Genomic DNA, 57,671 nt, shown 5'->3' with positions numbered 1-57,671 from the left:
ATCATTGCTGTTTTCGCTACCGGTGCAGACGTTTGCCTTCGATGAGCAGGAACGCGAGCCCTTCAGCCGGTATCTGGATGTACCGGCCACGCCTACCCTGTCGCTCGACCCCCTCAATGCCAACGGCCTGACCCAGGGTATGCTCACGGCCTTCAGCGAGCGGATGGGCGAGCGCCATGGCCAGAGCGCCCCAGACCTGATCGCCAGCCAATGGGCGCAGTTTTTCCCCAGTGCGCCACAACCCGGTGGCCAGGCGCCGGCGCATCTGGAGGCGCCCAGCCAGCAGATGATGGTAGGGCCTGACCTGTTCGTGCGTGAAACCGCTGGCGGCAATGTGCACCGGGCCGGGATCTTCGTCGGCCAAAACAACCTGCAGAGCAGCTTCAATGGCATGCGCCCGTTGCTCGGTGACAAGCAGCGCAATGCGGTCAACCTCAGCGGCGAGAGCCTTGGGGTGTACTGGAGCATGACCCATGCCCAGGGCTGGCACGTGGATGCCGTGGCCATGGGGTCGCGGATCGATGTCAATGGCCGTTCCGAGGGCGGCCAGCGGGTCGATGACAGCGGGCATGCCATGACCTTTTCGGTGGAAGGCGGTTTTCCCATTGGTCTGGGCGACCACTGGGTGATCGAGCCCCAGGCCCAGTTGATCAACCAGCAGTTCTTCCCCGGCAGCCAGGTACAGGAGGAGACACTGAAGGCCTTTGACAGCCAGCCGAGCTGGAGCGGCCGGGTGGGGGCGAAACTGTCGGCGCGTTATGAGGTACGCGGCATGCCGATTGAACCCTATGTGCGCACCAACGTGTGGTACGACTTCAGCAACTACGACACGGTCAAGCTCGATGAAGTGGACAAGATCTCAAGCTCGCGCAGCGCGGCGACCGTGGAATTGGGCTTGGGGCTGGTGGCGCGGGTCACGCCGAATGTGGCGCTGTTTGTCAGCGCCGATTACAGCAGTGATGTCGATGACAACGACCTGAACGGGCTGATTGGCAGCCTGGGGGTGAGGATGCGGTGGTAGGAACGATCGGCTTCTTGCCGCACTTGTAGGAGCGGCCTTATGTCGCGAAAGGGCTGCGTAGCAGCCCCCGGGATTTTGTGTGAGACAGAGATCCTGGGGCTGCTACGCAGCCCTTTCGCGACATAAGGCCGCTCCTACAGTGAACGTGTGAAGGCCGGGGCGTCAGGCCGGCTTCATCACCAGAACCCCCAGCGGCGGCAGGTTCAACGACAGCGACAGCGGCTGGCCGTGGCTGGCAATCGCATCACTGGCTACCGCCCCAAGGTTGCCAACGTTGGAGCCGGCATACAGCTCGGCATCACTGTTGAGCAACTCCTGCCACTGTTCGCCAAACGGTACACCAATGCGATACCCCTCGCGCGGCACCGGGGTGAAGTTGGCGACCACCAGCAACGGCTCACCCTGGCTGCTCCAACGCAACCAGGCATACACGCTGTTCTGCGCATCATCGCCAATCAGCCACTGGAAGCCCTGGGGCTGGCAATCCTGCTCGTGCAGCGCCGGCAGCTCGCGATACAAACGGTTGAGGTCGCCGACCAGCTTCTGCACCCCTTGGTGCTCGGGGTACTGCAGCAGGTACCAGTCCAACTGCTGATCATGGTTCCACTCACGCCACTGGCCGAACTCGCAGCCCATGAACAGTAGCTTCTTGCCGGGGTGGGTCCACATGAACGCAAGGTAGGCACGCAGGTTGGCGAATTTCTGCCAACGGTCACCGGGCATCTTGTCGATCAGCGAGTGCTTGCCGTGCACCACCTCATCGTGGGAGATGGGCAGGATGAAGTGCTCGGAATACGCGTAGATCAGCCCGAAGCTCAGCTCGTTGTGATGATGGTTGCGATGCACCGGGTCGTTCTGGATGTAATGCAGCGTGTCGTGCATCCAGCCCATGTTCCATTTGTAGGCAAAACCCAACCCGCCTTGCTGCACCGGCTGGCTGACGCCCGGCCATGCGGTGGATTCCTCGGCGATGATCAGCGCGCCTGGGGCCTCGTGGGCGGCCACTTGATTGAGGTGGCGGATAAAATCGATGGCCTCGAGGTTCTCGCGCCCGCCATGGCGGTTAGGCACCCACTCACCGGCCTTGCGCGAGTAGTCGCGGTACAGCATCGAGGCGACTGCGTCCACGCGCAGGCCGTCGATATGGAAGTGCCGGAGCCAATGCAGTGCCGAGGCCAGCATAAAACCGCGCACCTCGTTGCGCCCAAGGTTGTAGATGAGCGTGTTCCAGTCCTGGTGGAAGCCTTCGAGCGGGTTGTCGTACTCGTACAGCGCAGTGCCGTCGAAGCGTGCCAGGCCATGTTCGTCGGTGGGGAAATGCGCAGGCACCCAGTCCAGCAACACACCAATGCCGCCCTGGTGGCAGGCGTCGACGAAGAAGGCAAAGTCTTCGGCGCTGCCGTAGCGCGAGGTGGGCGCGAACATCGACAGCGGCTGATAGCCCCACGAGCCGCCGAACGGGTGCTCCATGATCGGCATCAGTTCGATGTGGGTGAAGCCCAGCTCTTGCACATAAGGCACCAGACGCTCGGCCAGTTCGCGCCAGTTGTAGAACCGCGCCACCTCGCCGGCATCGTCCAGTTCGCAGCGCCAGGAGCCGACGTGCAGCTCGTAGATCGACAGCGGCGCGTTGTAGGCGTGGCGATGGGCGCGCTGCTCAAGCCATTGCTGGTCCTGCCAGGCATGCGCCAGCGGGCCGGCTACCTTGGAGGCGGTGCTGGGCGGCAGCTCAGTGGCACGGGCCAGTGGGTCGGCCTTGAGCGGCAAAACACCTTCGGCGCCGAGCACTTCGTATTTGTAAGTTTCGCCTGCGGCCAGGCGCGGGATGAACAACTCCCACACCCCGGCGCCATGGCGCAGGCGCATGGGGTGGCGGCGGCCGTCCCAGTTGTTGAAGTCGCCCACTACCGACACGCGCCGGGCGTTGGGCGCCCACACCGAAAAGCACACCCCGTCGACACTGTCGACCTGCACCGGCTGGGCGCCAAAACGCCCGGCCAGGTCGCGGTGGTTGCCTTCGGCGAACAGGTGCATGTCCATGTCACCCAGTTGCGGGCCAAAGCTGTACGGGTCTTCGGTGACCTGCTCGCCGCCGGCCCAGGCAATCTGCAGCAGATAGGGATGAGCCTGCTGCACGTGGGCGGTGAAAAGCCCGGGCAACTTGCCCTGCTGCATCTGGGCCAGAGGCCGGCCATCGTCGCGGGCCAGCACTTGCACACTCAGGGCGTTGGGCAGGTAGGCCCGGATGTTCAGCCCGCCTGCACCATCGGGGTGCGGGCCGAGCACGGCGAACGGGTCGGCGTGCTCGGCGCTGGCCAGGGCATCGAGGTCCCGCTGCCGGAGGCCGCCGTTGTCACGCGTGGTTGCATTCATCTCACAGCCCCTTTCCATGTGTAGTTCAAAGCGATTGTCTGACGCTGCGGCGCAACGCCAGGTTCATTCAGGTTCATGCCTCGCCCCACGTACTGATCAACCAATGCAAGCCATGCAAAGGTACGGCCAGCCAGCCTGGCCGGTTTTCGGCCTCGTAGGTGATCTCGTAGGCGGCTTTTTCCAGGCAGAACAGCTCCAGCGCCGCGCGCTCGCCCTCGGCGTGCTGCCACGCGTGGGGCATGGCGGCCGTGGCCAAGCCATAGGCTTCGACAAAGGCATGCCTGGATTGGTGCAGGTATTGCCGGGCGACGCGCTGGCGAGCCTGGCCGGCGGCGTCCGACAGGTCGACCGCCGAGGCGCTGCGCAAAATCATCGCAGCAGCATAGTCGAACGAGCGCAGCACGCCGCTGACGTCCTTGTACGGGCTGTGTCTGGCCCGCCGCTCTTCAAGAGGCCGCGCCGGCTCACCCTCGAAGTCGATCAGATAGGCATCGCCCTGCACCACCAGCACCTGACCCAAGTGCAGGTCGCCATGAACCCGCATCAAAAGACCGCCTTCAGCCTGCCGCGCCAGGTTGGCAATGTGCTGGGCGAGCCCTGCGCGCTGTTGCTGCAGGTCGTCGACCAGCGCCTGGCTATCGGGTGCGAGGTTGTCGCGGTGCTGGGCCAACAGGTCGAGGGCATGCTCCAGCTCGGCGTTGATCTGCGTGCTCCAGCGTTCGCTGTCCTCGGCAGTGCTGGGCCGTGGTGCAAAGGCCGTATCGTCTGTTGGAGCGCCCAGCAACAGGTGCATCTCGCCAAGGCGCTGGCCGAGCAGGCCGGCGAAGGCGCCAAGTTCGGCCAGTGCATCGGTATGGGCCTCCTGCTGGTGGCTGGACGGCTCCATCTCATCGCGAATAGCGCGTTCGAGGGTGTTCTGTGTCCAGGCCCAGGCATCACCTTGGTTGCTCAGGTAACCCTGGGCAATCATCAGCAGGTGCGGCTGCTCCGCTGCATCGACGCGGCTGACCCAGGCCAGCAACGGCGAGATATTGGCAAAGCCTGCTTCGGTCAGGTACGCGCTCATTTCAAGTTCGGGGTGAATACCAGGGTTGACCCGGCGGATCAGCTTGAGCACCACGCAACCGCCGACCACCACCGAACTGTTGGACTGCTCGGCGCTCAGGTAGCGCACTTCGCTTTCATCGTTCAGACCCAGCACTGCCAATTGCTCGGTGCATTCGAAATGCAACTCCCCCAGGCCCTCGCCGCACGGCAGCCGCAGGCCGTCCTGGCAGCCACGCAACACCGCGCGGATGAAAGGCTCAAGGACAAAAGCATCGGTAATCAGCCCCACCTGCCGGCCACGACGTACCCGCGCCAGCGCCAGTTGCTGCGGCAAGGCAGCGTTGATCTGGTCTTCGGGCAGCAAGCCGAATGGCAACTGGTAGTGGGTAACCACGCCATCGCTGTGCACCTCGAACTCGCTGAGCAGCACCGGCAACGCCGAAGTGGCCAGGCGCACGCCGTAACTCAGGCGCACCTGGTCGATAGGCCCTTCCTTGCCGGCGAACCAGCGCCGTTTAGGCAAGTATTGCGGCAGGATCGTTCGTTGCAGGGTGTCGCGTGGCTGGGCTTCGAGCAGTTCTTCCATACGTTTGCGCAGCACCAGGGTTTCGAGCTCCGGCAGGCTCTCGGCGGGCTGGATGTGCCAGCTGGGCATGCGGTCATGGGCAGCCAGCACGAACCAGTAGAAGCCATACGGGGCCAGGGTGAGCAGAAACGGCAACTGGCCGATCGGTGGGAACGCGCTGCCGCCGAGCATCTCCACCGGCACCCGGTCGGCGTACTGCGACAGTTCAAGCTCTGCTGCCTGGGCGGCGCGTGACACGTTGGCCACGCACAGGACGATCTCGGTATGGCCCTCGGCGTCGGTGTATTCGCGAATGTACGCAAGGATGCGCCGGTTGCTGGGGCTGAGCATTTTCAGGCTGCCACGCCCAAAGGCTTTTTGCTGGTTACGCACTGCCAACAGCCGGCGGTTCCAGTTCAGCAGCGAATGCGGGTCGTGGGCCTGCGCTTCGACGTTGATGGTCTGGTAGCCATACAAAGGGTCCATGACCGGCGGCAGCACCAGGCGCTGCGGGTCGGCCCGCGAGAAGCCGCCGTTGCGGTCCGGCGACCACTGCATGGGTGTGCGCACGCCGTCGCGGTCGCCCAGGTAGATATTGTCGCCCATGCCTAGCTCGTCGCCGTAGTACAGCGTGGGCGTGCCGGGCATCGACAGCAGCAGGCTGGTCAGCAGCTCGATGCGCCGCCGATCGCGCTGCAGCAGCGGCGCCAGGCGGCGGCGAATGCCCAGGTTGATACGCGCGCGGCGGTCCTCGGCGTAGTGGTTCCACAGGTAGTCGCGCTCACGGTCGGTGACCATTTCCAGGGTCAGCTCATCGTGGTTGCGCAGGAAGATCGCCCATTGGCAATTGGCGGGTATTTCCGGGGTCTGGCGCAGGATGTCGGTAATCGGGAAGCGGTCTTCCATGGCCAGCGCCATGTACATGCGCGGCATCAACGGGAAATGGAACGCCATGTGGCATTCATCGCCGTCGCCTTCACCGAAATACGGGCGCGTATCCTCGGGCCACTGGTTGGCTTCGGCCAACAGCATGCGGTCGGGGTAGTTGGCGTCGATTTCGGCGCGGATCGCCTTGAGTACGGCGTGGGTTTCCGGGAGGTTCTCGTTGTTGGTGCCGTCGCGTTCGATCAGGTACGGAATGGCATCCAGGCGCAGGCCATCGACCCCTAGGTCGAGCCAGAAACGCATCACCTCGATCACCGCCTTGAGCACCTGCGGGTTGTCGAAGTTCAGGTCCGGCTGATGGGAGTAAAACCGGTGCCAGAAGTACTGACCGGCCACCGGGTCCCAGGTCCAGTTGGACTTCTCGGTATCGAGAAAGATGATCCGCGTGCCGTCGTATTTGTGTTCATCATCCGACCACACGTAAAAATCCCGCGCCTTGCTGCCGCGCTTGGCGTGGCGCGCACGCTGGAACCACGGGTGCTGGTCGGAGGTGTGGTTGATGACAAGCTCCGTGATCACCCGCAGGTTGCGCTTGTGCGCCTCGGCAATGAAGCGCCGGGCATCGGCCATGCTGCCGTAGTCGGGGTGTACGGCCTTGTACTCGGCGATGTCATAGCCGTCGTCGCGCCGTGGCGAGGGGTAGAACGGCAGCAGCCACAGGGTGTTCACCCCCAGTTCGGCAATATAGTCGAGCTTGCTGATCAACCCGGCAAAATCGCCGATACCGTCGTTGTTGGCATCGAAAAACGACTTGATGTGCAATTGGTAGATCACCGCATCCTTGTACCAGAGCGGGTCATCGATGAACGCTGCCGGGCGGGAACGCTTGGCCATGTGCAACTCCTTTAAGTGCGCGGTGCGTCTAGCGCATTTTCTCGATGCGCCAGATGCCGAACGGCTGGTGCCAGGGCTCGATACGCATCCACTGGGTCTTGCCATGCCAGGCCCAGCGGTGGCCGGTCATCAGGTCTTCGCCTTGGGTGCTGGCGGTGTCGTCCAGCCCCAGCTCCCACAGCGGCAGCTCGAAATTGGCTTCCTGGGCGTTGTGCGGGTCAAGGCTGATGGCCACCAGCACGATGTTGTCGCGCGCAGGTGTCATTTTGGCGAAGTACAGGATCTGGTCGTTCCAGCAATTGAGGAACACCACCCCAAGGTGCGTCTGCAGGGCGCGGTTTTGCCGGCGTATGCGGTTGAGCTGGGCGATCTCGGCGACGATGTTGCCGGGGGCGGTGTAATCGCGCGGGCGAATTTCGTACTTTTCCGAGTCCAGGTATTCCTCCTTGCCCGGTAGCGCTGCCGCTTCGCACAGCTCAAAGCCTGAATACATGCCCCACAGCCCGGAGCCCATGGTTGCCAAAGCTGCGCGGATGAGAAAACCGGCGCGGCCAGAGTTGTGCAGGAAAAACGGGTTGATATCCGGGGTATTGACGAAGAAGTTCGGCCGGTAGCAGTGGCTCCAGGGCGGCTGGTTGAGTTCTTCGAAATACTCGCGCAGCTCTTGCTTGGTGTTGCGCCAGGTGAAATAGGTGTAGCTCTGGGCGTAGCCGACCTTGCCCAGCCGGGCCATCATCGCGGGCTTGGTAAAGGCCTCGGCGAGGAACAGCACCTCGGGGTACTGGCTGCGCACATTGGCGATCAGCCACTGCCAGAACGGCAAGGGCTTGGTGTGCGGGTTGTCGACGCGGAAGGTCTTGACCCCCTGCTCTACCCAGCCAATCACTACATCGCGCAGGGCCAGCCACAACCCCGGCACCGCGTCGGGCGCATAGAAGTCGACGTTGACGATGTCCTGGTACTTCTTCGGCGGGTTCTCGGCATAGCGGATGCTGCCGTCCGGGCGCCAGCTGAACCAGCCGGGGTGTTCCTTGAGCCACGGGTGGTCCTGGGAACACTGGATGGCAAAATCCAAGGCGATTTCCAAGCCATGTTCGGCGGCGGCGAGCACCAGCCGGCGGAAGTCCTCGCGGCTACCCAGTTGTGGGTGGATGGCATCGTGGCCACCCTCGGCACTGCCGATGGCGTAAGGGCTGCCAGGGTCATCGGGGCCGGCCTGCAAGGCGTTGTTACGGCCTTTGCGGTGCTGCTTGCCGATGGGGTGAATGGGCGGGAAGTACAGCACGTCGAAGCCCATGTCGCGGATCGCCGCCAGCCGCTTGTGCACATCGTTGAAAGTGCCGTGGCGCTCCGGGCTGTCGGTGACCGAGCGCGGGAACAGCTCGTACCAACTGGCAAATTGCGCCGCAGGGCGATCGACGTCCAGCGGGAACTCGCGGCTGCGGGTCAGGTAGCTGCGGTGTTCGGCTTCATTCATCAGGCGTGCGGTGTCGGCGTCAAGCAACTGCGCCACCTGCTCGTGCGGCGCAAGGCTTGGCAGGCGCTGCTGGATCTCCAGCAGTTGCTCATGCAGCAAGCCGTCGCTGCGCTCGATGCCTTTACCGAGCATCTGCCGGCCCTCTTCGAGTTCAAGGGTGACATCTACGCCAGCTGCGTACTTTTTCTCGAGGTCGTAACAATAGGTGGCGAACGGGTCGATCCACGCTTCGATGCTGAACAGGTGCAGGCCAAGCTCGGTGGGCGTGAATTCAGCCAGCCACAGGTCGTTGCCCGGCGACTGCATGGGCACGGCGTGCCAGCGCCGGCTGTGGGCCTGGCGCCAGTAAAGCATCACCGCCAGGCGGTCGTGGCCGTCGCTGTAGACCTTGGCGCTGGCCTGCACCGGCTGGCCGCTGATGGCCTTGGCGGCAAATGCGCCAGCGTCGAGCACGGGGCCGGCATCCTCGATCACGATGCGCGGCGCGAGCAACGCCTGGGACAGGCTGATGGCCTGGTCCGGATGATCCAAGGCCATTGGCACGCTTTCGAAGGGCTCGTTACCTGACATCGCACTCACTCCAGGGGGATTGTGGCGGTAAGGGTTCTGAGCCGTGAACGCGCGCGGGGGTTCAAAAAAACTGAGCGAAAGGCGCAAAGCACTTGTCGTAGCCTGCAGTACCTCTTCATTCATCCCGCGAGGTCAGGCCCCATGAACATTCCAGTGCCACCAGAGACTCCCGACCCGAACATCGACGAGCCACCCCTGCCGCCGCCGGTGCATGAGCCGGATGAATTGCCGATCAAGCCAACCGTGCCGCCTACCGTGGGTGACCCACCGAGCGAGGAGCCGCCGGTGAAGGTGTGAGGATAGACGGGTTGCCGCGCCTGGTTGGGCGGCACCTGATATTTTTGCCAGTAGCGAAGTCTTTGGGCGGGGTGCTCAATGACACTTCATGAACATGACGGAGATACTGGTAATGAGCGACGACCTGGAAACACGTGTTAAGGACTGCATTGCATCTGATATGAATCTGGACGCATCTGAGGTGAAGCCTACAGCCACTCTTCAGAAGGACCTCGAAGCCGATGAAGTTGCTCTCATGTCACTCAGGCTTGCCATCGAAGAAGAATTTGAAATAGAGCTAGATGACAAGACGTACGCGCGCCTTCTCGAAGCCAGCGCCACGGTCGCAGACGTAACGAAAATCGTGAAAAGCAAGCTTGCTTAGCGCTCAACACTAGGCGCCGTGTTTAGCTGTTGCGCCGTTTTTTCGCACAACGCATACCCCTAACTTGCGCGCAACTGACATTTCTATCAGTAGCCCCGCCCTGCCAATGCGCGTAACAAGACGCTCATCCCTATCGCCGATGAACGCCATGCCCGCCCACGACTCCATCACTACCACGCTTCTGCGCATCTTCGCGGCTCATTTGGAGCTGGAAGAAAAAGACCTTTTGAGCGACTTGAGCTTCCACGAATTGGGCGCTGACAGCATGGACATGGTCGAGATGCAGGCCCTGGTTGAGGAAGCACTTGGCATCCGGCTTCCGACACAAATCCCCACCCTCGTAGTTTTCAAAACCCTCGACCGACTGGTGCGCAAGGCGCTGGCCGCAAAAGCCTGACCCGTCCCAAACAGCCGGCTGGACAATTCACCCACTCAGGTTTACGTTAACGTAAAGGTGATCAAAAAAACGCCCTGTGGGGGCGGGCTTGCCCCGCAATTGCTAACGTAAACCACTGCCGCTTTGGCCCGGCAAGCCCGCCCCCACGAGCCATATCAAGAACAACAAGGTGCCGCTCATGCATTACCCAACCCTGAACTTCGCCCTGGGCGAGACCATCGACATGCTCCGCGACCAGGTCCGCCAATTTGTCGCAGCAGAACTGGCCCCGCGCGCCGCGCAAATCGATGAAGACAACCTGTTCCCCGCCGATATGTGGCGCAAGTTCGGCGACATGGGCCTGCTGGGCATCACCGTGTCTGAAGAGTACGGCGGCGCCGGCCTGGGCTACCTGGCGCATGTGGTATGCATGGAGGAAATCAGCCGCGGCTCGGCCTCGGTGGCGTTGTCCTATGGCGCGCACTCCAACCTGTGCGTGAACCAGATCAACCGCAACGGCAACGCGGCGCAAAAGGCCAAGTACCTGCCGGGCCTGATCAGCGGCGAGCACATCGGCGCGCTGGCCATGAGCGAGCCCAATGCCGGCTCCGACGTAGTGTCGATGAAGCTGCGCGCCGACAAGCGCGGCGACCATTACCTGCTCAACGGCAGCAAGACCTGGATCACCAACGGCCCCGACGCCAATACTTACGTGATCTACGCCAAGACTGACCTTGAACGCGGCGCCCATGGCATCACTGCGTTCATTGTCGAGCGCGACTGGAAAGGCTTCACCCGCAGCAACAAGTTCGACAAGCTCGGCATGCGCGGCTCCAACACCTGCGAGCTGTTCTTCGATGATGTCGAAGTGCCAGAAGAAAACATGCTTGGCCAGCTCAACAGCGGCGTAAAAGTGCTGATGAGCGGCCTGGATTACGAGCGCGTGGTGCTGGCCGGCGGCCCTACCGGCATCATGCAAAGCTGCATGGACCTGGTGGTGCCGTACATTCACGACCGCAAGCAGTTTGGCCAGAGCATCGGCGAGTTCCAGCTTATCCAGGGCAAGATCGCCGACATGTACACCCAGCTCAACGCCAGCCGCGCGTACCTGTATGCCGTGGCCCAGGCTTGCGACCGTGGCGAGACCACACGCAAGGATGCCGCCGGGGTGATCCTGTACAGCGCCGAGCGCGCCACGCAAATGGCCCTGGAGGCGATCCAGATTCTCGGTGGCAACGGCTACATCAACGAATTCCCAGCCGGGCGCCTGCTGCGCGATGCCAAGTTGTACGAGATCGGCGCGGGTACCAGCGAAATCCGCCGCATGCTGATCGGCCGCGAACTGTTCAACGAAACCCGCTGAACGCGGGTAGCCCACGCGTACCAAGCTTGCAGCTTGCCGGTTACAGCCTGGCCGCTGCCCAAGGACCTGCGATGATTCTGAAGTCTCAGTTGAACACCCGTGCGGCGGATTTCGCCGCCAACAGCGCCGCCATGCTGGAACAGGTCAATGCCCTGCGCAGCCTGCTTGCCCAAGTTGCCCAGGGCGGCGGGCAAAAGGCCCAGCAACGCCACACCTCGCGCGGCAAGTTACTGCCACGCGAACGTATCGACCGGCTGCTCGACCCGGGTTCGGCGTTTCTTGAAATCGGCCAGCTGGCAGCCCACCAGGTGTATGGCGAAGACGTGCCCGCTGCCGGCGTGATTGCCGGGATCGGCCGCATCGAGGGCGTGGAATGCATGATCGTGGCCAACGACGCCACGGTCAAAGGCGGCTCGTATTACCCGCTTACGGTCAAAAAGCACCTGCGCGCGCAGGCCATCGCCCTGCAGAATCGCCTGCCCTGCCTGTACCTGGTGGACTCAGGCGGCGCCAACCTGCCGCGCCAGGACGAGGTATTCCCTGACCGCGAGCACTTTGGCCGAATCTTCTTCAACCAGGCCAACATGAGCGCCTTGGGCATCCCGCAGATCGCCGTGGTAATGGGCTCGTGCACCGCTGGCGGCGCCTATGTGCCAGCCATGGCCGACGAGGCGATCATGGTGCGCCAGCAAGCGACCATCTTCCTCGCCGGCCCCCCGCTGGTGAAGGCCGCCACCGGTGAAGTGGTCAGCGCCGAGGACCTCGGCGGCGCCGATGTGCACTGCCGCACCAGCGGCGTCGCCGACCACTACGCCGAAGATGACGAACACGCCCTGGCCCTGGCCCGGCGCTGCGTGGCCAACCTCAACTGGCACAAGCTCGGCAGGCTGCAATGCCAGGCGCCGGTTGCCCCGCTGTACGACGCCAATGAGCTGTATGGCGTGGTGCCCGCCGAGGCCAAGCAGCCGTTTGATGTGCGCGAGGTGATCGCGCGGCTGGTCGACGGTTCGCAGTTCGATGAGTTCAAGGCCCTGTTCGGCACCACGCTGGTGTGTGGCTTTGCCCACCTGCACGGCTACCCGATCGCGATATTGGCCAACAACGGCATTTTGTTCGCAGAAGCTGCGCAAAAAGGTGCGCACTTCATCGAACTGGCCTGCCAGCGTGGCATCCCGCTAGTGTTCTTGCAGAACATCACAGGGTTCATGGTCGGCAAGAAATACGAAGAAGGCGGCATCGCCAAGCACGGCGCCAAGCTGGTGACCGCCGTGGCCTGCGCCCAGGTGCCTAAGTTCACGGTGATCATCGGCGGCAGTTTCGGTGCCGGCAACTACGGCATGTGCGGGCGCGCCTACGACCCGCGTTTTTTGTGGATGTGGCCAAACGCGCGCATTGGCGTGATGGGCGCCGAGCAAGCCGCCGGCGTGCTGGCCCAGGTCAAGCGCGAACAAAGCGAGCGCAGCGGCGAAGTGTTCAGCCTTGAGGACGAGCAGCGCCTCAAACAACCGATTCTCGATCAGTACGAGCAACAGGGCCACCCGTACTACTCAAGCGCAAGGCTGTGGGATGACGGCGTCATTGACCCGGCGCAAACCCGCGACGTGCTTGGCCTGGCGCTTTCCGCTGCGCTGAACGCCCCGATTGAACAGAGCCGTTTCGGCATCTTCCGGATGTGACCCATGAGCGATTTCGCCACCCTCGAACTGCACAAGGACCCTCGCGGCTTCGCCACCCTGTGGCTGAGCCGCGAGGACAAGAACAACGCCTTCAACGCCCAGATGATCCGCGAGCTGGTCGTGACCATTGAACAGCTTGGCAACGACGCTAGCCTGCGCTTTGTGCTGCTGCGTGCCCGTGGCCGGCACTTCAGCGCCGGGGCGGACCTGGCCTGGATGCAGCAGTCGGCTGCGCTGGACTTCAACACCAACCTGGACGACGCGCGCCAGTTGGGCGAGTTGATGTACGCCCTGCACCGGCTCAAGGTGCCGACCCTGGCGGTTGTCCAAGGCGCAGCCTACGGCGGCGCGCTGGGGCTGATCAGTTGCTGCGACATGGCCATTGGCGCCGATGATGCACAGTTTTGCCTGTCGGAGGTGCGCATTGGCCTGGCCCCGGCGGTCATCAGCCCGTTCGTGGTCAAGGCGATCGGCGAGCGCGCCGCACGCCGCTATGCGCTGACCGCCGAGCGTTTCAGCGCCGAGCGCGCCCGCGAACTGGGGCTGCTGGCCGAGGTGTACCCGGCCGCAGAGCTGCACGCGCAGGCCGAGGCGTGGATCGAAACCCTGCTGCAAAACAGCCCCCAGGCGCTGCGCGCCACCAAAGACCTGCTGCGCGAAGTGGATGACGGCGAACTGAGCCCGGCACTGCGCCGCTACTGCGAAAACGCCATCGCCCGCATTCGGGTCAGCGACGAGGGTCAGGAAGGGCTGCGCGCGTTCCTCGAAAAACGCCCGCCCAGCTGGCAAGCCAAGCCGCACAAGGAGCAGCAGCCATGAGCCGCGCAACCCTCACTACCCTGCTGGTGGCCAACCGTGGCGAGATCGCCTGCCGGGTGATGCGCACCGCCAAGGCCATGGGCCTGACCACCGTTGCCGTCCACAGCGCCATCGACCGCCACGCGCGGCACAGCCGCGAAGCCGATATCCGCGTCGACCTGGGCGGCAGCAAAGCCGCCGAGAGCTACCTGGTGATCGACAAGATCCTCGCGGCCGCCAAAGCCAGCGGCGCCCAGGCGATCCACCCAGGCTATGGTTTCCTGTCGGAAAATGCCGCCTTTGCCCGCGCCATTGAAGCGGCCGGGTTGATGTTCCTCGGCCCACCCGCCAGCGCCATCGATGCAATGGGCAGCAAGTCGGCGGCCAAAACGCTGATGCAGGCCGCTGGCGTACCGCTGGTGCCCGGCTACCATGGCCAGGCACAGGACCTGGACACCTTCCGCGAGGCGGCCGCAAGCATTGGCTACCCGGTGCTGCTCAAGGCCAGCGCCGGTGGCGGTGGCAAGGGCATGAAAGTGGTTGATGAGCCCAGCCAACTGGCCGATGCCCTGGCTTCGGCACAGCGCGAAGCCCAGGCCTCGTTCGGCGATGCGCACATGCTGGTGGAAAAATACGTGCTCAAGCCCCGGCACGTGGAGATTCAGGTATTCGCCGACCAGCACGGTAATTGCCTTTATTTGAACGAGCGCGACTGCTCGATCCAGCGCCGCCACCAAAAGGTGGTCGAGGAAGCCCCCGCGCCAGGCCTTGCGCCTGAGCTGCGCAAGGCCATGGGTGAGGCGGCAGTGCGCGCCGCCCAGGCCATCGGCTATGTCGGGGCTGGCACGGTGGAATTTCTGCTCGATGCCCGTGGCGAGTTCTTCTTCATGGAGATGAACACGCGGCTGCAGGTGGAGCACCCGGTCACCGAGGCGATTACCGGCCTGGACCTGGTTGCCTGGCAGATCCGCGTGGCCTGCGGCGAGCCGCTGCCGATCACCCAGGAGCAGGTGCCGCTCAATGGCCATGCCATCGAGGTGCGACTGTACGCCGAAGACCCGGCCAACGACTTTCTGCCGGCCACCGGCACCCTTGCGTTGTACCGTGAATCGGCGCCCGGCGCCGGGCGCCGTGTGGACAGCGGGGTCAGTGAGGGCGATGAAGTCTCGCCGTTCTACGACCCCATGCTGGGCAAGCTGATCGCGTGGGGCGTGGACCGTGAACAGGCGCGCCTGCGCCTGCTGGCAATGCTCGACGAGTTTGCTATCGGCGGGGTGAAAACCAACATCGCCTTCCTGCGCCGCATTCTCGCCCACCCAGGCTTTGCGGCGGCAGAACTGGACACAGGCTTCATTCCACGTCATCAACAGGTGCTGCTACCGGCCCCAGAGCCGCTGCCAGCGTTGTTCTGGGAGGCTGCCGCACAGGTCTGGTTGCAAAGCACTCCGGCCCTGCAACGCGAGGATGACCCGGCCTCGCCCTGGGCCACCCGCAACGGCCTGCGCCTGGGCTTGCCTGCGCGCAGCAGCGTGTATCTGCACAGCGACGGGCAGGCCCAGGCGGTTGCCGTTGAAGGTAACGCACCGAGCGCCTGGCAATTGGCCGGGGAGCAGTTGTGCCACGACCACGACGGCCTGCGCCGGCGCTACCTGGCGGTGCGTCGTGATGATGTGCTGTATCTGCACTGGCAAGGCGAGCTGCGTACGCTGCGCCAGCATGACCCGATAGCCGCTGCTGAAGCGGGCCCGGGGCACCATGGCGGGCTGGCAGCGCCGATGAACGGCAGCATCGTCAGGATGCTGGTGGAGCCTGGCCAGGTGGTTGCCGCAGGCGCGACGCTGGTGGTGCTGGAGGCGATGAAGATGGAGCACAGCATCCGCGCGGTTGAGGATGGCACGGTCAAGGGGCTGTTTTGCCAGGAGGGGGAGATGGTGAGCGAAGGGAGGGTGTTGGTGGAGATGGAGTGAGGGGACAGGCGACCTGCGGGGGCATCGAGGTGATCGAGTCAGGGCTGCCAAGTGTTTGCCGGAAGCCTTTCAGCGCCTACAAGATCGAGCGCCACCCGCGCGGCGCATCGCAGGCTATCGCCAGCTCCCACAGAGACCGTGCTCAACCGCAACATTGCTGGTTGGACCCAATGCTGTGGGAAATGATAGAGAGTTGTGGCGAGAACAAGCTTGTACAAAACCATAGAATCTCCCACATCTGTTTCGGGCCAATCTGTCCTGCGCCATTGCCTGGTCCGCCTTGTTGGTACGACGCGATTTCAGCATGGTCATTGCTGCCGCGCCACATGACTCAAGGCATGCACCAAGGCGGACCAGGTAATGGCACAGGACAGATTGGCCCGAAACAGATGTGGGAGCGGGCTTGCCCCGCGATGCGCCGCGCGGGCGGCGCTCGATCTTGTAGGCGCTGGAAACCTGCCGGCGAGCACCTGCCAGCCCTCACGCGACCTTGAAGGAGGGGGTGGTGTAGCCCCCGCTACAAGGCCCCCTGCATCCGCACCACCACCCCAAGAAATTCGCACCCGTCCTCGCACAGCAACGTCGGGTAGCTTGTGTTTAGTGCCTTCAGATAACGCTGCCCACCCTCCTCGACCAGCTGCCTGAAGATCGCACTCTTGCCAGGCAACCGGGCAATCACCAACTTGCCAGGCTCGGCAGGCAGGCCGTCGTCGACCAGAATGCGCACCCCCTGGGGCACGCTGGTGCCGTGGGCGGCGTTCATGCTGTCGTTCTCCACCGTCAACCAGAACGCCTTGCCCTGGGCCAGATAGTCCGTCTGCTCGAACACCTGTGCCTCTGCCTCAGGCTCGCCCAACGCCACCCACTGGCGCAGCGGGTAGCGGAAGCACACAAAGTATTGAGCTTGGGCATCATCGACGCTTTCGTCTTCGTCCACCACGTACCGGGCGCGCTCCTCGCCCACCTGGCCCAGCACACGCAACTGCATGCAGACCTGGTAATGCGGCATGCCCAATTCGACGAACACCCGGTTCATCGATTCGACCCGCGGTTGCCGGCGTTTACGCAGCCAATGGCCAATGCTGCCCTGGGAAACCCCAACGCGTTCGGCCAGCTGCTCCTGGGAGATATCCAGCTCCTCGATCCGGTCTCGGATGAGTGCGATCCATTTGTCCATATTCATCGCAGGCACAATACGGGCTGCCACCTCACGCTCAATACACATAAGGTAGTATTTCAGTAATCTACTAAAAATACTCAAGGTATTAAACTCGCCGAACACCCTTTCCCGCTTGGACTCTCAGGTAATCAGGATGAACAGCCCGAAAAAAACGGATACAGAACTCGACAGCGAGGCCGCCCGCCGAGCCCTCGACTACTACCTCAACCCGCCCACCGCCACACCCGACCTTGAGCGTTCGCTGTGGACCCTGCGTGACGGGGTGAGCCGCGAGCAGGCCATGGAACATGCCCTGGAGCTGCTGCGCTGCGCTGCGGCCACCGCGCAGGAAACCGCAGCCCATCAGCAGGGCACGACGCGTGAGGTGGTTTTTGCGTTGATGCACATGACCAACATGGCCCGGGCTCTGCTGGAGCAGCGCCACGCCATGGAACAGGATTAAATGCAGGAAGGAAGCAGGACGTGATGGCCAGGGCTGGTGCTATCCCCCGCTGGCAGGGATGAGGCGTGCGTCGGTACGTTTTTTTTACCGACTACGGTAAAAATCATTTGACTGGCAAATGATAACGATTATTATTGCACTCAGCTGGTCGCGAGACCCGCTGGATAATCTGCAAGTCCTCAGGTCGGACTCTCAGATTATCTCCTCATCAGGCTAATCACGGTTTTTGACCCGGCTTTTTGCCGGGTCATTTTTTTTTGCTCTTCAGGCTAATGAAGATCGTTTAATGGCGGCGATCATAGCAAAAGTGTTTCAGTGCGTGAACGCTCATTACAAATCTTTGCCGAATCAGCACTTGAGAATCAATCTCGTTACGATTAAGCTGTTTCGGCGTCACGGAAGACGCGCCCCCTCCATATCCCTGAGCAAGGAGCTGTCCATGAGCCGTCTGCTGTTGCCTCTCCAGCAACACCCGCGCACCGCCGACCAGCCTGCTGACTCCCTGCTACATGCACTCAAGCGCCTGCCGCGGCGGGTGCAGCAAGTATTCCTGCTGAACCGCCTCGACCAATTACCCTTCGCCGACATCGCCGCGCGCCTGGGCTTGCCGTTGCTGGCCATCGAGCGCCATCTGAACCAGGCCTTGCAGACCACCCGCGAGCCGGGCGACGCGTTGGCCAGTGTGGCGATCCAATGGTACGTGCGCTTGCAAAGCCCGGAAGTGACGGCCAGTGAACGTATCGATTTTCGCCGCTGGCTGGACGCAGCTCCCGAACATCTGCACGCCTTCCACCAGACCGAACTGCGCTGGCGCAGCCTGCAGGCACCGGCCCGGCTGCTCGGGCAGGATGGCTGGTATCGCCAGGGCCGGGCGGCACTGTCTTTGGGCGGCTGCTCGGTGACCATTGCGCTGGGGCTGGCAGCCTTGGCAGCACTGGGCTTGTGGGCCTGATCAAAACGCCTGCCTGCCCTTGAGCCAATACGCCACGGGTAGAAGCTGGCCAGTTCACAGAACAGTCCGACTTATTTGAAGGAAATTTCACGCGCCCTGTCCCCAGCGTTGCGGTGTAGAGTAACCGCACAACAACGCCAAGACAGGAGCCTGGCAATGACCGTGACGCTGTCCCCACTGCACATCGACTGTGAGTTCGATGCCGGCAATATCCATGTGGTAGATGCCAGCAACCCCGCCCAGGTGCACCTGCACATCCGCCCGGACACCCACAGCGGCCATTTCCAGTGGTTCCACTTCAAGGTCAGCGGCCTGACCGTGGGGCAAACGCATCGCTTCAGCCTCGACAACGCCCATGCCTCCTCGTACAAAAACGCCTGGGCGGGTTACAACGCGGCGGCCTCCTACAACCAGAAAACCTGGTTTCGTGTGCCCAGCCAGTACGACGGCAAGGCGCTCAGCTTCGAGGTCGAGGCCGAACACGACACTATCTGGTTCGCCTATTTCGAGCCTTACTCCCGCGCACGCCACAACCAGTTGATCGAACGCGCCCGGCAAATCCCCGGTGTCGAAGTGCTAGCCAACGGCCGCAGCGTGCAAGGCCGGGACATCCCGCTGCTGCGGGCAGGCGATGGTGCTGCCGGCAAGCGCAAGCTGTGGATCATCGCCCAACAGCACCCCGGCGAGCACATGGCCGAATGGTTCATCGAAGGGGTTATCGACCGTTTGCAGGCCAACGACCCGGCCATTGCGCAACTGCTGGCCAAGGCCGACCTCTACCTGATTCCCAACATGAACCCTGACGGCGCGTTCCTCGGCCACCTGCGCACCAACTTCAAGGGCCAGGACCTCAATCGCGCCTGGCAGAACGCCAGCCTTGAGCAAAGCCCCGAGGTGTTCTTTGCCCAAAGCCAGATGAACCTGTACGGTGTGGACGCCTTTGTCGATGCCCATGGCGATGAAGAAATACCCCATGTATTCACCGCGGCCTGCGAAGGCAACCCTGGCTATACTCCGCGTATCGCCAGGTTGGAAGAGCAGTTCCGCACTACGCTGAGCAGCTTGACTGCGGATTTCCAGACCACCCACGGCTACACCCGCGACGCGCCCGGCCAGGCCAACATGACCCTGGCCTGCAACGCCGTGGGCCAGGCCTATGATTGCCTGTCGCTGACGCTGGAAATGCCGTTCAAGGACCATGACGATGCGCCGGAGCCGGTGGCACAGTGGTCGGGCGCACGTTCGAAGGCGCTGGCCGGGGCGGTGCTTGAAACGCTGCTCAAGATGGTAGACGCCCTGCGCTAGCAGCCACTTGTTCTAGAGGGTGGCATGGCCCTCGCCTGGCATCAATGCCGCGCCTGGACGCGGTTTCTGTAGGAGCGGCCTTGTGTCGCGAAAGGGGTGCGAAGCGCCCTCAAAATCTGTGCTTCAACTTGATATCGCCTGGGCCGCTTTGCGACCCTTTCGCGACACAAGGCCGCTCCTACACAGTCAAAGCGAATTACCTGAAACCATAGAATCTCCCAAGCTCCAATTCTTTGCGCGATAGCGCAACCCAAAGGGCTGGGCGATCGCTTAAAACGTCACATCCAGCACCACGTTGTCGAGGTAGCTGCCAGCCGGCGGAGTGGGCTGGTCGGTGTAAATTCGGGCGTTGTAATTGAACACCTGCGCACCGATGCCACTACCGTTGCCAGGGTTTACATCGGCATCGCTGCTTGCACGCCGGGCCGCCGAAACCGAGCCCCAGCGCGTAGTGCCGCCGCTCTTGAAGATGTCGTAGGCCAGGTAATTGCCAGCGGCGGATTTCATCCGCCGCCGCCCACCCAAAGCGTTCTGCCCATCGTTCAGGCCTACGGTGTAGGCGCTGCCCTTGGTGCACGACAAGCTCAAGCTCTGGTTCACCGTACTGAACCCGGCCACCACCGGCGCACTGCCAAAACTGATGTTCGGGGTGGTGATCTGGCATTCGTTACTCACGGTCAGGCTGACACTGACCGTCTGGTTGCCAGACCCGACATCGCGCCCAAGGCAAACGTTGCCAAGGCCAATGCCAGAGCAATAATTCCACGCCCAAGCCACGTTCAGCGTCTCGGTATAAACCCCCGCCGCGACATTGGCGCCGATAACCGTCTTCAGATACAACGGTGCGGTCTTTGGCGTGTTGCCGCTGAGCAAACCCAGCGCATCGGCCACGCCATTGCGGGCCAGATCAAACTGCGTGCCGCGGGTGATGGCGTAGCTGGCCGCACTGTCGGCATAGATCGTATAAGGGATGACATCCCCCGTCGGCGCCACCAGGCCGCTGCTGGTGGAGGTAATGGTGACGTAGATGTGGTCGGTACTGACCAGCAGCGACAGCAGCGAACCGGTGCAGCGCAGCCCGGCGTTGGGGGTTGAGGCGCTCTGCACAGTGGTGCGCACCAAGGTCGAGTTGACGGTGCCGAACCCCGCCGCAGCGGTGCTGACCACCGAGCACGCGGCCCACGCGGGCGCCGGCAACAGCACTGCCAGCAAGGCCAGCCCGAGGCGCCGCATCACTGGCACACCAGCGGGCCGATCAGCGGGATCGGCCCCTGCCCTTCAGGCAACTTGAAGGCCACCGTGCACTGCCCACCGTCCGCCTTGTCCACCCGCAGATGGTTGTCTGGCGCCAGGTTTTCCAGATACACCAGACCGTCCCAGCCCACCACCGCCTCGCTGCCACTCTCCTGATGCAGCACCCGGCTGCCCAGCTTGAGTTCCTGCTGCTTGCCATCCACCAGCACCAGGCTCGCCGCCAACACCCGCTTGAGCGGGAATTCCAGCAGGTAACCGCTGTTACGGCGCACGGCCACGCGCTGCTCAACCTGCGGCGCCAGCACATCGGCCGGCAGGTCCATGGGGTCGATCTCGTACTTGCCTCGGTAGTAGCCGCTGCTGTACGGCACCAGCAGGTGCCCGTTACGGTCGGTGCGGCCAACCAGCTGATTTTCGTAGCGCACCGGCACATCGGCGTAGCCTGCTGTGCTGACTACCACAAAGGCATCATCGATGCGGTTGGCGGCGAACACTCCGGCATCCATCAGGACCAACGAGCCGCTGGCATCGGCCCAGCGCGTCATCTGCTCGCTACTGCCGTACAGCCCGGCCTGCAACTGCACCGACTGCAGCCGCCAGGTCAGGTCGGCCTGACGATAGGCACCGCTGCTGCCGCCGCTGGCGAAGCCCAGGTTGTAGCCGACACCGCCCCCCACCGGCACCGCGCGGCTGTAGTTGACGCGCTGCAGGTCCTGGCCGTCCTTGCTGCGCTCGGCGCTGAACGAGAGCGTGCCGCGCAGATCGAACGGCACCACCACCTGGGCCTGCACCGCCCACTGGCTGTCGCCGATATCGCGGTTGGCCGACAGGTACAGGCTGCTGTTGCCCCACAGGGGCTTGCTCCAGCTCAGGTTCAGCAACCGGGTGCGCGAGCCGTCGCCAGCGCGAATATCGAACAAGCCCGCACCCAGGCTGCCGTAGCGGTCCAGGTTCACGCTCACGGTAGCCTGCTCGCTGCGCCGGCTCAGGCGCGTGTAGGGGCTGTCGACCAGCGACAGATCGGCGTATTCGCCACGCCGCTCGATGCGCTGGTAATTGAAGCCAAGGCGCCGGCTGTTGTACTGGTAGCCAAGCGCAACTTGTTGGCCGCTCTCCCCGGCGAAGCGGCTTTGCGCCACTGCAGCATTGAGCACGCCAAAGGTACCGACGCGCAGATTGCCACCCACGCCGCCGAGCGCCAGCGACTCGGACGTCTCGGCATGGGTTTCGACAGTGAAGTAGTCCGACAGGCCATGGCGCAAGCTGGCAGTCGCCACCCCTGGGCCATAGGCAAAGTCGCGCACGGCGTAATCACGGCGCAGGCTGCCTGCGGCCATCGAGAAGTCGGACAAACCCTTGGCCAGCAAGCTGCTGGTGACGTAGAACGGCAAGGTCGTTGAGACCTGCCGGCCCAGGGCGTCGGTGGTGACGACCACGGCCTCACCCGCGCCACTGATGAACGGCACGTTGGTTAGCGTGTAAGGGCCTGGCTGCAGCTCGGTGGTACTGCTTTTGTAGCCATTGATGAACAGGTCCAGCGAGGTTGGCACCGCCGCTTCGCCGGCAAAGGCCGGCAAGGGGTAGGTGACCAGATCTGGGCGGGCGCCGAAGTCGCGCGACAATTGCACGCCCCCCACACGCACCGAGGTGGTCCACGGCAAGGCGCCGGTCACCACGTCGCCCAACTCGTAGCTGAGCAGGCGCTGTTCATCGGTGTAGCGAAACGTGGTGTCGTAGCGCAGAAAGCCCTGGCGCGTGTCGCTTTGCGCCCCATTGAACGACTGGCGCCACTGCCCGGTGGTGGAAAACGTGCCCCAGGTGTCGAACAGACGCAGTTCGTTCCAGGCAGCCAGGTAGGTCCCGCCGTCGTCGGTATCGTTGAGGTAGGCATCGTAATTGAACAAGGCGCCAAAACTGGTGCGGTTGTCGCTGGCCGGGTACAGGCCGCGGTCACCGATTTGCTGGTCCGGCAGCCACGACGGTGGCACCTGCAGCAGCAGGCGCTGGTTCTGGCTGTCGTAGTCGGCATGCAGGCCAGGGATGTCTTCCAGGGCGACCTCGCCTTGCGGGTCACCCGGCAAGCGCACGCCGGCCTCGCGCAGCACCTCGCTGGGCAGGTACAAGCGCCCTGCCCGCTGCTGCACCGGCACCAGCTCAGCCTTGCCCACCTGATTCACCAGTAGGTCCAGGTACAGCGTGGCATCGGCAATGGCCGCACTCTCGGCGGGCGGTGGCGGCAGTTCGTCGGCCACCGCAAGGCCCGCGCCCAGAACTGCCAGGCCCAGCCATACTCGATGCGTTGCTGCCCGCATCCAGCTCACACACGATTCTCTGCCATTGCCGGGTCCTCCCTGGCCCCTGACGTGCATCTACTGCGTGGATTACTGCCCTTGCCGAATCGCCTGCGCCACGTCCTGGCCGTTGACCCGCCCTTTGAGCACGCTAGCGGCGCCCGGCGCTGCGGGCACCGGCCATCGCATGCTGGCGCCGGGCAGCACGTAACCCAGCAGGCCCTCAACCAGCGGCCGCTCCTGCCCACCTTGTTGCAGCACCACATCGGTCAGCCGGGCGTGTACCGGGCCAGTGTTGCGCAACTCCACATAGGGTTTGCCCTGCACCGTGACCGCGCGCCAGCTCAGTTGTGGCTTGCCAACGCCGTCGGCGCTGCGCTTGCCTTCGCTGTCGGCCTTGCCCCACAGTCCGTCGCCGTAGACAAACAGCGGCACCGAATAACGCATCTGCAGACGGATCGCAGCCTTGGGCCCCTCTGCTGCTGGGTCGGTGGGCAAGGGTGACGGGATCTCGTCGATGATGATGCGGTAAGCCTGCTCCTGCCCCGCTGGCGAGTTGCCGGTGCGGGTCAGGCGAATCAGTTGCTTCTGCCCCGGGGCGATATTGGCCACCGGTGGGCTGCCGATGATGTCGCGCTGGGCCTGAAACTGTTCCTGGTACTCGCCCTGGCGCCAGGCGAACACCCGCACCTGCAGGCTGGCCGGCGTGCTGCCGCGGTTTTCCAGCCATAACGCGCCGGCCTTCTGGTCGGCCTCAAGCACCGGGTCGATCGGCCAGATCAACACCGAGGTGGCGGCGAAGGCCGGCGTACTCGCCAGCAGCAACAGCCCGATGATTCCTTGCGCCAGTTTCGCGCCTGCCCGCATACCGCTCTCCTTCATCTGGTCGATTACAGCGCCTGGTTCACCAGGTCACCGTCACTTGCACAACATCGGTGTAGGTCCCAGCCGGCAAGTTGCCGGGCAAGGTGGTGCGGCCATAGACCGGCAGCTTGATTGCAGTAGGGTCGCTGTAGCTGACTGTGGCACTGGTGCCAATGCCCAGCGCCTGGCTGTAGGCGGCGTCGCTGAACAGCTGATAGGCCAGTAGCTGGGTGCCGCCGTTGCGCTTGAGGTTGCGGGTGCCGCTGGCGCTGTTCTGCCCACCATCGAGCTTCATGCTCAGGCCAACCCCCGGCGTGCACTGGAAGGTCACCGTGGTGCCGCCCAGCGACGTGCCAAGCACTCCGGTGGCCAGCGCCGAGCGGGTCCCGAAATCGAGCACCCCGTAGGTGGTAACCCCGCCCACCACCAGGCACCCGGCGCTGATGGTCGCGGACACTTGGAAGGTGCTGCTGGTCACCGCCTGGGTGCCCTGCCCGGGCACCAGCAACAGCCCGGCGAGCAGCAGGCGTAGCGCGCTGTACACGGTTCAGAAGCTCAGCTCGACCGCCACCGTGTCGGTGTACACCCCTGCCGGCAGCCCCGCTTTACCACGCGCCTGGCCGTACAGGTTGACGGTCTGCGCAGTACCGGTGCTGGTCGGCAAAGTGATGGTGCCGTCGATGGCCAGAGGCTGGGTGCGCCCGGTGTCGGTGTAGAAATCGTAGGGCACATAGTTGCCAGCACCGTCAGCCAGGGCGCGGGTGCCTCCAGAGGACTGGCCATCATGGGCCCCGGCGCGCACGCGGATCGACGGCACGGTGCCCGCCGAGCACAAAATGCTCATCGCCCCACCGCCGCCGCCGAGCACTTGCCCGTTGGCGGTGGTGAACAGCGCATCCTGGGTGCCGAAACTGAGGGTACCGAAGTTCAGCCCGGAGCTACCGGAGCCGCCATTGACCTGGCACGCAGCGGTAAGGGTCAGGGTCGAGCTGATGGTGCCGGTTACGGTGGCGGCCTGAACCTGAGCGGTCAGGGTCAGGGCCATGCCTGCGAGCAGGCAGCGAGAATAGTGCTTGGGCATCGGGATCTCCTTGCGTGTTACCAGTCCAGTGTCACTCTGAGGGTGTCGCGGTACAGCCCGGCCGGCAGCGCGCGCGGCTGCGCGACCACCACGCCGTATATGGGTACAGGAACTTGCTGGGTGCCTCTGATGGTGAAGGTGCGCGCCTGGCCGACGGCGTAGCGGCTGTTGCCAGCGGGGTCGACAGCCAACTGATAGACGATGGTTTCGCTGCCGTTGCTCAGCCGGCGCACGCCGTCGCCGCCGTTTAGCCCTTCGTCGATGCGCACGGTGAAGGCGCGCACCTGGGGCGAGCAACTGATCTGCAGGCCACCTGCACCGCCGGCGTCGTCCACCTTGCCGGCCAGCGGTTGTTCCCAGGACGGGCCTTGGGCGCCGAAGTCGATCAGCCCTGGGTTGCCGAGCGTTGCCAGCTGCGGGTTGTTGTTGATCTGGCAGGCGGCGCTGATGATCAACTGCGCCTGGATGAACCCGGTACTGCTGCCGTGGACAGTGCCACCCGGTAGCAACAGCGGGCCGAGGGTCAACAGTAAAAGTGATGTGCGTTGCAGCCGTTCCTTGTGCATGGCGGTTCCCTACCAGGTCACGGTGACTTTGAGCAGGTCGGCATACAGCCCGGCCCGTGGCACCCACGCTATCTTGTCGATACGCGCATACAGCGGCAGTTCCACCGAGCCGCTGTCCGGCACCCGCGCCGACTGCGCGACACCCACTTCAAGGGGTTCGCGCCAGGCGGCATCGCGGTAGAGGCGGTACGGGATAGGCTGGGCGCGCTGATCAGTGCTGGCCAGGTAACGCACCTGGCCGACGCCGCCGTGCAGGCCGCCGTCAACGCGAATCTGGTAGGGGGTATCGGGGTTGCACTCAAGGCGTGGCGGCCGCGGGCTGTAAAGCACACCGGCCAGCGGCGCACCGGGGCCGTCCAGGCGGGCGGCGGCGCCAAGGTCGATCACTCCTAGCGCTTGGGCACCGGCATCACGTTGCTGATTGACCAGCATGCAGCCGCGCTGCACCCGTACCTGCACATCGACGAGAAAGTCTGCTGCCATCGCACTGTTGCTCAAACACAGGCCCAAACACCCGGCCACTAAGCGCTCCTTCACCTTTTACACCCTGCCCTGAAGAGGTTGAATTTGAGCGTAGCAGTGGGAATTGATCAGGGCCGGGCGATGGATATCTCTCTTTGGCATTAATAAAAAGGGCTAAACGGCGTAGCCGGGGGTGCAGAAAATTTATTGAAAGATGGACGAAACCCCTGAACTTCCTGCCCCTCCAATAGCCATAAGCCGGTAATCCAGGCCGCCTTCTGATACTTTGCACCGCTACACAGTACCTGCCCCGCGCATGGACGGACCCACAGGAGATTCCCTTGAGCAATGCCCCGACTTCGCTCGAACAGGCCATCGAGCGCTGCGCCCAGGAACCGATCCGGATCCCCGGCAGCATCCAGCCCCAAGGTTTTCTATTGGTGCTCGACCACAGCGACCTGAGCATTCTTCAGGCCAGCGAAAACAGCCAGCAATGGCTCGGCCAGCCTGCCCAGGCGCTGCTTGGCCAAGCGCTGCCGGCCTTACTCGCCGAGGGCGTCAACCTGCGCGAGCTGTTGGCAAACCTGCCTGAGGACGAGGTGTTTCCGTTCCATATCGGCGACCTGCAACTGCACCCGCAGGCGCCCTGCCAGGCACCACTGCGCGTGCTCGCCCATGCCCATGACCAGGTGCTGATCGTCGAATTCGAACCCAGTGCGCGGCGCGTTTCGCAGCACAGCGACTATTACCCGCTGGTGCGCGCTTTCGTCAGCACCGTGCACCAGGCCAAAGGCATCGAGGAACTGCTGCAGCAGGCGGTTCGGCAGATCAAGCGCATCACAGGTTTCGGCCGGGTAAAAGCCTACAGCTTCGATGCCGATGGCACCGGCAAGGTCCTGGCTGAAGCCTTGGAGCCCGGCTACCCCAGCTACCTGGGCCAGAGCTTCCCGGGGTCGGACATCCCGCGCCAGGCCCGCGAGCTGTATTGCATCAACCGCATCCGCGTCATCGAAGACGCCGATTACCAGCCCGCAGCGCTGGTCCCCGAGCTCAACCCTCGCACCGGCCAACCACTGGACATGAGCTTCGCCACCCTGCGCAGTGTCTCGCCAGTGCACCTTCAGTACATGCGCAACATGGGCACGCAGGCTTCGATGTCGCTGTCGATCGTGGTCGACGGCAAGCTCTGGGGGCTGGTGTCGTGCCACCACGAACAACCGCGTGCGGTGGACTTTCAGAGCCGCACCGCCTGCGAACTGCTGGCCAACGTGCTGTCGCTGCAAATCGAAGCGCTGGAAGCCCACGACAGCACCCGTTTTCTGCTCGACCTGCGCCAGTACATCGTGCGCATGCTTGCCGCCATGGCCGACCATGACAGCGTCAGCGATGGCCTGCTGGCACAGCCCGAGGTCATGCTGCAATTTGCCCGCGCCTCTGGCGCTGCGATCATCAGTGCCGAACGCTGCGACCTGATCGGCCACACCCCGCCCGCAGCGCAGGTAAACGCCTTGGTGCACTGGCTGGGCCAGCGCAGTGGCGAGTTGGTGTTCCACACCGACAACGTGCGCCGCGACATCGAGGTGTTGCCGGAACTCGCGGAGCATTCTGCCGGGGTACTGGCGGTGGCCATCTCGCAGATCCACTCGCACTACCTGGTGTGGTTCCGCGACGAGCAGGCGCGCACAGTCGATTGGGCTGGCCGGCCAGAAAAGCATATTGGCCCGCAAGGCACGCTCAACCCACGGCACAGCTTCGAACGCTGGCAGGAAGAGGTCCGCGACTTCAGCGCACCGTGGGAGCCACTGATCATCGAAGGGGTCACCGAACTGCGCAACGCCGTGCTCGGCATCGTCTTGCGCAAGGCTGAAGAACTGGCGCAACTGGCCAACGAGCTCAAGCGCTCGAACAAAGAGCTCGAAGCGTTTTCCTACAGCGTGTCCCACGACCTGCGCGCGCCGCTGCGGCACATCGCGGGCTACAGCGAACTGCTCAACGAGCTTGAGGGCGAGCACCTGACCGAGCGCGGCAAGCGCTTCCTGGGCCATATCGAGGAAGCCGCACAGTTTGCAGGCTCGCTGGTCGACAACCTGCTGAATTTCTCGCAGATGGGCCGCTCGGCGCTGCGCCTGTCGGATGTTGACCTCAATGCGCTGGTCGAAGCCATCCGCAACGAAACGGCGCCTGACTACGCCGGGCGCACTATTATCTGGGAAGTGGCGCAGCTGCCCAAGGTGTACGCAGACCCGGCCTTCATCAACATGGTGCTGCACAACCTGATCGCCAACGCCATCAAGTACAGTCGCGACCGCGACCCTGCGCGTATCGAAGTGGGCGCGTTGCAACACGCCGACGAGACCGAGGTGTACGTGCGCGACAACGGTGTGGGCTTTGACATGGCCTATGTCGACAAGCTGTTCGGCGTGTTCCAGCGCCTGCATCGCATGGAAGAATTCGAAGGTACGGGTATTGGCCTTGCCAGTGTAAGGCGTATCATCGAGCGCCATGACGGCCGGGTCTGGGCCGAGGGCCGTGTCGGCCAGGGCGCCAGTTTCCATTTCACCCTGCCCCATCAATTACCGACAGCCTGAGGCCGCCGATTACCATGCTCAAGCCTATCCTGCTGGTTGAAGACAACCCTCGCGACCTGGAGCTCACCCTCGTGGCGCTGGAGCGTAGCCAGCTGGCCAACGAAGTCATCGTGCTGCGCGACGGCGCCGATGCACTGGACTACCTGCTGCGCCGCAATGCCTATGCCGACCGCGACGACGGCAACCCCGCCGTCATGCTGCTTGACCTGAAACTGCCCAAAGTCGATGGCCTGGAGGTGCTCAAGCTTGTACGCACCACCCCTGAGCTGCGCAGTATCCCGGTGGTTATGCTGACGTCCTCGCGCGAGGAGCCCGACTTGCAACGTGCCTACGAGCTGGGCGTCAACGCCTATGTGGTCAAGCCGGTGGAGTTCAAGGAGTTTGTCACCGCCATTTCCGACCTCGGCGTGTTCTGGGCGGTGCTCAACGAGCCACCACCCGGTTCGCTGCGCCTGAGCCGCCGTGGCAACCAGTAAGGCGGGCAACATGCAGCAAACCCCGTTGCACATCCTCATGGTCGAAGACAGCACCATGGATGCCGAGCTGATCCTGATGCGCCTCGAGCGCAGCGGCCTGCACGTGCAGTCAAAACTAGTGTTCGACCATGTGGCGGCCGAGCACGCCCTGCGTGAAGCCAGCTTTGACCTGATTCTCTGTGATTGCGTGCTGCCAGGCTCCTCCGGCGCCGAGGTGCTGGCCATTGCCCAGCGCCAGGCCCCTGGGGTGCCGTTCATCTTCCTCTCCGGCATTTATGGCGAAGAGCACGCGGTGGAAATGATCCGCCTGGGTGCCACCGACTATGTGCTGAAAAAGAATCTCTCGCTGCTGCCCAAGGCCGTGCGCCGGGCGTTGACCGAGGTGCACGAGCGCCAGCGTCGGCGCCGCGCCGAAGAAGCGCTGGCCGATGTCGAGGCGCGTGCGCGCATCGCCATTGACGCCGCCGGCATGGGTACCTGGGAGTTTCGCCCGCAGGAGGGCGAGCTGCTGTGGGATGATCGCTGCAAGATGCTGTTCGGGCTGCCTGCCGATACGCACATGACCCTTGATGTGTTCTACGACGGCATCTACCCCGAAGACCGTGACAAAGTCCGCGAGATGGTCGAGCACGCCATGCGCCCCGACAGCGATGGCCGCTACCGCGTGGAGTTTCGCATTGCCCAGCCCGAGGGCTACGAGCCTCACTGGCTGCTGTCCACCGGACAGACGCAGTTCGTCGATGGCAAGTGCGTACGGTTTTCCGGGGTGCTGCAGGATATTCACCAGCAACGCCAGGCCACCCGCGCCCTGGAGCAGCTCAACCAGATGCTCGGCGAGCGGGTCGAACGGCGCACCCGCGAACGTGACCGTGCCTGGGAGTTGTCCCAGGACTTGCTGGCGGTACTGAACAAAGACCTCACGCCGGTGGCGCTGAACCCAGCCTGGGAGGCGAGCCTGGGTTTCAGCCTTGAGCGCCTCGGGCAAGCCTCGCTGTTGCAACTGCTGCCCGAGCCCGACCAGGAGGTGCTGCTGGCAGAGCTCGCCGCGCTGTCACTCGGGCGCACCAGCGCTCGCTTTGTCGGCCGCGTGCTGCACGCCAACGGCCAGCCGCGCTGGTTGTCCTGGGTAGTGGTGCCGGACGATGCCCTGCTGCACGTGGTCGCCCGCGACATTACCAGCGAGCGCGAGGCAGCGCTGGAGCTGGCCCAGGCCAACACCCGCCTGCGCGAGCAAATTGCCGAACGCGAGCGCGTCGAAGCCGCCCTGCAGCAAATGCAACGCCTCGAAGCCGTCGGCCAGCTCACCGCAGGCGTTGCCCATGACTTCAACAACCTGCTGACGGTGATCCTGACCGGTGCCAGCTTCCTTGAGCGCGACCTGCAAAGAGGCCAGCTCGAAAAGGCCGACAAGCGGCTGCAGCATATCCGCGAAGCGGGCGAGCGCGGCGCCAAGTTGACTGCACAGTTGCTGGCGTTTTCGCGCAAGCAGCGTCTGGAGCCGGTGCCGGTGGACCTCAACGGTACGCTGTCCGGGCTGGAAGAGCTGCTTAGCCGCACCCTTGGCGGCAGGATCGCGGTAAGCCTGGATCTGGACCGCAACCTGTGGCACGCGCTGGCCGACCCTACCCAGACCGAGATGATCATTCTCAACCTGGCGATCAACGCCCGCGATGCCATGCCCAATGGTGGCCAGCTCACCCTGTCCACCCGCAACACCCAGGTGAACATGCGCCCGCGCCGCCCGGAAGACCCGGAGCCCGGCGAATACGTGGTGCTGAGCATCCGTGATACGGGTTGCGGCATGAGTGAAGAGGTGCTGGCCAAAGTCTTCGAGCCATTCTTCACCACCAAGGATATTGGCAAAGGTTCAGGCCTCGGCTTGGCCCAGGTGTTCGGCTTTGCCAAGCAATCCGGCGGGGGGGTACGTATCGAAACGGCGCCGCAGCGCGGCACCCAGGTGAGTGTCTACCTGCCGTCGGTCAAGCACCGTCCCCGCGACACCGCCCCCGAAACCGCTACCCCACGGCCGCTTGCCAGTGGCGGCGGCGGCGGCGGCGAGCGGATATTGCTGGTGGACGACGACCATGCTGTACGCGAGATGATTGCCGATGTACTGGGCCGCCTGGGTTACCAGGTGCGCCAGGCCGTCAGCGGCGCGCAGGCGCTGGAGCTGCTGGATGAACACATCGACCTGCTGTTCACCGACTTCGCCATGCCGGGGCTCACCGGCGCCCAGCTGGCCCAGGCGGCCCGCGAGCGCTTTGCGCAACTGCCCGTGGTGTTCCTGACTGGGTACGCAGAGGTTGAAGAGCTGAACCTGCCGCACAGCCGCGTGCTGCAAAAACCCGTGCACGAGCAGGCGCTGGCCCAGGCACTGGCTGAGCTGCTGGAAAACTGAGAGGCAGAACGAAAAAAATCGCCGAAGGGCGATTGGGAGACTGACTGCTGTTAAGTAATGGCAGGGGCGGCTGGATTCGAACCAACGCATGGCAGGATCAAAACCTGCTGCCTTACCGCTTGGCGACGCCCCTGTATCGGATGTGACGAGTGACTGATGCACTGTCGATCTGACAATTCACCGAGTGCTCCGTGTGTAGCAGCTCGGGAATGGGCCGAACTTTACCAGCGCCTTTTCCAGTTGAAAAGCTTTTTCTTAAAAAAAACGCAGAAAAACAGCAAGTTAGTCCATCTGCATTTTGGCAGCGGCGATTCCTTGCGGCTGACTCGCGGTGGCAGAGTACCGCTCGTCGTATTTTTTCCGTCTCGCTTCAACACAATCGGCTTTGGCCCTTCCAATCAGGTAGACCTTAACCTGCGCATCACAAGGAGGCGCCATGCCAGTTTCCCACGACCTTTATCAGGATCTGCACTACCCCCGTGAAATCGTCCAGCAGCGCCGTCAGCAGGACAAGGAACTCGACCGCCTGCTAGACGACTATGTCGACATCGACAATCAGGTCCTGGCTGCCGAGGCTATTTCAGCGGGCAACTTTGTCGATGAGGACCTGCGCCGCCTCAAGGAACGCAGGCTGGCCGTGAAGTACATGATCGACCGGCAGCTCCAGCGCAAGGGCTGAACCGCGCTGGCAATGCTGGCTGAGGAGCAGGCTTGCACCGCGTCTGCACTATTGGTCAGAATCCAAGGCTGCCCCCCACGCCGAGGACCTTGCCCCTTGCCCAGCTGGATCCCTGCCCCGCTGCGCCACGCGCGCACTTGCGAGCCCGCGCCAAGCGCACTGCTGACGCACTTTCAGGACAAGGCCCGCGACCGCGGCTACTTGCTCAGCGACGGCCAACGCCTAGTCATCGACACCATGGCCACGCAACTGGCTGTGCTGGAACAAGGCCAGGCGCGCAGTTTGTACCTGCACGGCTCGGTCGGGCGCGGCAAGAGCTGGTTGCTCGACGGTTTTTTCCAGGCCGTACCGGTTAGCGCAAAGCGGCGCCTGCACTTTCACGATTTCTTCGCCCGGCTGCACCAGGGCATGCACCGCCATCGCGCCCTGGACGATGCCCTGGGGGCGACGCTCGATGAACTGCTGGGTGAAGTGCAGGTGCTGTGCTTCGACGAATTCCATGTGCATGACATCGGCGATGCCATGCTGCTGACGCGGCTGTTCACGGCCTTGTTCGAACGCGGCGTGTTTCTGCTGGTGACCTCCAACTACGCCCCTGAGGGCCTGCTCCCCAACCCGCTGTACCACGAGCGTTTTCTGCCGGTAATCCGCTTGATCCACGGGCGCATGCAGGTGCTGGAAGTGGGCGGCGATACCGACTTTCGCAGCCTGCCGGCCAACCGCGAGCACCAGCGCTTTACCCAGGGGCACTATGTGTGGCCAGGCGATGCCGAGCAGCGTGCAGAACTGCAACTGCCGCCGAGTGAGGCAAAAGTGCTGGAGGTCAACAAACGCCCGTTGCGGGTGCTGGCAGAAGATGGCCAGCAAGTGATGTTCAGCTTCAGCGACCTGTGCGAGCAGGCCACCGCGGTAATTGACTACCTGGCGCTGGCCGAGCGTTACCAGCACTGGATTATCGACGGCCTGGACGACTTGGCCGAATGCTCGCTGGCCGCCCAGCAGCGTTTCGTCAACTTGGTGGATGTGCTGTATGACCAGGATCGCCAGGTGACGGTGATTGGCAAACGCCCCTTGGCAGACAGCCTGGGCGGCGCGATTGGCGACCTGATGCGCACCCGCAGCCGGTTGGGACAACTACATCAAGTTGGGCCGTGAGGGGCACCACGCTGGCCTGCTTTTCGCCGCCAACTGTAGGAAATCGCCCAGAGAACTGGGCAGCGTTGGAAACTCCAGGGTTTTGTGCCAGCGCGGGGCGGCCTCATCGCAGGCTATCGCCAGCTCCCACAGAGGCCGCGTCAGCCGCGATATCCGAGCCTGGCTCAGATCCCTGTGGGAGCTGGCGCCAGCCTGCGATGAGGCCGGTACAGGCGAGCACCTAACCTCACCCCGCACGCGCCAGGTTGGCCAACACCCCTTCAATCTCCCCAAGCACCGCCGGATCATCCAGCGTTGAGGGCGGGATATACGGCTGCCCATCAGCAATCTTGCGCAGCACCGCCCGCAGAATCTTGCCCGAGCGGGTCTTGGGCAAGCGCTTCACCAGCCGCACCTGATTGAAACAGGCCAGCGCGCCAATATGCTCGCGGACACTGGCGGCAAGCTCGGACTGCAACTGCGCCTCGCCAATGCCCTGCCCGTCCTTGAGCACCACCAACGCCAGCGGCACCTGGCCCTTGATGTCATCATGCACGCCGATTACCGCGCACTCGGCCACCGCCGGGTGGCGGGCGACCAAGTCTTCCATCTCGCCTGTGGACAGGCGATGGCCAGAGACGTTTATCACGTCATCGGTACCGCCCATGATGTAGACAAAACCCTCGTCGTCCAGGTAGCCACCATCGCCCGTGTGATAGTAGCCCGGGTGGGTGTGCAGATACGCCTCAAGATAGCGGTCGTGGTCGCCCCAGAGGGTCTGGCTGCAGCCAGGCGGCAAGGGCAGCGCGATGACAATGGCACCCTGCTGGTTCGGGCCAAGCACCTTGCCATCATCGTCCAGCACCTGCACATGGTAGCCAGGCACCGCGCGGTTGCTCGATCCAGGCCGTGCGGCGCTACCTTCCAGCCCAACGCAGGGCGCAGTCACCGGCCAGCCGGTTTCGGTTTGCCACCAATGGTCGTGCACCGGCTTGCCGCTGACCCGCTCAAGCCATTCGTGGGTGCTGGAGTCGAGCTTTTCGCCGGCCAGGAACAACTGGCGCAGGCAGCTCAGGTTGTGGCCACGGATCAGCTCGCCTTCAGGGTCTTCCTTGCGGATCGCACGCATGGCGGTGGGTGCGCAGAACAGCGCGTTGACCTGGTACTGCTGCACCACGCGCCAGTACGCAGAAGCATCGGGGGTGCGGATCGGCTTGCCTTCATAGAACACCGTGGTACAGCCGCTCATCAGCGGCCCGTAGACGATCAGCGAATGCCCTACGACCCAACCGACGTCGGAAATGCCCCACCAGACGTCCCCCGCCTGCATGCCGTAGATATGGCGCATGGCGTAGCACAGGGCCACCGCGTTGCCGCCGTTTTCGCGCACGATGCCCTTGGGTTTACCGGTCGTGCCGGAGGTATACATGATGTTAGGGGGCGTTTGAATCGTTAGCTGATGTCTCTGACTTGATCTACGCTTCCCTCAGATGATCAAGCCCAGCTCCAAGCTTTCCATCAAGGGACATCCATGCACCTGATCCTTTCCACCCGAGAGTTCAAGCTCGCAGGCCTGTCTCTCGAAGGCTTCCCCATCCTTCTGCACGACAGCATGGAGAGCTGCGTCCCAGCGAATGATTTTCTGAGGAGCTACCTCCGGCGTGGAGCCATTCGCTCACCCAAAACATGGGCAGCCGCCGGAGAAGCTCTTTATGACTATTTTTCATTTCTTCAAGCTCATAACTTGCACTGGCGCGATGTGGATCGGGGAGAGTCGAAAACGCTCTTACATGCTTACCGCGACTACTGCTTTAACATCCATAACTTGGCCACGAGAACAGTTCGCCTTCGCTTGTTTTTCATCTTGAGATTTTATAAATACGCACTGAAGACCGGCTTGGTTTCAAAGCTACCAACCGACCTAGAAATCCGAGCAGTATTTAAAGACCCATCTTACCTCGCTCACATTAGTGGATCTAGCACTACAGCAGAGGCAAGCGATGTGATGCCGCGCCTCGCAAAAACACTACCAAAATATCTAACAATGAAGCAAACCAAACTAATTATAAAATCAACGAAAAACGTGCATCATCGAGCGCTTATAAAATTTGCCCTCAGAACTGGACTGCGTAGAGAAGAGCTTGCCACGTTCCCGCTTAATTACATCAAGAAAGCACTGGCCACGCCCGGCAAAACAGCAAATGTCAAAATTCTTCTGGATCCAGAAGATGGATCCGGGATAAAAACTAAGCGCAAAAAATCTCGCTCCATCTGGGTCAGCCGCTCGCTTATAAATGAAGTTAACTTGTACATCAAGCACTACAGGGGTGAAAGGATCGGCCTGGGCAGGACGGACAATGAAAGGCTTTTCGTGAACCAAGATGGACGGGGTTATTCAAATGGCGGAAAAGCCCTTGAGAAGATAGTTAAAAACATAGGTCGCTCTATAGGACTGGAGGTCACGCCGCATATGCTCCGGCACACCTATGCCACCCATACGCTTGTTCAACTCCAGCGTACCCGTAGCGTAGTTGATCCTATCGCGTTCCTGAGAGATCAATTAGGTCACTCATCAATTAATACGACAATGATCTACGCCCACCTTGTCGATGACTACGTAGACGATGCTGTGCTGGAGTATGACCGCGAGCTAAGCGAGTTGGAGGACTGACATGGCTAAAAAGAAGGTATTTCAGTCCTCAGACCTATCCACCCCTGAAATAACGCCCGACATCAACTCTTCAGAACCGTCAATACACGATTTGAAGATTAATCATACTGTAGTGTTTCCCGCCAACCCTACGGGCAGGGTCGGATTCTCCTTCAAAAAGTGGTATGGAAAGAAAATCGATGCGATCACCTACATATTCCACGTACAAATTCTTCGCTTCGTAGCCAAACAAGACGCACAGCTTGAAACCGCCACCGTAGCGTCAATCTGCGGAGCCGTTGGAACTTTCCTTACTTATCTGGCGCTTCATGCCAGGACTCTAAATAAGATGCTAGTCCCTGCGGACATCAACAGCGAAATGATAAACGGCTTTTTGCATCACACCTCTCAACTTGGGCTAGCCATATCTGCTCAACGGGGAAGATTTTCACTAATAAAAACCGCACTACTGGCATTAGGTCAGCGCGGTATTTTCAAATTGGTAACTCACGGCCCGGATAAGACATTCCCCTTAAACCCGTTTCCCAACTCGAATCGATCCATGAAAAAGGCAGAGGGACTCACAAACTCGGAAAAGAAATCACTATTATCAGCACTGCGATCAGCTATCCAGCCAATCTGGGATAACACACAGCCGCTGACAAGTGAGGTTCTCTCCTACTGCCTTCTTATTGTTGCTCTCCATACCGGTAGAAATACCCACCCCCTGCTTGAAATGCCCCCGGACTGCCTGAAGCCACATCCGAAGGATGATACTTTTTTCCTAGTTCTATGGAAGCGTAGAGGGCATAACACGTATAAGGTAGCTTTACGCGAAGAGAGCGAGACTGAAAAAAACTTGGACTCAATGCCTGGAGTTCGATCAAACGTGGCGCGCGTGATCAGGCAGGTCATCTCGCGCACCCAACCGCTCCGAGAGCAAGCAACCTATAATAGAGTCTGGCTTTACCGATCGCGCGAATCCGGAAAGCACGACAAGATCTGTTACCTTTCATCATCAATGTTGCAGTCTGCAACCGCGAAGTTGGTAGCCGACTATAACCTTAGAGACAACCAAGGTAATCCGCTGAAAATCACGGTATCAAGATTACGGAAGACCTTCGCCAATCGAATTTATGAGATTCTTGATGGTGATATTGCCAGTACTGCCAGAGCACTGGGCAACAGCCCAAGAATCACAAGTGATAACTATCTAGCTCCTACAACGGAAAGCAAGCAGAATTGGCGCTTTATGGGTGAGATCCTTGTTAAAGAGCTACTTTCTAATACCATAGGCAACACCTATCACAAAACACCAGTTGCCAACTGCAACAACAGTACTCGCAGCCGCTTCATGAATCGAAGTGATCCAATCTGCACGAGCTTTTTGAACTGTGTACGCTGTGAGCATTTCGCAGTGACCTCAGATGACCTGTATAAGCTTTTCAGCTTTTACTTCAGAATATTCAAAGAGCGCAATAACATGCCTAAACACAGGTGGAATCGGGAGCTTGCCCATATCCCGAGACTCATCGACAAATACATTGTCGCAGAGGGCGTTAGCCGTGGAATTTTCAAACAATCCGCAGTAGACGAAGCCAAAGCTCAAGCTCAGAAAAATCCGCATCCATTTTGGAGTTCCGACTGCATTCTTGGCATTGAGGTGATTTCATAATGGATACATCATACAGACCTAATACTGAACGTGAGCTCAGCCCTGTCGATTTAAAAAAAATCCCGACATCTGAACGCGACCTTCTGCCCATTGCGGTTATTAATATAAACAAGCAATGGATAATTGTGAGCCGCTTTGGCGACGACAAATGGCAGGTAAGTGGACATCCTAAAAACCGCGCTAGAAGTCATACCATCGTAGACTTTTCCCGATACCCAGCCGAGTACAGAGATGCAATCAAGGAGATTGCCTACCGGTACTTAATCTGGGGAAGAGAAGGCACCAGAAAGCCAAAAGGCTCGACGCTACGCAACATGCTTAATGACTTGCTGCACTTCATTCGCTATCTAAAAAAACTGGGCGTAACGAACCTCAAGGACATCCCCAAAATTATTTTCCACAATTTCGCCCAAGAAACAAGTACATTAATAACCGCTAGAGGCAAACCGATTGCAAAACTTACCATTTCCAGACGTTTCCTTGCCATTGAGGCACTATTTGAACTAAGCCAACACACCAACCACCCTCTGAAAGCGCATCCATGGCCTGAGACCTCTGCGTTAGGGTTAGCGCGACTCACAGGCAGCAACGCCCAGCATAAAACCACGAGCTCTACGCCTCTCATGCCTGACTTGATTTTTAGCTCGCTATTTGCCAAGTCTCATGAGCTCATTAAAAATGGAAGCCGCCTACTGGATATTCGTGACGACCTAGACGAAGTCAAGATAAAATTTGGCGCAAGAGGACAGAGCAAATATACTGCCGAAAGGAAAAAAGTATTAGAAAATCACAATTACGAGAATGGCGCCAGCGTATTGAGAGAGGAAATCATACACCTCAGAACCGCCTGTTACATCGTAATTTCAAGCACATCAGGCTGTAGAAATCACGAACTTGCCAATCTCAAAGCTGGCGGGTATCACGACACAATTGACGATGATGGCGAAACTTACTATTGGATCAGCGCCGAATCTGAAAAAACTTACGCCGGCATCTGCAACTGGATGATTCCTTCTATCGGAATCGATGCAGTGAAAATCATGGAGCGTTTTGCGTTACCGTACCAGGCCATGATCGCTGATGAAATTGCAAGGCGTGAAAAAACTGACCCATTCGACCCAGAAATCGCTATCGCCAAGGCACACCAAGAGTCCTTATTCCTTGGTGTGGCCACTAGTAAGAATGCAGAGGCGCGCACACTTTCAGTGGGCAGCTGGAATAAACAACTCAAAAAGTTTGTCGAGCTTACTGGCTTAGACTGGAATATTTCAAGCCATCAGTTTCGGAAGAAGTTTGCAAACTATGTTGCACACAGCAAATTTGGTGACCTGCGATACTTGAAAGAGCATTTCAAACACTGGTCAATGGATATGACGCTTGGCTACGCTCTGGATGACTCGTGGGCCCAGAGTTTCGATTTGGAGCTATATGATGAAATCGAAACCGAGCTTGCCGCAATCAAAAAGGAGACAGTGGAAAGCTGGTTGGACGAGAGCGTATTAGCCGGAGGGTATGGCGCCAGCCTCAAGGAGTGGCAACGTGACCCTGACAACTTAGCGCTCTTCAAAAATCATGCCTCTATGATCAAGTCAATTTCTGAAAGCACGGCTATACGTAGCAATGGGCATGCCTGGTGCACCGCTGATAATAATGCATGCATCGGGAATTCAATGGATCGAGGGCGCTGCTCGGACTGCAGTAACGCCGCAATCGGGCAAACTCATGTACGAATTTATGAGGAATTGTACGCTAACCTTAAGAATCTTCTCGACGTTAAGGATATTGGAGAAGCAGGTATTGTCCGAATCACTCGTGACATTGAGAGATACGCCGCAGTTCTAACCAAACTTGGCCACAGCCCTGAGAAAAACAATGAACAACTCTAGAAAGCCTGCTGAAGATCGGGAAAAACTAATTCTTTTAGCCCTAGCACGGATAAGAAACAATCGCTCTAACAATGACGAAACCAAGGTGTCTATTTCAGCGGTAGCAAGGGAAGCTGGAGTTTCGGCATCGCTGATCCATAACCATTACCCAAAAGTCGCGGAGATAATTAGAACCGAGCAAGACAAATCAAGTAGAACCCAGCGAGACTTGAAACACAGCGAACTAAAATCCGAAAAAACAAAAAACACCGAGCTCAGGACAGAAAACAAGGAACTAAAGCTCCAGATAGCCAAGCTTGCATCCATTAACGAAATGCTGATTATAGAGAATCGGGAGCTTCGAGCAATCATAACATCTGAAAACGTATCGCACATACCAAAGACTTGACGTTAATTACGATGGCCAACCGATGGATTTTGGAGGAGCAAAGCTCTCATTTCTTCGCCCCACCTCCTTGGTTAACCTCTGGCGCTCAACCCCACCTTTAACAGGTCACCCAAGATGAACAACAAACAACGCCGGAGCCTCAAAAAAGCTCGTTTGAAAGCAAAGATCAGCGTGCCTCTCGCCGCCAGAATGGCTTTGGTCGATCCGCGAACCTGGCGGCAACGGGAAGCAGAGGGACGCAGCGAAATGACGGGTGCACTTGGATGACCTGGGCCTTGGACGGGCTCGTACGAGAGCTTCGTTGGAGTAGGAGTCTCAGTCGGCAAGGGCGTTCGCGCTCGTTATAAGTACGCGACCACAATCGCTCCATATGCTGTAGTTTGATAGGTGGCTTCGACGGGTGCCTAGTTAACGGCGAAGCACACGGAGAGGTAGTCGAACCATCAGCACCTCATGGCAAACCGCTGAGCTTCGGCAAGCCCAGCAGCTCTACGTCATTCAAGCCTCTGTTTCTGGGAGCTCTTGCGCAAAGCCAGTTAGCCACTCCCTATCCTCCCCTTTCCCTGCCTGGTCAAGGTACCGACGGCCTAGATCCGTAATCGCTATTTGCTCGACGCCATGCTCCAGAACATCAGCCTGCACTATCAGGTCAAAGATCTCTCCATTTTCAGCCTGGCTTACTGTCCCCTCCTCAGGCTTTGAAAATGTCTCGGCGATAGCTGCTTTCGCCTGGCTCTTGGTGTCGAACAGTTCGAGGATGCGTACATCCTCAGATTGATGCCGAGCGCAGACAAGCTCAGGCATACCGGGCACGCCGATGAAGAATACAGAGCGCTTCTTCAACCCGAGCACCTGGGGGTGTTTAGGCCCGCGCCGAATGAGCCAGATGCCATTCGGGCCTCGTGCAGTGCGGTGAGGGATGAGCATCAACTGGCGAGTCTTCATGCTCTCAAAGCAACGGAGTGACAACGTCGGCGTCCCGACATGAATCAAAGTGCTCCCGCAGCGAAACGTTGCACGCTCGGCGACTGCCTCACTCCATGTCCCGTTGGGCTCAGTCAGATTTGCGACGCGCCAGATGGCGGGCACCAGATCACGGGTTTTTTGGGTCATGTCACTCGCGATAGTGATCAGCCTGGAATCTCTTCGAGATAAACCTGAGCCCGGGATGGGGCTCATCAGCTCATCGTTGAGAGGGAAGTAATCCCATTCAAGAAAACCTTCCTGGTAAAGCTTTGCAGCACGGATGAAATCATCACCGTGGGTGCGCAACTGCTCCGAACGCAACGGGATGCAGTCAGTATCGCGTGGAGCCCTTCCCGCATCTGCATCGGGCACGATCGAGTCGATTCTCGCCCTCCACACGTTTTCATCGTCACTGCCATCCCAAATGAGCACCGCGCCGGATAGCTCAGCACCGGAGCTATTCTCCTGCGGATCCCCATCGTAGAACCTTACGCCTGGGCATAAGCCGAAGAACGCACGTGTGTAGACCTTTGGCATTGGCTTGCCGCCCAACGCCTTCGTGTATTTGACGACAATATCCAAATCCCCGCACGTCAGAGCTCCGCGTGCGTATGAGCCGAATACCCAAAGCTGGTTGACTGTCATACGACAGACGCGCGGCTCATCGAACAGCATGTACTCAAATTCACGGGTCGATACCTTGTCCAGCGCTTCACAAATCCGAATCAGTTGCTTTGTGAACCGCTCCCTCGCGTACCGCTTTTCCTCAGCGCCCACTGCAACGCCTCCAAGCAAATAGGAATCAGGGTGCCCGTCGATGGGCGATGTGGCAATAGCGATGAGCCACTACTTCGTGTCTGCCCCGGGAACTCGTGTGCACTGTCCCCACCGTCTTGATAGCGTTGCGCCACTGTCGTATAACCATCACGCTCAAAGGCCAGTCACATTTGGTTTCACCGCATGCGGACGAAGGTCGCCGGGCAGGAAGGCCTCAGGTTAAACAGGGCCGCAAACCTCGCAGCTACAACCGACTTAAACATAGGGAAATACGATGCGCACAAAAGTGGCTGCCATTTTGATGGCTGGTTTATTGATGGCTGGTTGCAGCGATCCAAAGCAGGCGATGCTTCCAGCGGACATGGCCAAATGGTCAGAAGACCAGGGGCTCAAGGATGCTGTGTCCAAGCTGTCCGATGACGAAAAGAAGCTCTTCATTGGGTATGCAACACGCCTCGCGGTAGCAAGTGCGTTTGGGGGCAATAAAACCGTGACCGAGATGACGGTCAATGATGCTCTGAAGTCCCAGCAAGCCTGGTTGGACGAGAAGGCAGCTGAGCAAGAAAAGCAGAGGCTCCTGGCCGAGCAGATCAAGCAACAGCAGCTCGCGGCCCTCAAGGAAATGAACGCCACCCTCACTGCCTCCTTGGTTGAGCTAAAGCTCAATCCCAAGGACTACGAGCGAAGCAAATACTCGGAGTATTTCAGCATCAGTGTGGCCTTCAAGAACAATACAGCTGAGGCCCTGGCTGGCGTGAAGGGCACGGTTGTGCTGAAGGACATGTTCGGCGATGTCATCAAACGCATCCGGCTGGCTGACGACGCCCAGATCGACGCGGGCCAGAACTACATCTATCAAGGCACCATGGACTTCAACCAATTCGAAGCCTCGGACACCAAGCTCGCCTCGTCGAACACAGCAAAACTGCAGTTTGAATGGGAACCAGACACCTACATTTTCGTGAACGGTAAGAAGCAGGTTATGCCCAACTAAGACCCTGAGCCTGTCGCTTGGAAAGCCAGAGGTAACAGGGCGATGGAAATGACCCTATCGCCCAGTGTGCATCAACCCCACAAGCCGCTTTTCGGCCCAGTCGACTCGTTACAGACACTCACCGCCAGTATTGTGCTGCCGCCAGCGTCTGAGATTCTCCCCCTTTTCTTCGCAGATCCTGCGCAGCTCAGCAGCCTCAAGGTGAGTGTCAGAAGCGAAGGCGAAGTGATGTGCCGCTCGGTCATATTGATCCTTGGCCATGAACAGGTGGCCCAGTTTTAAGTGGGCCAGAACTGCCTGGGCGGGCGAAGCATTTTCAGAGTCATACACCCACTCATACCACCATAACGCCTCTTCAAGATCCGGTTTTATTTCCATCTCCCAGGCCCCCTCGCCCGCCAGCAAGCTCGCGAGCTTGAGCTGCGCTTCGATATCGCCTCCGACCGCTGCACACCGATAGAGCGACATCACCATACGCTTCGTGTCAGAGGAATGGTCGTGAGCCAAATAGATCTCAGCCAAGGCCGTTGCAGCCCCCTCGCACCTCATTTCGACACACTCCTTCAACATCCCAACAAGATGCTCAGGTCTCGGCATCTCTCCAGGATTGCGCAACCAAAGCCGAGCCATCGCAACCCATGCAGGTGGGTAATTTCCCGTTGTGGCTTCTGCATAAAGATCGAATGCGGCTCGAACGCTTTTCAACTGCCCTCCAACACCACGCTCCGCAAACTGAGCCAACTGGTACTTACTGACACTACATCCTTTGTACGCTCCTGATTCATAGGCCTCGGCAGCTTCATAAGCCCGCCCCTCCCCCAGGTGGTAATCCCCCAGGAAGCTGTACACCGACACATACCCGAGCTCTGCAGCCATCACTGCAGCTTTGAGGCCTCCGCCAGGTGTAGCCAGCGGGGGGAACTGGGCCCCCACAAGATAGAGCTTTGAGATCATTACCAACGCTCCCAACGAGCCATCCGCGTATACCATCTCAAGTTGCTCATAGATGTCGTCATACGCTGTGAGAAGGCTCTCGGGAGGCTGCCCTTGCTTTAACAAGGTTTCTAGCGTCTTGATCCGTACGCTGATTGCGCCGAGGCGAGCTTCAAGGTGTTCAATACACTCGGCCCTTATGGAAAACCAGCTCCTTCCAAATCTGCTCTGGCAATGTATGTCAAAACAGTCGGGATCTCTGTAGCCCTCTTTCACCATGCTCCCATCCGGCAGCTTGAGACGGCTTTCAAGGGGCTGATCGAGGTTCAGCGGAGGGAATTTAAGGGGAGAAACGGGTGGTAGGTCTGGCTTCATCGCGATCTCCAGACAATAGAAAACGAACTCCCCGCCGAACGGGGCAATGGTTTCTCATATTGTCTGGCCGCTTCCAGCTCACGGCGGAACGCCTGTAGAAGGCGTCTGGCATCAGATTAGAAGACACGCGAGACGTGTCAAGACGCTCGGATTTTACTGGGCAACCAATTGATTTCGCCGGGGCAAAGCTCTCATTTCTTCGCACCTCCCCTTGGGAAACCTCTGACCCTCAAAACCACGCCAAGGCGGGGTCGGTAAGACCCCCATCACACTCAACGTGGCAGCTTGCCTGGGGGAGACGGGAGCGGGATGAGCATTTTGGCCGGTTGGCCGCGAAGCCGAGAGACGATATGAGCGATCACCTCGACGTATTGGTTGTAGCAGCTCTCTTTCCCTCGCCGGCTAGCCGATGAGCCTTGTAACTAATTTCGCTAGATTCACCCTCCTACCCCACTTCCGGCGTATCCGTCCGGCCAAGTCATCTACCCTGCACCGTAAAGCCAAGACATGGTGTGCACTTAAATTTAGGTGGACACCAGTTCTAGTCTTTTAAGCGGGTATTTCATGCAGCCACAACGACGTTCTTACTCCAAATCCTTCAAGGCCCAAGTCATTCAAGAGTGTGCCCAGCTTGGCGCTTCGATTGCCAGCGTCGCGCTGAGCCACGACCTCAACGCGAACCTCGTCCATAAGTGGATTCGGCTGCAATCGCAGAAAAGTGCCGTCCTGCAACCTGCCTTTATCCCCGTGGCATTACCGTCATCGGCGTCACGATCAGATATCACCCCGGCCATGATCTGCCTCGAAATCCCACACCCACGCGGCACCGTCAAAGTTAGCTGGCCGACCGAAAGCGCGGCTGCCTGCGCAACCTTTTTGCGAGAGCTGTTGCGATGATCCGCATCGACTCCATCTGGCTTGCCACCGAGCCCATGGACATGCGCGCCGGCACCGAAACCGCGCTGGCGCGGGTGGTCGCTGTGTTCGGTGCGGCGCAGCCGCACTGTGCTTATCTGTTTGCCAACCGCCGTGCCAATCGCATGAAAGTGCTGGTGCACGATGGGCTGGGTATCTGGCTGGCGGCCCGCCGCCTGCATCAGGGAAAGTTCATCTGGCCCGGTTCTCGGCACGGCTCGCAGATAGAGTTGGCCGCCGAGCAACTGCATGCCCTGGTGCTGGGGTTGCCTTGGCAAAGAGTCGGGCCTGGCAACGCAATTTCCATCCTATAACCTCTGCCACGTGCCGCCTGGCCGTGCAATTATCCGATCAGCCTGTCGTCGGTTTTCGCCTGTTCTGGCAAAATCGTCGGCATGACTTCGCTGCCCAATCTCGACCTCCTACCCCCTGAACAACTGCGCGCTCTGGCAGCGCAGTTGATGCAGCGCGTGGAAAGTCTCGATCAGACAGTCGAGACAATGGGCAAAAAAATCCACCGCGACCAAACGGTTATCGAGAAGCTGACCCACGAAATTGCACAGCTCAAACGGTTGAAGTTTGCCAAGAGTAGCGAGCAGTTAAATCCGCAGCAGGCTAGCTTGCTGGACGATTTGATCGATACCGATATCGCGGCGATTGAGGCTGAGCTTCAGGCATTGCAAACAGCTCCGCCTACGACCGATAAAAAGCAAAAGCCCAAGCGCACGGCGTTGCCGGCGGAGTTCCCACGCACGCTAATCCACCACGAACCGGACAACACTCATTGTCCTTGCGGGTGCGCACTCAAGCGTATCGGTGAAGACGTCAGCGAAAAACTGGATTACAGGCCTGGCGTATTTACTGTCGAGCGCCATGTCCGTGGCAAATGGGTCTGTGATGACTGCGAAACACTGATCCAGGCGCCAGTGCCGGCGCAGGTCATCGACAAGGGCATCCCGACCGCCGGGTTGCTGGCCCACGTCATGATTGCGAAGTATGCCGACCATTTGCCTCTCTACCGTCAGGAGTCAATTTTTGGTCGAGCCGGTTTGGCCATCCCACGTTCAACTCTGGCCCAATGGGTTGGCGTAACTGGCGTGCAGTTACAGCCTCTGGTCGAGGCGTTGCGCGACGTAGTGCTCGGACAGCAGGTCATCCACGCCGATGAAACGCCGGTGCAGATGCTCAGCCCGGGCGCGAAGAAAACCCATCGTTCCTATGTTTGGGCCTACGCCACCAGCCAGTTCTGCGAAACAGCAGCGGTTGTTTACGATTTCAGCCACAGTCGCGCAGGAGAACACGCACGCAACTTCCTGCAAGACTGGAAAGGCAAGCTGGTCTGTGATGATTTTGGTGGCTACAAGGCCAGTTTTGAACTCGGCGTGACCGAGATCGGCTGCATGGCCCATGCCCGGCGCAAGTTCTTCGAAATGCACGCCACCAACAAGAGCATGCTCGCCGAACAAGCCCTGCGCTACATCCAGTTATTGTACGAAATCGAACGCGAAGCCCGCGACCTGGAGCCAGATTTACGGCGCCAAATACGGCAGGAAAAAGCCGTCCCGGTGATGGAGAGGCTGCATACCTGGATGATCACCCAGCGAGATCTCGTGCCCGAAGGTTCGGCCATCAGCAGAACGCTTGATTACAGCCTAAAACGCTGGGCAGCGCTGTCGCGCTACCTCGATGACGGGGCCGTACCCATTGATAATAATTGGGCAGAGAACCAGATCCGGCCATGGGCTCTGGGACGCAAGAACTGGCTCTTCGCAGGGTCATTACGCAGTGGCAAACGGGCGGCGGCGATCATGAGTTTGATCCAGTCTGCACGGCTCAACGGGCATGACCCGTACGCTTACTTGAAGGACGTGCTCACGCGCCTGCCGTCGCAGCGGGCGAGTGAGATTGCCGATCTGCTGCCACATAATTGGGTGGCCATCTGACCGCGCATATTTCAATGCGGAAATTTGCGGCGTAACTCCAGGTGGCCTGATTCTACTCGATTTTGATTACTACCTTACCAAAGGCGCCTCTGGCCAAATGTTCGTACGCTTCGCGTGCTTGATCGAATGGATACACGTGGTCGATTACCGGGCGAATCTTGTGCTCATTCAAGAATTCGTTCATTCGGTCAAATGACGAGCGTGGAGCAACGGCTATGCCGCGAATCGTTGTTTGTCGGAAAATCATAGGCATCAGGTTCAGGGCAGAGGTTTGGCCTGTCAGAAAGCCGATCTGTGCGATACGTCCACCTACCTTTGTTGCAGCAATCGATTGATTGATGCCGTCACCGCCTGCCACATCCAGCAGAAGATCCACTCCCTTGCCGTCAGTGAGCTTCAGAACTTCCTCTGCCCATTCAGGGGTAGTGCGATAATTCACACCAGCAACAGCGCCCAGTTTTTTTACAGCTTCCAGATTGTCATCACGGCTGGAGGTGACGATAACCTTGGCTCCCAAAGCCGTAGCAATTTGTGCTGCAAAAACAGAAACACCTCCAGATCCCTGAACCAAAACGGTTTGGCCGGTCTCGATTTGGCCATAATCGACGAGCGCATACCACGCCGTCAGAGCAGCAATTGGAAGGGTCGCTGCTTCCTCATCTGACATGTTGTCAGGGGCACCTACCGCGCTGTCTTCATGGATGATCATGTATTCCGCCAGACCACCAGGCAATGGCGATCCAAAGCAGTAGTTAGGCTCATCTGGCCCAGGCATGCCGTCCAACCAACGTGAGTAGAGGTGTGAGTTGACCCGGTCTCCGATAGCGAAGCGGCTGACACCATCACCAACTGCCACGACAGTCCCCGCCGCATCGCTGACGGGGATCAGTGGCTTGGGCACCAGGTGAGGTTCATAGATGCCGTCAACGATGGCCTTGTCCCGGAAATTGAGTGATACAGCGCCTACTTTAACCAGCAGTTCACCAGCTTGGGGCACGGGGGTTTCCGTTTCGCCCTGTACCAGATTATCCAAGCCGAAATCTTTCAGAAGCCACGCTTTCATTTTTTGTCTCCAACAATTTTGAATGTGCAGGTGAGGAAAGCTCCTCCCTTACGCTGAGGACATTGTTGAGGTTTCCCGGCTATAGATAAATGTGCAGAAACGAACAGGATTGTTATCCTGATCAGCAACAATCACCCAGTTAACATGTTCCCGAGAAGAGACTTATGGAGCTTCTACAGTCGATGCAAGTATTCGCCAAGCTAGCGGAGTTGGGGAGCTTCACCAAAGTCGCTGAGGCAATGCAGGCCGGACGCCCGCACGTCACACGCACCATTCAGGATTTGGAAGCCTCGCTGGGTGTCCGTCTGTTCCAGCGCACTACGCGTAAAGTAAAACTGACGGCTGAGGGCGAGCGGTTTTACGAACGCGTCAAAGAGATTTTAGCAACCATCGCAGAAACCACTTCCATGTTCGACCGTAGTGGATCGACGCTGCGAGGTCGGCTTCGAATTGACATCCCAACTGCATTTTCCCAGCGCAGCTTCATGGAAAGCCTTAGGAGATTTACAGAGGCATTTCCCGAAATCGAGCTTGCGCTAGGCGTGACCGACCGTACGGTAGATCTCGTCGCCGAGGGCATCGACTGTGTATTGCGAATTGGTGACCTCCCGGATTCAAGCATGGTGGCCAGAGAAATTGGCACCGCCACCATGGTGACCTGTGCGTCTCCAAGCTATCTCCAAGCCTGCGGGGCACCCATAACCCTACAAGATCTAGCAGACCACCAATGTGTAAGCTTCCTTTCCGGTCAAAATAACAGACCGCTGCCTTGGCACTTCTCGGTAGACGGCAAAGATCGTCCACACACGCCTCATGGTGGAATCACTGTGAATGAGTCGAATGCCTACGTTCAGTGCGGTGTTGCAGGCTTCGGCATTGTTCAAGCTCCTGGCATTGCCGTTGAGACATTCCTCGCAAGCGGAGAACTGGTTGAAGTGCTCAGGGCATTTCGTCCAAAGCCTCGCCTGGTATCCGTGCTTTATCCAAGCAGAACGCATCTTGCGCCTCAGGTCGACGCATTTGTGGATTGGCTGAAGGAACATTTTCCTGTGCTACACCCCAGCTGGTTCACAGCGCACTGACCTTCGCTCATATGCTGACCCCGCACCAAACGGGCTGGTGCAAGATGTGTTCGGCAGACGCTTACCTTCCGGCGCCATAGCACCGATGTCATTATGCCAATACTGCGTTGCCCACAGGTTTCATCACGCGCACTCGATTGGCCCATAGCACGCCATCGGGATACGCCCCCTCAAGGATCGTGTTGATGTCCAACGAAAACGCCCCGCCAGCCCCAGCCCTTTCTGTAGAAGCCGTAGCCCCCCCGCCCCCTGCTGACAAACCTGTGGAGCTTGATGCCAACCGTAAGGGCCTTCAAGCCTACCTAGCACCAGGGGCTTCTGATTGGGCGCCTTTGAATGAAGAAGCCTACATAGTCCTCAAGGGCGTACCACCACCTGATCCAACAAGGATCGTTTCAAACCGCACAGCACTGTCGGACATGCTCGCTGCGGCACTGCAAGTTCCCAATCTTGGCTTTTTGGCTGGAAGTGGGACTTCGCTTGGTGCACCAGGTGGGCCGAGCATGTGGGATCTGTGGAAGCGCTCCATGTGCACACCCGGCTCAGGGGATCCCACTGAGGCGGCAGGGCGCGTGATGGATGTGGTGCGCTACAAAGAAACCATAAATCCAAATATCGAGCATTTCCTTTCTCAATGCGACGCCTATCTCGCCTTCAATAAAGACGCCACCGTCGAAGGGTTTGTCAGCGGGGTCAAAGCAGTCATCCTAGATGCATGCTCAGCATTCCTGCGAGCCCCAAGCGCCGATATCTCTGCATACAGGCAGTTGCTGCAGAAGCTGGCGAGACGACGAGTCCGAGACCCTCGCCTGAAGGTCTTCACCACAAACTATGATATGTGCTTCGAGACAGCAGCCTCTGACCTCGGGATGATGGCCATTGATGGATTCTCCTACACCCGCAGGCGGCGGTTCGATGGGAAACATTTCAGCTACGACATCGTCAGGCGAGAGGTGGAAGGTCATGAGTTCGCCGAAGGTGTGTTCCAGCTACTGAAGTTGCATGGATCGGTGAGCTGGAGCAGAGAGGGAAAGGACATCTACGAGGACACAGCGCCTACACCTGCGAACGCGTGCCTCATCTACCCAGCCAAAGGCAAGTACCAGCAGGCATTCCTGCAGCCTCACCTAGAGCTTCTGTCGCGCTACCTGGAGTTTCTGCGTCAGCCCAACAGTTGTCTCATCGTGGGGGGATTCGGCTTCAACGATGATCACCTCTCTGAGCCAATCTTCTCAGCGATCCAATCTAACCCGAGCCTGAAACTCATACTCTGCGACTTCCAGTGCATCACGCACCTGCATAACCGGGGACACCATGGCTCAAGCGACTATTGGGGCAGATTCCATGACCTCGCCAAGCGTGGCCTGGACATCCACTTCGTCAGTGGCTCGTTCAGCGATCTTGTCAGCCACATTCCGCACCTGAGAACAGCTTCTCCAGCAGAGCAGTTGGCGAATGCCGTCAGACGCCTGGGGAGCCAAAACGCATGAGTGCTCTCGACGGGATTCTGGCCAGCAATCTCAAAATTGGTGTGGTTTCGAGTGTGAGTGCCCAGCTGGTAAAGACGAACCTGGCGCATGCCGGCAATGTGAGCGGCCAATACTTGGGCCACAACCGTTACGGCAAAGGTGAGGTCGGCGAGCTTGTGCTCATTGAAGGCCAGCAAGCAGTGCTGCTCGGGCGCATAACCGAAGTGACGCTGCCTGACAGGGATCGCTCGGAGATTTCACAGGACTTTGCAGGTAGCCGCCAAATCGACGCAATAGGCTTCATACGCCTTCTGGGCTCCGTAAACCCGCAATCGCTGCGAGTCACAGCAGGAGTTAGCTCATATCCACGGCTTGGCGATCGGGTCTACTCCGCCCCTGGAGAATTCATTTCCCAGATCCCTTTGTTGACCTCAACGGGTGTGGACGGTGCGCCACCTGAGGTAGCGTTGAACCTTGGTCACGTTGCCGGGGATGGCGGATTTCCTATTGCCGTCACTCCCGAAAAGATATTCGGACGGCACTGCGCAATCCTGGGCTCCACAGGCGGAGGCAAGAGCTGGACGACATCCAAGCTGATCGAGGAGTGTCGCCGCTTCTCAGCCAAAGTAGTGCTGATTGATGCCACGGGCGAATACCGCTCGCTCGTTGGCGATGACACGGTTCATTGCCACCTTGGCAGCCCCCTCCACCGGGCTGAAGGCTCTGTAGAGGTCGCGATTCCCCCGACTAGCTTCACCGAATCCGACTTCATTGCCCTCTTCCAGCCATCAGGGAAGACACAAGGGCCGAAGCTGAGGGAAGCGATCAAAAGCCTCCGACTCGTACATCTCGCACCTGACCTGTTCCCGAGGCACATCGTCTTGAAGGTAGACCAATCGAAAGACGTCTATCGCGAGGCCATGAAGAGAGGCAACAACGCAAGCCTGGTAGGAAATCCAACAACGCCATTCAACCCTCGCAAACTGGTATCTCAGCTGGTGCAGGAGTGCTGCTTCCCGACCGCTTACAACGACTCTGAGCGTTTCGGGGGAGCCAGTAATGAAATCTCTCACTGCACATCTCTGATGACCCGCATCCTCGGCGTGATGGAGTCGCCGTCGCTGGGCTGCGTCTTCAGTCCCGCTGCCGGCCTTTCCAGTTTCGTAGATCAACTGGACAGCTTCATTCGTAGCGACAAGAGGCTGTTCAGGGTCTGCTTGAGCTCAATTGGATACGAGTTCAACGCCCGTGAGGTAGTGGCCAACGTTATCGGCAGACTACTGCTGCAGCGAGCCCGGGCTGAGGTTTTCAGGATGAGACCACTAATCACCATCCTCGACGAGGCCCATAATTTCCTGGGCAAAACCGTTGGTAACGAGGATGACCTACAGAATCTGGATGCCTTCGAACTGATCGCGAAAGAGGGTCGAAAATACGGGCTGAACATTTGCTTGGCGACCCAACGACCACGCGACATAACTGAAGGCGTGCTCAGTCAGATGGGTACCCTGCTCGTCCACCGGCTTACGAACGACCGTGACCGCGAAGTCGTTGAACGAGCCTGCGGTGAGATCGATCGCTCCGCTGCAGCATTCCTGCCAAACCTAAAGCAGGGTGAGGTAGCGATGGTGGGTGTGGATTTCCCGATCCCGGTTACGATTCAAATCAGTCGACCAACCCAACCTCCCATGTCGGATGGGCCGAGCTTCCAGAGCAGTTGGGGATCACTGGGGCATTGATCTGACGCGCATAGGCATGCATGGCAGTGACGATTTCCGCGCCAAGAGACGGAGTGTCAATCCGCATGGAAATCTTCATTGCCCAATTTGATGGCAAATTGATAGCCTACCAGCTCGCCTGCCTGGTAGTGCTTCACCCCAGTTCCGAGGACGCTCCAGGATGGATAGGCACACCTCGAAGGAACATCTGCAACTCGGTTGAGCTGCAAGGAGCGCGTCCATGGATAGAAACGTCGCTGTCATCAACGCCACGCAACTGGCACTGGTCAACCCGAGCCTCCGGGATCCTGTCGAGTACCGTAAAAGTGGCCTCAGCCTGAACCATATCGTCGGCTGCCCCCTGGACTGCAGCTACTGCGTGAGGCACCTGTTCGGTAACTTCGAGCAGCGCACTCCCCAGGCTGTGATGACCGACGAAGAAGCCTTCAGGCAGTTCGTTTCGCATCGCTTCTTCCAGCCTCATATCACGCCGATTCAGCTTTTCAACCGAGCAACCGATCCGATGCTTCCGGACGTGAAAGGCCATACCCATAACCTGCTGCGACTGCTCGATGAGGCAGGGTTTACCAACAACGTGCTTGTGATCACTCGCTGGCGTGTGACGCCCGAGGACTGCGAACGCTTCAATGCCCTGACGAACATCAAGCTGACGGTGCTGGTGACTTACTCAGGCATCGAAGACCCGAAGATCGAGCCCATCAAATCGTCGATCGCAGCCAATAGCCTGCGAACCCTGTTCAAACATGCGCAGCGTTACCGGACGTTGCTCTACTGGCGACCAATTGTCCCTGGGCTTAACGATTCCGAGGAACACATCGCTCGCGCCGCGCAGCTCGCAAAACACGCCCACGCAACGGTGTTCAGCGGGCTGTTTTATCGACAAGAGATTGCTCGGTACTACCAAAGCCAGGGTATTCCCGAGCCCTACACCTCAACCGCCAGACGTAAGCTGCTGCCGCTGGAGGAGGAGCAACGGTTGCTGAGCATCTATCAAGCGCACGCTCCAAGCACTCCGATATTCCGCAAGACCTCATGTGGGGTTGCCTATGCCCACCAGCAGCCCGATTACAACGGCCATTTCGGGATCACCGAGCTGTGTGACACATGCCCTTCCGCTCAATACGCCACATGCCAGGCCGCTTGGAAGAAGCCCGATGAGGCGCTTCTCAGCAGCCTATGCCAGCGGCTGGGCGCTGAGGGTGAACCGGTGGTAACAGAACGCTCCATCATTGTTCGCGGCCTCGATGAACAGCGCCGGTACTTCATGCAGCACACGCTTGGGTACCAGGTGCACGATGCCGACAAGCCACATCACTATGATCGCCATGGACGCGCGGAAGCGCAGAGGAATATCTGATGACTGATACGGAGTTTCAGTGGCCCTCCGAGCCCATCGTAATTGTCGACGTTGAGGGTAATGGCCACACACCGCCTGACCTCGTGGAGCTGGCTATCGCCTCGTTCCCTGTCGTCGAGGGTGATGAGCCTTCAAGCTGGCTCATCAAACCGCCAAACCCCATCACCTGGCAAGCCAAGCGTGTGCACGGCATCGGCAACACAAAAGTGCAGAGCTCACCTGTTTGGGAAGAGCTGCGGGACGATGTCGAACAACACCTTCAGGGCAAATGGTTCGTCGCGCACAACGCGTCAGTCGACTACGGAGTGATGAAGCGCCATCTGCCCGACTGGGCCCCGCTTGGTGTGATAGACACGCTGAAACTTGCACGCCATGTGTACCCAGATGCTCAAAGCCATAGCCTCTCCGCGCTGCTGGCTCTGACTGGCCTGGACGCTGAAGTTTCGGGCGAGTTGCATCGCGCCGGGGAGGACGCCCGAGTAACCGCCCTCCTCCTGGGCCGTTTGATTGAGGACTCCCTCCTCAATAGCTGGCCAGAAGTCTGCAAGATCGCTCAGCTCAAGATTCAGACCGTGGACAAAACACCCACACCTGAACAGGGAAGCTTGTGGTGAGTTCGGTCGTAATCGGGGTTGCCGGCACGCACTCAACCGGCAAATCCACCTTCTGTGCCGACTTGAGGAAGGTACTTGAGGTGAAGGGGATCCGCGTCGAAGTCATCCCCTCCTTCGGGGCACTTGCTGTTGAGCGAGGCATTCCTCTGCTCACCCAGCACACATACGACTCAACAATGTGGTTCATCGACCGGACGCTTGAAGCGGAGCACGCTGCCCGCGTCAACGCTGATGTTGTGTTGGTTGATCGCCCTGTCATGGATGCAGTGGCGTACTGGAACGCTGCCGTTGAGTACCGAGGCTGCGATTTGGCTGCGCATGAAGTAGAGGCCATTGGGGCCGTAATCATGAATCACAGCCCCAACTACACGACCGTTCTTGCCACGAAGCTGGATCCCTCCATCGCTCTCGGCCCGGGGCGAGACACGGACAGTCGCTACAGAGCATCAGTGGACACCCACCTGCATGCGCTACTTGAGCGGCACTCAATCCATCACCAGGTGCTGACTCCTGCGGCGCGCGAGGCGCGTCTAGCTCAAATCACCGCCGATGTATTCCTGCGCATGGGGTTGGCATGAAGTTCACGACACACGGGATGCTGGCCGGAAAGAAGATACGTCGCCTAGGTTTTGGCACCATGCGGCTGACAGGGCCAGGCATCTGGGGGCCGCCTGCTGACGAGAAAAACGCGATCGAGGTCTTGCGCTCGGCGGTGGCATTGGGTGTCCAACACATCGACACCGCCGACGCTTACGGCCCGCACGACGCCGAAAGGTTGATCCGCAAAGCTCTATATCCCTACGCAGAGGATTTGATCATTGCCACGAAAGGCGGGTTTACCCGCCAGGGCCCAGGGCAATGGACACCGTGCGGTGTGCCGGCCTATCTACGCCAGTGTGTCGAGATGAGCTTGCGAAAGCTCGGAGTCGAAGCAATCGATCTTTACTACCTGCACAGAGTTGATCCCAACGTACCGCTCGCAGATCAGGTCGGGGAGCTGGAGCAGTTGCGCGCAGAGGGCAAGATCAAGGCACTGGGATTGTCCAAAGTGACCGTTGCTCAAACCATCGAGGCAGCAGCGATCGCTCCGATTGCGGCAGTTCAGAATGCCTTCAGCCTTCTGAACGCCGAGTGCAAAGACGTGGTGCAGTGGTGTAAGGAAAACAGCATCGCTTTCGTCCCGTATGCCCCTTTGGGGGCTGGAAAATACCTTAAGTCCGAAGATGCCTCGGCGACGTCCCGCAGTGCTCTGCGCTGGCTGCTTGAGTACTCCCCTGTCACGTTCCCCATCCCAGGCACCTCTAGGATCGAGCACCTGGCAGAAAACATGAGAGCCGACTGTGAGCCGACGGCTTAGTGGTTAATCGGATGCAACTCCCCCATACGAACAGTTGGCCTCTCCAACTCACGAGGATTGTGTATGACCGCTGCTGCTCCTGATCCAACAGCTCAAATCGCCTTTTCCATGTTTGAGAACAAAAGCGTCTATGCCGTGCTTTTTGGCTCGGGCGTATCCCGCTCAGCTGGTATTCAGACCGGCTGGGAAATCACCCTGGAGTTGGTGAAACGTTGGGGCATCGCGATGGGTGCGGGAGAGCAGGATGACTGGGTGGCGTGGTACGCAGGTCAGACAGGAGAGCAACCCAATTACTCCACCCTACTCGAACGCCTGGCGACCACCCAGACCGAGCGGCGAGCCATCATCCAGGGTTTTCTGGAGCCTAGCGATGAGGAATTGGAGGACGGCCTGAAGCTGCCTACCCGTGCCCATCGGGCGATCGCAGCCATGGTCAAAACGGGTCATGTGCGCGTGATTATCACCACCAACTTCGACCGGCTGATGGAAAATGCGCTGCGCGATGTCGGCGTTGAGCCAACAGTCGTCAGCTCGGAAGATGCCCTCGCAGGGGCTGAACCGCTCACCCATGCTTCTTGCTACATCTTGAAAATTCATGGCGATTACAAGGATGCAAGGATCCTCAATACCAATGTGGAACTGGGCGAGTACCCGGCGGCGTTCAATACGCTGCTTGATCGCATCATCGATGAGTTCGGGCTCATCGTCGCAGGATGGTCAGGTGAGTGGCATCATGCGCTGAGGGCGGCGTTTTTGAGAGCACCGTCACGTCGGTATCCGACCTACTGGCTATCCCGGGGTCGATTGAGTGAGCGTGGTCAGGAGCTCATCACCCAGCGTCGTGCCACTACCGTAACCGGGATGGATGCTGACACGTTCTTCGACGGGCTGAACCTCAAGCTTGAGACTATCCAGCAGTCCCGTCTGCCGAATCCAGCTGGCATCGAGCTGACTCTCGCTATGGCCAAACGCTTTATGGCCAGACCCGAGCACCGGATTCAGCTCGATGACCTATTAACCAGCCAGGCTCATCAAGCGATCAGTCATTTGACTCCTCTATTTGCCGCAGAACCCGGGGACGTAACCTTGGAGCATCTGGCCGCACAAGCCATGACCTATGAGGCGGCCATTGAACCCTTGGCTCGTCTCGCTGGAGTCTTGGGACGCTGGGGGTCTGGAAGTGAGCGCGCATTGGTGACGGATGCCATCAAAGGTCTGCATGCCGCATCCCAGGCTCAACAGACTAGCTGGGTACCTTGGAGTGCTCTGAAGAACTACCCGGCAGCCCTGGTGCCGTCAGTGCGAAACACTAATCCAGGCGCCGGTACCGGCGCAGGTTATAGACAAAGGTATCCCGACCGCAGGCTTGCTGGCTCACGTGATGGTGGCCAAATTTGCCGATCACCTGCCGCTGTATCGGCAGGAGAAAATCTTTGGCCGCGCCGGGCTGGCAATCGCCCGCTCGACCTTGGCCCAGTGGGTCGGGCAAACCGGCGTGCGACTCCACCCGCTGGTCGATGCGTTGCGTGAAGCAGTGCTGAGCCAGGGCGTGATCCACGCCGATGAAACACCCGTGCAAATGCTTGCGCCGGGCGAGAAGAAAACCCACCGGGCCTACGTCTGGGCCTACAGCACTACGCCGTTTTCGGCGCTCAAAGCGGTGGTTTACGACTTCAGCCCAAGCCGTGCTGGCGAGCATGCACGCAACTTCCTGGGTGATTGGAAGGGCAAGCTGGTCTGCGACGACTTCGCTGGATACAAGGCCGGTTTTGAGCAAGGCATCACTGAAATCGGCTGTATGGCTCACCAACGCACTCTTCCCCTCCTCAGCCGAGGATCCCATTCTCAGGGCACTCATGGGGCTGCCATGGGCTGAAATCAAGCTAGACGACGGGCTCAGAGGCACTCCTGCGTTCAGGCGAACCCTCGATCTTCCTGAGTACCATCCGAGCTACGTGAAAATTGCTCCGACCCACACCGCCTTCTATCGCGGCACGAACATCCTTGACGTGCAGGATTCGATTGATGGCGCAGCCGAGAGCGGGATTGTGGTGAAGATCCCTGACTTAGTGCTGTATGGCTCGGCAAGCAAGAGCGCGCCTCTTCACTTTCCCCACATAAACAACCTGCTCGACGAGAATGG

48 protein-coding genes, 1 tRNA gene and 2 pseudogenes (2 of these 51 cut by a window edge) are annotated in these 57,671 nt (G+C 59.9%); 35 read left to right on the top strand and 16 right to left on the bottom strand.

Annotated elements, in window-relative coordinates; genetic code table 11:
* Window positions 1-1,021, top strand: the 3' portion of a protein-coding gene (locus HU720_RS02905; protein WP_186517094.1) for an autotransporter outer membrane beta-barrel domain-containing protein. Its footprint begins 47 nt before the window's first position; the window shows 1,021 of its 1,068 coding nt (coding positions 48-1,068); its start codon lies off the left edge, out of view; its stop codon occupies window positions 1,019-1,021.
* Between the two features lie 162 nt (window positions 1,022-1,183).
* Here HU720_RS02905 and glgB read toward each other — a convergent pair whose 3' ends face one another.
* The 3 genes from glgB to HU720_RS02890 form a co-directional block, all read right to left on the bottom strand.
* Window positions 1,184-3,394, bottom strand: a complete 2,211-nt coding sequence (gene glgB / locus HU720_RS02900) for a 1,4-alpha-glucan branching protein GlgB (protein WP_186517092.1) — start codon at window positions 3,392-3,394, stop codon at window positions 1,184-1,186.
* 73 nt (window positions 3,395-3,467) lie between these two features.
* Complete coding sequence (treS, locus tag HU720_RS02895; RefSeq protein WP_186517090.1) at window positions 3,468-6,785, bottom strand: maltose alpha-D-glucosyltransferase; 3,318 nt, start codon at window positions 6,783-6,785, stop codon at window positions 3,468-3,470.
* Window positions 6,786-6,813: 28 nt separating this feature from the next.
* On the bottom strand, window positions 6,814-8,832 hold the full coding sequence (locus HU720_RS02890; protein WP_186517087.1) for an alpha-1,4-glucan--maltose-1-phosphate maltosyltransferase: 2,019 nt from the start codon (window positions 8,830-8,832) through the stop codon (window positions 6,814-6,816).
* A 141-nt stretch (window positions 8,833-8,973) separates the two neighbouring features.
* On the opposite strand from HU720_RS02890, the gene HU720_RS02885 reads away from it, so the two are divergent.
* The 7 genes from HU720_RS02885 (at window position 8,974) to HU720_RS02855 (ending at window position 15,673) form a co-directional block, all read left to right on the top strand.
* A complete protein-coding gene (locus HU720_RS02885) occupies window positions 8,974-9,129 on the top strand; it encodes a hypothetical protein (RefSeq protein ID WP_186517085.1) in 156 nt (51 codons plus the stop codon).
* Between the two features lie 112 nt (window positions 9,130-9,241).
* Window positions 9,242-9,493, top strand: coding sequence for a phosphopantetheine-binding protein (locus HU720_RS02880; protein ID WP_186517083.1), 252 nt, complete (start codon window positions 9,242-9,244; stop codon window positions 9,491-9,493).
* Between the two features lie 148 nt (window positions 9,494-9,641).
* Complete coding sequence (locus HU720_RS02875; protein ID WP_186517081.1) at window positions 9,642-9,890, top strand: phosphopantetheine-binding protein; 249 nt, start codon at window positions 9,642-9,644, stop codon at window positions 9,888-9,890.
* Between the two features lie 178 nt (window positions 9,891-10,068).
* Window positions 10,069-11,232 carry an isovaleryl-CoA dehydrogenase gene (locus HU720_RS02870; protein ID WP_186517079.1) on the top strand — a complete coding sequence of 388 codons (1,164 nt, stop codon included), beginning with the start codon at window positions 10,069-10,071 and terminating at the stop codon, window positions 11,230-11,232.
* Between the two features lie 71 nt (window positions 11,233-11,303).
* On the top strand, window positions 11,304-12,908 hold the full coding sequence (locus HU720_RS02865) for a carboxyl transferase domain-containing protein (RefSeq protein WP_186517078.1): 1,605 nt from the start codon (window positions 11,304-11,306) through the stop codon (window positions 12,906-12,908).
* Between the two features lie 3 nt (window positions 12,909-12,911).
* The gene (locus HU720_RS02860) at window positions 12,912-13,727 is read left to right on the top strand and encodes a gamma-carboxygeranoyl-CoA hydratase (RefSeq protein WP_186517077.1); all 816 of its coding nucleotides are present in this window, start codon (window positions 12,912-12,914) and stop codon (window positions 13,725-13,727) included.
* Window positions 13,724-15,673 carry an acetyl/propionyl/methylcrotonyl-CoA carboxylase subunit alpha gene (locus tag HU720_RS02855; protein ID WP_186517076.1) on the top strand — a complete coding sequence of 650 codons (1,950 nt, stop codon included), beginning with the start codon at window positions 13,724-13,726 and terminating at the stop codon, window positions 15,671-15,673. Before HU720_RS02860 ends, HU720_RS02855 begins: the two co-directional genes overlap by 4 nt.
* A gap of 517 nt (window positions 15,674-16,190) precedes the next feature.
* Here the strand turns inward: HU720_RS02855 and HU720_RS02850 are convergent.
* Window positions 16,191-16,898 (bottom strand): XRE family transcriptional regulator, encoded by a 708-nt coding sequence (locus HU720_RS02850; RefSeq protein WP_186517075.1) that lies wholly within the window; start codon window positions 16,896-16,898, stop codon window positions 16,191-16,193.
* Between the two features lie 88 nt (window positions 16,899-16,986).
* Between HU720_RS02850 and HU720_RS02845 the strand changes: the two genes are divergently transcribed.
* The 3 genes from HU720_RS02845 to HU720_RS02835 all read left to right on the top strand — a co-directional run bounded on the left by HU720_RS02845 (window position 16,987) and on the right by HU720_RS02835 (window position 19,552).
* On the top strand, window positions 16,987-17,295 hold the full coding sequence (locus HU720_RS02845) for a DUF3077 domain-containing protein (protein WP_186517074.1): 309 nt from the start codon (window positions 16,987-16,989) through the stop codon (window positions 17,293-17,295).
* 439 nt (window positions 17,296-17,734) lie between these two features.
* The gene (locus tag HU720_RS02840) at window positions 17,735-18,247 is read left to right on the top strand and encodes a DUF4880 domain-containing protein (RefSeq protein ID WP_186517073.1); all 513 of its coding nucleotides are present in this window, start codon (window positions 17,735-17,737) and stop codon (window positions 18,245-18,247) included.
* 156 nt (window positions 18,248-18,403) lie between these two features.
* Window positions 18,404-19,552: a carboxypeptidase family protein gene (locus HU720_RS02835; RefSeq protein ID WP_186517072.1), complete on the top strand. Its 1,149-nt coding sequence runs from the start codon at window positions 18,404-18,406 to the stop codon at window positions 19,550-19,552.
* A gap of 270 nt (window positions 19,553-19,822) precedes the next feature.
* Here HU720_RS02835 and HU720_RS02830 read toward each other — a convergent pair whose 3' ends face one another.
* From HU720_RS02830 to HU720_RS02800, 7 genes are all read right to left on the bottom strand, one after another.
* The gene (locus HU720_RS02830) at window positions 19,823-20,785 is read right to left on the bottom strand and encodes a spore coat U domain-containing protein (RefSeq protein ID WP_186517070.1); all 963 of its coding nucleotides are present in this window, start codon (window positions 20,783-20,785) and stop codon (window positions 19,823-19,825) included.
* Complete coding sequence (locus HU720_RS02825; RefSeq protein ID WP_186517069.1) at window positions 20,785-23,118, bottom strand: fimbria/pilus outer membrane usher protein; 2,334 nt, start codon at window positions 23,116-23,118, stop codon at window positions 20,785-20,787. Before HU720_RS02825 ends, HU720_RS02830 begins: the two co-directional genes overlap by 1 nt.
* A gap of 69 nt (window positions 23,119-23,187) precedes the next feature.
* On the bottom strand, window positions 23,188-23,964 hold the full coding sequence (locus HU720_RS02820; RefSeq protein ID WP_186517067.1) for a molecular chaperone: 777 nt from the start codon (window positions 23,962-23,964) through the stop codon (window positions 23,188-23,190).
* 37 nt (window positions 23,965-24,001) lie between these two features.
* Window positions 24,002-24,487 carry a spore coat U domain-containing protein gene (locus tag HU720_RS02815; RefSeq protein WP_189672607.1) on the bottom strand — a complete coding sequence of 162 codons (486 nt, stop codon included), beginning with the start codon at window positions 24,485-24,487 and terminating at the stop codon, window positions 24,002-24,004.
* A 21-nt stretch (window positions 24,488-24,508) separates the two neighbouring features.
* Window positions 24,509-25,042, bottom strand: coding sequence for a spore coat U domain-containing protein (locus HU720_RS02810; protein WP_186517064.1), 534 nt, complete (start codon window positions 25,040-25,042; stop codon window positions 24,509-24,511).
* Window positions 25,043-25,059: 17 nt separating this feature from the next.
* Window positions 25,060-25,593, bottom strand: coding sequence for a spore coat U domain-containing protein (locus HU720_RS02805; RefSeq protein WP_186517114.1), 534 nt, complete (start codon window positions 25,591-25,593; stop codon window positions 25,060-25,062).
* A gap of 24 nt (window positions 25,594-25,617) precedes the next feature.
* Window positions 25,618-26,145: a spore coat protein U domain-containing protein gene (locus tag HU720_RS02800; RefSeq protein WP_186517062.1), complete on the bottom strand. Its 528-nt coding sequence runs from the start codon at window positions 26,143-26,145 to the stop codon at window positions 25,618-25,620.
* A 266-nt stretch (window positions 26,146-26,411) separates the two neighbouring features.
* On the opposite strand from HU720_RS02800, the gene HU720_RS02795 reads away from it, so the two are divergent.
* From HU720_RS02795 to HU720_RS02785, 3 genes are read left to right on the top strand one after another with little or no spacing between them, the layout of a single operon-like run.
* Window positions 26,412-28,658: an ATP-binding protein gene (locus HU720_RS02795; protein WP_186517061.1), complete on the top strand. Its 2,247-nt coding sequence runs from the start codon at window positions 26,412-26,414 to the stop codon at window positions 28,656-28,658.
* A gap of 14 nt (window positions 28,659-28,672) precedes the next feature.
* Complete coding sequence (locus HU720_RS02790) at window positions 28,673-29,134, top strand: response regulator (protein WP_186517060.1); 462 nt, start codon at window positions 28,673-28,675, stop codon at window positions 29,132-29,134.
* A gap of 10 nt (window positions 29,135-29,144) precedes the next feature.
* Window positions 29,145-31,532, top strand: coding sequence for a hybrid sensor histidine kinase/response regulator (locus HU720_RS02785; protein WP_186517059.1), 2,388 nt, complete (start codon window positions 29,145-29,147; stop codon window positions 31,530-31,532).
* 58 nt (window positions 31,533-31,590) lie between these two features.
* Here the strand turns inward: HU720_RS02785 and HU720_RS02780 are convergent.
* Window positions 31,591-31,665: transfer RNA gene (locus HU720_RS02780), tRNA-Gln, on the bottom strand.
* A gap of 303 nt (window positions 31,666-31,968) precedes the next feature.
* Here HU720_RS02780 and HU720_RS02775 point away from each other — a divergent pair.
* Window positions 31,969-32,211: a hypothetical protein gene (locus HU720_RS02775; RefSeq protein ID WP_186517058.1), complete on the top strand. Its 243-nt coding sequence runs from the start codon at window positions 31,969-31,971 to the stop codon at window positions 32,209-32,211.
* A 96-nt stretch (window positions 32,212-32,307) separates the two neighbouring features.
* Entirely contained in the window at window positions 32,308-33,366 is a 1,059-nt protein-coding gene (zapE, locus tag HU720_RS02770; protein ID WP_238337598.1) for a cell division protein ZapE, read from the top strand.
* A gap of 226 nt (window positions 33,367-33,592) precedes the next feature.
* On the opposite strand, the gene HU720_RS02765 is transcribed toward zapE, so the two are convergent.
* The gene (locus HU720_RS02765; RefSeq protein WP_346656549.1) at window positions 33,593-34,795 is read right to left on the bottom strand and encodes an AMP-binding protein; all 1,203 of its coding nucleotides are present in this window, start codon (window positions 34,793-34,795) and stop codon (window positions 33,593-33,595) included.
* An 81-nt stretch (window positions 34,796-34,876) separates the two neighbouring features.
* Between HU720_RS02765 and HU720_RS02760 the strand changes: the two genes are divergently transcribed.
* From HU720_RS02760 to HU720_RS02740, 5 genes are all read left to right on the top strand, one after another.
* Window positions 34,877-36,016 (top strand): site-specific integrase, encoded by a 1,140-nt coding sequence (locus HU720_RS02760; protein WP_186517056.1) that lies wholly within the window; start codon window positions 34,877-34,879, stop codon window positions 36,014-36,016.
* 1 nt (window position 36,017) lies between these two features.
* On the top strand, window positions 36,018-37,670 hold the full coding sequence (locus HU720_RS02755; protein WP_186517054.1) for a hypothetical protein: 1,653 nt from the start codon (window positions 36,018-36,020) through the stop codon (window positions 37,668-37,670).
* Window positions 37,670-39,556 (top strand): integrase, encoded by a 1,887-nt coding sequence (locus HU720_RS02750; RefSeq protein ID WP_186517053.1) that lies wholly within the window; start codon window positions 37,670-37,672, stop codon window positions 39,554-39,556. The genes HU720_RS02755 and HU720_RS02750 overlap by 1 nt, the downstream gene beginning before the upstream one ends.
* Entirely contained in the window at window positions 39,543-39,944 is a 402-nt protein-coding gene (locus HU720_RS02745) for a TetR family transcriptional regulator (protein ID WP_186517052.1), read from the top strand. The genes HU720_RS02750 and HU720_RS02745 overlap by 14 nt, the downstream gene beginning before the upstream one ends.
* A 114-nt stretch (window positions 39,945-40,058) precedes the next feature.
* Window positions 40,059-40,211: a hypothetical protein gene (locus HU720_RS02740; protein ID WP_186517051.1), complete on the top strand. Its 153-nt coding sequence runs from the start codon at window positions 40,059-40,061 to the stop codon at window positions 40,209-40,211.
* A 231-nt stretch (window positions 40,212-40,442) separates the two neighbouring features.
* Here the strand turns inward: HU720_RS02740 and HU720_RS02735 are convergent, their stop codons facing one another.
* Complete coding sequence (locus tag HU720_RS02735) at window positions 40,443-41,687, bottom strand: hypothetical protein (protein ID WP_186517050.1); 1,245 nt, start codon at window positions 41,685-41,687, stop codon at window positions 40,443-40,445.
* A gap of 274 nt (window positions 41,688-41,961) precedes the next feature.
* Between HU720_RS02735 and HU720_RS02730 the strand changes: the two genes are divergently transcribed.
* Window positions 41,962-42,681 carry a hypothetical protein gene (locus tag HU720_RS02730; RefSeq protein ID WP_186517049.1) on the top strand — a complete coding sequence of 240 codons (720 nt, stop codon included), beginning with the start codon at window positions 41,962-41,964 and terminating at the stop codon, window positions 42,679-42,681.
* Window positions 42,682-42,789: 108 nt separating this feature from the next.
* Here HU720_RS02730 and HU720_RS02725 read toward each other — a convergent pair whose 3' ends face one another.
* Complete coding sequence (locus HU720_RS02725) at window positions 42,790-43,989, bottom strand: sel1 repeat family protein (RefSeq protein WP_186517048.1); 1,200 nt, start codon at window positions 43,987-43,989, stop codon at window positions 42,790-42,792.
* Window positions 43,990-44,553: 564 nt separating this feature from the next.
* Between HU720_RS02725 and HU720_RS02720 the strand changes: the two genes are divergently transcribed.
* The 3 genes from HU720_RS02720 (at window position 44,554) to HU720_RS02710 (ending at window position 46,847) form a co-directional block, all read left to right on the top strand.
* Window positions 44,554-44,886 (top strand): transposase, encoded by a 333-nt coding sequence (locus HU720_RS02720; protein ID WP_189672604.1) that lies wholly within the window; start codon window positions 44,554-44,556, stop codon window positions 44,884-44,886.
* Complete coding sequence (gene tnpB, locus HU720_RS24185) at window positions 44,883-45,218, top strand: IS66 family insertion sequence element accessory protein TnpB (RefSeq protein WP_145187308.1); 336 nt, start codon at window positions 44,883-44,885, stop codon at window positions 45,216-45,218. Before HU720_RS02720 ends, tnpB begins: the two co-directional genes overlap by 4 nt.
* Before the next feature lie 81 nt (window positions 45,219-45,299).
* A complete protein-coding gene (locus HU720_RS02710) occupies window positions 45,300-46,847 on the top strand; it encodes an IS66 family transposase (RefSeq protein ID WP_186517046.1) in 1,548 nt (515 codons plus the stop codon).
* A 52-nt stretch (window positions 46,848-46,899) separates the two neighbouring features.
* Here HU720_RS02710 and HU720_RS02705 read toward each other — a convergent pair whose 3' ends face one another.
* Window positions 46,900-47,910, bottom strand: a complete 1,011-nt coding sequence (locus HU720_RS02705; protein WP_145187305.1) for an NAD(P)-dependent alcohol dehydrogenase — start codon at window positions 47,908-47,910, stop codon at window positions 46,900-46,902.
* A gap of 182 nt (window positions 47,911-48,092) precedes the next feature.
* Here HU720_RS02705 and HU720_RS02700 point away from each other — a divergent pair, with 182 nt between their 5' ends.
* The 10 genes and pseudogenes from HU720_RS02700 to HU720_RS02655 all read left to right on the top strand — a co-directional run.
* Window positions 48,093-48,992, top strand: coding sequence for a LysR family transcriptional regulator (locus tag HU720_RS02700; RefSeq protein WP_186517045.1), 900 nt, complete (start codon window positions 48,093-48,095; stop codon window positions 48,990-48,992).
* Between the two features lie 185 nt (window positions 48,993-49,177).
* Complete coding sequence (locus HU720_RS02695; RefSeq protein ID WP_186517044.1) at window positions 49,178-50,482, top strand: SIR2 family protein; 1,305 nt, start codon at window positions 49,178-49,180, stop codon at window positions 50,480-50,482.
* Window positions 50,479-52,200, top strand: coding sequence for an ATP-binding protein (locus tag HU720_RS02690; protein ID WP_186517043.1), 1,722 nt, complete (start codon window positions 50,479-50,481; stop codon window positions 52,198-52,200). The genes HU720_RS02695 and HU720_RS02690 overlap by 4 nt, the downstream gene beginning before the upstream one ends.
* A gap of 220 nt (window positions 52,201-52,420) precedes the next feature.
* Complete coding sequence (locus HU720_RS02685) at window positions 52,421-53,557, top strand: radical SAM protein (protein ID WP_186517042.1); 1,137 nt, start codon at window positions 52,421-52,423, stop codon at window positions 53,555-53,557.
* The gene (locus HU720_RS02680; protein WP_186517041.1) at window positions 53,557-54,171 is read left to right on the top strand and encodes a 3'-5' exonuclease; all 615 of its coding nucleotides are present in this window, start codon (window positions 53,557-53,559) and stop codon (window positions 54,169-54,171) included. Before HU720_RS02685 ends, HU720_RS02680 begins: the two co-directional genes overlap by 1 nt.
* The gene (locus HU720_RS02675; RefSeq protein ID WP_186517040.1) at window positions 54,168-54,749 is read left to right on the top strand and encodes an AAA family ATPase; all 582 of its coding nucleotides are present in this window, start codon (window positions 54,168-54,170) and stop codon (window positions 54,747-54,749) included. Before HU720_RS02680 ends, HU720_RS02675 begins: the two co-directional genes overlap by 4 nt.
* The gene (locus tag HU720_RS02670; RefSeq protein ID WP_186517039.1) at window positions 54,746-55,528 is read left to right on the top strand and encodes an aldo/keto reductase; all 783 of its coding nucleotides are present in this window, start codon (window positions 54,746-54,748) and stop codon (window positions 55,526-55,528) included. The genes HU720_RS02675 and HU720_RS02670 overlap by 4 nt, the downstream gene beginning before the upstream one ends.
* 63 nt (window positions 55,529-55,591) lie before the next feature.
* Window positions 55,592-56,239, top strand: a pseudogene (locus tag HU720_RS24585) (SIR2 family protein); the annotation flags it as partial.
* A 580-nt stretch (window positions 56,240-56,819) separates the two neighbouring features.
* Window positions 56,820-57,335: pseudogene (locus tag HU720_RS02660) on the top strand (IS66 family transposase); the annotation flags it as partial.
* Window positions 57,336-57,384: 49 nt separating this feature from the next.
* On the top strand, window positions 57,385-57,671 hold the 5' end (the start) of the coding sequence (locus tag HU720_RS02655; protein ID WP_186517037.1) for a hypothetical protein. It continues 319 nt past the right edge of the window; 287 of the gene's 606 nt are visible here — the first part of the coding sequence; the start codon lies at window positions 57,385-57,387; its stop codon lies off the right edge, out of view.

The sequence above is a fragment of the Pseudomonas sp. SWRI51 genome (assembly GCF_014268825.1).
GTDB lineage: Bacteria > Pseudomonadota > Gammaproteobacteria > Pseudomonadales > Pseudomonadaceae > Aquipseudomonas > Aquipseudomonas farsensis.
The sequence above is the reverse complement of the archived record's forward strand: the minus strand, read 5'-3'. Positions and strand labels throughout refer to the sequence as shown.

What these genes read in the sequence shown, in the direction of transcription:
- glgB (WP_186517092.1), bottom strand. Translation starts at nt 3,394, where the DNA reads ATGAATGCAACCACGCGTGACAACGGCGGCCTCCGGCAGCGGGACCTC.
- treS (WP_186517090.1), bottom strand. Translation starts at nt 6,785, where the DNA reads ATGGCCAAGCGTTCCCGCCCGGCAGCGTTCATCGATGACCCGCTCTGG.
- HU720_RS02890 (WP_186517087.1), bottom strand. Translation starts at nt 8,832, where the DNA reads ATGTCAGGTAACGAGCCCTTCGAAAGCGTGCCAATGGCCTTGGATCAT.
- HU720_RS02885 (WP_186517085.1), top strand. Translation starts at nt 8,974, where the DNA reads ATGAACATTCCAGTGCCACCAGAGACTCCCGACCCGAACATCGACGAG.
- HU720_RS02880 (WP_186517083.1), top strand. Translation starts at nt 9,242, where the DNA reads ATGAGCGACGACCTGGAAACACGTGTTAAGGACTGCATTGCATCTGAT.
- HU720_RS02875 (WP_186517081.1), top strand. Translation starts at nt 9,642, where the DNA reads ATGCCCGCCCACGACTCCATCACTACCACGCTTCTGCGCATCTTCGCG.
- HU720_RS02870 (WP_186517079.1), top strand. Translation starts at nt 10,069, where the DNA reads ATGCATTACCCAACCCTGAACTTCGCCCTGGGCGAGACCATCGACATG.
- HU720_RS02865 (WP_186517078.1), top strand. Translation starts at nt 11,304, where the DNA reads ATGATTCTGAAGTCTCAGTTGAACACCCGTGCGGCGGATTTCGCCGCC.
- HU720_RS02860 (WP_186517077.1), top strand. Translation starts at nt 12,912, where the DNA reads ATGAGCGATTTCGCCACCCTCGAACTGCACAAGGACCCTCGCGGCTTC.
- HU720_RS02855 (WP_186517076.1), top strand. Translation starts at nt 13,724, where the DNA reads ATGAGCCGCGCAACCCTCACTACCCTGCTGGTGGCCAACCGTGGCGAG.
- HU720_RS02850 (WP_186517075.1), bottom strand. Translation starts at nt 16,898, where the DNA reads ATGTGTATTGAGCGTGAGGTGGCAGCCCGTATTGTGCCTGCGATGAAT.
- HU720_RS02845 (WP_186517074.1), top strand. Translation starts at nt 16,987, where the DNA reads ATGAACAGCCCGAAAAAAACGGATACAGAACTCGACAGCGAGGCCGCC.
- HU720_RS02840 (WP_186517073.1), top strand. Translation starts at nt 17,735, where the DNA reads ATGAGCCGTCTGCTGTTGCCTCTCCAGCAACACCCGCGCACCGCCGAC.
- HU720_RS02835 (WP_186517072.1), top strand. Translation starts at nt 18,404, where the DNA reads ATGACCGTGACGCTGTCCCCACTGCACATCGACTGTGAGTTCGATGCC.
- HU720_RS02830 (WP_186517070.1), bottom strand. Translation starts at nt 20,785, where the DNA reads ATGCGGCGCCTCGGGCTGGCCTTGCTGGCAGTGCTGTTGCCGGCGCCC.
- HU720_RS02825 (WP_186517069.1), bottom strand. Translation starts at nt 23,118, where the DNA reads ATGCGGGCAGCAACGCATCGAGTATGGCTGGGCCTGGCAGTTCTGGGC.
- HU720_RS02820 (WP_186517067.1), bottom strand. Translation starts at nt 23,964, where the DNA reads ATGCGGGCAGGCGCGAAACTGGCGCAAGGAATCATCGGGCTGTTGCTG.
- HU720_RS02810 (WP_186517064.1), bottom strand. Translation starts at nt 25,042, where the DNA reads ATGCCCAAGCACTATTCTCGCTGCCTGCTCGCAGGCATGGCCCTGACC.
- HU720_RS02790 (WP_186517060.1), top strand. Translation starts at nt 28,673, where the DNA reads ATGCTCAAGCCTATCCTGCTGGTTGAAGACAACCCTCGCGACCTGGAG.
- HU720_RS02785 (WP_186517059.1), top strand. Translation starts at nt 29,145, where the DNA reads ATGCAGCAAACCCCGTTGCACATCCTCATGGTCGAAGACAGCACCATG.
- HU720_RS02775 (WP_186517058.1), top strand. Translation starts at nt 31,969, where the DNA reads ATGCCAGTTTCCCACGACCTTTATCAGGATCTGCACTACCCCCGTGAA.
- HU720_RS02760 (WP_186517056.1), top strand. Translation starts at nt 34,877, where the DNA reads ATGCACCTGATCCTTTCCACCCGAGAGTTCAAGCTCGCAGGCCTGTCT.
- HU720_RS02755 (WP_186517054.1), top strand. Translation starts at nt 36,018, where the DNA reads ATGGCTAAAAAGAAGGTATTTCAGTCCTCAGACCTATCCACCCCTGAA.
- HU720_RS02750 (WP_186517053.1), top strand. Translation starts at nt 37,670, where the DNA reads ATGGATACATCATACAGACCTAATACTGAACGTGAGCTCAGCCCTGTC.
- HU720_RS02745 (WP_186517052.1), top strand. Translation starts at nt 39,543, where the DNA reads ATGAACAACTCTAGAAAGCCTGCTGAAGATCGGGAAAAACTAATTCTT.
- HU720_RS02740 (WP_186517051.1), top strand. Translation starts at nt 40,059, where the DNA reads ATGAACAACAAACAACGCCGGAGCCTCAAAAAAGCTCGTTTGAAAGCA.
- HU720_RS02730 (WP_186517049.1), top strand. Translation starts at nt 41,962, where the DNA reads ATGCGCACAAAAGTGGCTGCCATTTTGATGGCTGGTTTATTGATGGCT.
- HU720_RS02725 (WP_186517048.1), bottom strand. Translation starts at nt 43,989, where the DNA reads ATGAAGCCAGACCTACCACCCGTTTCTCCCCTTAAATTCCCTCCGCTG.
- HU720_RS02720 (WP_189672604.1), top strand. Translation starts at nt 44,554, where the DNA reads ATGCAGCCACAACGACGTTCTTACTCCAAATCCTTCAAGGCCCAAGTC.
- tnpB (WP_145187308.1), top strand. Translation starts at nt 44,883, where the DNA reads ATGATCCGCATCGACTCCATCTGGCTTGCCACCGAGCCCATGGACATG.
- HU720_RS02710 (WP_186517046.1), top strand. Translation starts at nt 45,300, where the DNA reads ATGACTTCGCTGCCCAATCTCGACCTCCTACCCCCTGAACAACTGCGC.
- HU720_RS02705 (WP_145187305.1), bottom strand. Translation starts at nt 47,910, where the DNA reads ATGAAAGCGTGGCTTCTGAAAGATTTCGGCTTGGATAATCTGGTACAG.
- HU720_RS02700 (WP_186517045.1), top strand. Translation starts at nt 48,093, where the DNA reads ATGCAAGTATTCGCCAAGCTAGCGGAGTTGGGGAGCTTCACCAAAGTC.
- HU720_RS02695 (WP_186517044.1), top strand. Translation starts at nt 49,178, where the DNA reads ATGTCCAACGAAAACGCCCCGCCAGCCCCAGCCCTTTCTGTAGAAGCC.
- HU720_RS02690 (WP_186517043.1), top strand. Translation starts at nt 50,479, where the DNA reads ATGAGTGCTCTCGACGGGATTCTGGCCAGCAATCTCAAAATTGGTGTG.
- HU720_RS02685 (WP_186517042.1), top strand. Translation starts at nt 52,421, where the DNA reads ATGGATAGAAACGTCGCTGTCATCAACGCCACGCAACTGGCACTGGTC.
- HU720_RS02680 (WP_186517041.1), top strand. Translation starts at nt 53,557, where the DNA reads ATGACTGATACGGAGTTTCAGTGGCCCTCCGAGCCCATCGTAATTGTC.
- HU720_RS02670 (WP_186517039.1), top strand. Translation starts at nt 54,746, where the DNA reads ATGAAGTTCACGACACACGGGATGCTGGCCGGAAAGAAGATACGTCGC.